We start from the raw sequence: 57671 nt of genomic DNA on the forward strand, positions 1-57671 counted from the left end.
TTTCGTCAGTGGTTTAACATCCCTGAATTTGATACGCCCTTTAACACCACCATGCTATCGTTAGTGTTCACCTATCTACCTATGATAGTTTACTTATACTACTTCGTCGGGCTCGAACAACCTCGTGCATTATGAACAAAAGCAATACCGTGAATCATGATGAAGATCGGAGACCATAAATAGATTTAGCGCCCGTCCAACGGGTTAAATCGACTATTTTCTACCAAAGTCTTTACACATCGGACAATCGCTTGTCTAAGCAACAAATCCGATGCAAAAGATGAACAAGGAAAACCAAATAGTTTTGATTACAGGCGGTGGCTCAGGAATTGGCCTTGCCTTAGCCAGGAAGTTTCTAAGCAACGGCGACACTGTTATTATTACTGGCAGAGACCTTTCAAAGCTTGAAGCGGTCAAGAGCAAACTCAATAAGCTACTCATCTTCCAGAGTGATGTAACCGATGCAGCCGATGTAGAGAAGTTGGCCGATCAGACCCAAAAAAAATTTGGTGGAATTGATGTGTTAGTCAATAATGCCGGCATCATGAACCTGGTGGATGCAGGAGATGAAAGCAATGACCTGGACAAGCAATTAAACGAGATTGAGATCAATTTCAACTCCCCTGTCCGGATGTTGCATTACTTCCTGCCTCAGCTGAAGCAAAGTAAAAATGCTGTACTCATCAATGTTTCTTCAGGTTTGGCCTACGTGCCTTTTGCCCAGTCGCCTGTTTACTCCGGCACCAAATCGGCCTTGCATTTTTGGACGCAATCGATCCGTCCGCAACTGAAACCACACCGTATCAGGGTGGTCGAACTATTGCCTCCGGTCGTGGATACCAAACTAGCGCATGATGCAGATCTAAAGGATGATAACCTCACGCCCATGCCGCCCGAAAAATTGGCGGACATCTTTTGGACGGACTTCCTAAAGGGCAAGGAAGAAATCACGCCAGGGCTTTCAAAACAACTGAAACTGATGAGTCGCTTAGCACCAAAATTCATCTTCAAACAACTCAACAAGCAATCAATTCCAACTTTTAACTAACAATAAACCTCATGGACAATTTTCTCATTATCAATTTACAAGCAGTTATTGGTACGATAGGCATCATACTTGGCTTCAAATGGTGGATCCAACCACGTGTATCGAAGCTACCCCTTCAGGAGGCATTGTTGCCTTTCGTGTTTCTTAATGTATTCCGTTACCTGGGCTTGTCCTTTATGGCCAAGGAGCAGTTTTATGGAGGATTCCCAACAGATTTCTTAACAACTGTTGGCATTTGGGACTTGTCGACAGCTGTTGTTGCCATCATCGCTGCTATCGCATTAAAAAACAAGTGGAGTTTTGCCATTCCGCTGGTATGGATCTTTAATATCATCGGCTTTACCGACTTGATAACTGCCTTCCCTCAGTTCTTTGGCTTAAAACTTTACGACCACGACTTAGGCTTCATCTGGTTGATGTTTGTCACCTACGGGTTAACCACTTTCTTAAGCCACATCTACATTTTCGTCCGCCTCATCAAAGCACTTGGAAACAAATAAAAGCCCTATCCATATGAAAAAGATACTCCCCTATATTGCCATTATTGGCACGGCCGCCTTTCTCGGCAACATGATCAATATCGGTTTGAGCTACGCCGTTCACTGGCAGTCGCTAGAACCTGTCGCATTTATGGAGTCCTTCAAAATCGATTTCCCCCTTTTATTAGGTCCTACAGCAGCTACATTGTTGCCTGCATTTATTGCCACTATCTTGTTAGCGTTTTTCGATAAACAAAACCAACAGGCCAGACGGTATTGGCGCTATGCATTTGTCGCTTTGTTGTTAATCAATATCCAAACCGCCGCTTATCACCTACCTATGAACCTGGACTTTATGGACTTGAAATACACTTCTGCAGAAGCCACCAGTAAGCTCCAGGGTTGGGTGTTTTTCCATTGGGTACGGGTGGGTGTTGCTGTAGTGGCTGCCATATTTGGCATAAAAGCTTTTAAACAGTCTCTGCTAAGCGCAGCCGACTGAGAGAATGTTTAAGAGATTGAAACATATGGTTAATTAATCAGTTAAGAGGAATCTCATAACTTCAATAATATGAACCCATTATCCAACACCTATCCTTCCGATGCGTCCGACAAAACGCTGATCGAGCAAACGCTGACAGGGAGCAAGAAAGCGCTGAACCAACTCATCGAGCGGCACCAGCCCTATATTTACAATATTGCCTGGAAAATGGTGGGCAACCCTGCCGATGCGGCCGACCTGTGCCAGGAATCCCTGATCAAGATCGTTTCGAATTTGGGAAAGTTTGGGCACCAAAGCTCCTTCCGCACCTGGGCCTACCGTATCGTCGTAAATCACTTCCTGAACGACAAGAAGAAGCTGAACTCGAAGCTGCCAGGCTCCTTTGAAGAAATGGCGATCGGTCTGGAAATGGCGCCCGATGTGGAGCTGAGCCTTGAAGAAAAAGAAGAAAAGAAAGAAGCCATCCGGGAAGTGCGGCTCACCTGCTTGTCGGGCATGCTGCTTTGTCTCAACAAAGAACAACGGATGATCTACCTGATTGGGGAAGTGTTTGGTGCCGACCACACCGTCGGCTCAGAGCTGATGGAAATGAGCAAACCCAACTACCGCATGAAACTGAGCAAAGCCCGAAAAGACCTGCATCAGTTCATGCAAAATAAGTGTGGGCTGGTCGATCCGGCTAATCCCTGCCGATGCCATAAAAAAGTGACGGTTTCATTGGAAAGTGGGCTGATCGATGCCAAAAACCTGCTGTATAACCGCAAGGAATACACCACCTTCCGGGAGCAACTAGGGCCCGACTCCAGCTACCTGGTAGACGAAGCAGAAATGAAGTACACTGAGCTCCACCGTGACCATAGCTTCAAGACCACCTTTGAGAAGAAGAACTTCCTGATGGATATACTGGATGATGCAAACTGGAAAAGCCGGTTGAATTTGAATTGACAGTTAAATGAAGCCCGGAGGCGATGAAGTTAGTGTAATGAATTTCACTTGACGAATTTGAGTTGATAAAAGCCAAGAAATCCGTAAGCTGTCGTCTCACCGTTCTTTTCCTTTAACGGTGCTAAAAAAACATTTCAATTAATGACATCACTCTTCGGTAATGGCCTTCACCCTTCCCACCTCTCCTGTTTCCAATCGTACTTTGATGCCATGGGGATGGTGCGATGAGCTGGTCAATATTTGGGCCACATGGCCCCGTTTGAGTTCACCTGAGCGCTGATGATGCTTCTCTACAATATCGACTTCAGCACCAATATTGATCAGACTGCGTTGAGTTCCTTCAATCATGGTTTTAAATCTAAACGAAACTTCTGTCAAATCGTAGCACGATCCCTAACTCACCACCACCTTGTTGTGAGTGATACCTTCATAAAAATGATGAATATCAAACATCTGCTGAGCACCAAGCTTTTGACCGGCCTGGCTGAAGAGGTATAAACCTACTGCAAGCGCTGCTAGCACAGGAATGCCCCACAAAACCGAGGCATCTTTACCCAAACTCCAAAGACTGCCTCCCCACATGCCCAGAAAAAGCATCAAGATGCCAATGGCCACATAGCCGAAAAAGAAAAAAGCCCATATAGTCGGATTGGGCCCGTATAAGCCTCTTACAGTCACATCGTTGCCCTCCTGGTCAAATGACAGATGCAATTGTGGCGACCAAATATGCCGTTCGTCGGGGTTAATCTTGATGTACAGATGATCCGGAAAATGTGTGAAAGTGAACTGCTTGTTCTGTTCCAGGGCAGCACAAATAGTACTTTCCAGCTCGTCTTTTTGGACGGCTTCAATACGGTGTTTGAATCGGGGTCTTATCCTAAAACTTGACATAAAGGAAAGTTAAGAGGTAATCCCGATGTCCGCAATGACTTCTGTCAGTTGGTGAGCTCAATACTCCACAACTACCTCATCTATAAACAAATGCGAGGGGTTACCTGCACTTTCATGTGAAGGAGGCAGCTTACCCCCTGTTTTGGCTTTTACCCGTACATAGCGGGTCCTTGCGTGAACAGCCGCTTCCAGGAACTGTACTTCTGGGGCGCTCATCTCCTTCGGAATGGTGTTGTTAACGGTGGCAAGTGGTGTGAACGACTTCCCATCCATGCTCGTCTCAAAGGTCACTGATTCTGGATACACAATCCAGGGGCTCAAGTCCTGCAAAACATGTATAGCCACCCTCTTGACGGAGCGCTCCGTTTTAAGGTCGATCACAGCCACAAAGTCCTGGTCGTAGTAGCTTTGCCACTGCCCTGCTTTCCAGTTTTCCGTCCCGATAATGCCGTCAATCAGCGCTCCGTTACCCCCGGCGGTGTACATGGGATACACCTCACTGAGCACGTCTATGGTTTTGTCGTTGGGCAGCAAATAGAACTGCTGCGCCACTGTGGGCGAGTTCACAGCTCCTCGCTTGACATAAGCTTCCACGTTTGTCGTCTTTTTCACCCAAAAAGGAGCTGTATACTTTCCGAATCGACTGCCATCGAGGGAATAGAAAATTTCCGCCCCTTCAGTCATCGACTTGATATCAACCCGCAGCGAATCCTTGAATTTGAAGTTATCCATATTGAAATAAGGCACAGCCACAAAATCACCTTCAGCAATGGCGGTAAAGGGCATCTGCCCATCCAACGTACCTAATTGCTTGTTGGGTTTGTCGGTCATTTCGAATGTGAGGCTGCCGCCGTTGGCCAGGTCTTCGTGATGGAAGTACGTTTCATTTCTTACTTTACCATTCAATGTTATCTTGTTGATATAGATGTTTTTATCGGATGCTGAAGGAGCGCTTACGGTAAAGGTTTTACCATTTTCCAGGTGGATTCTCGCTTCACTGAACAATGGAGTGCCGAGCGCATACACCCCACTACCGGGTGTGACCGGGTAAAAGCCCATGGCACTGAAGATAAACCAGGCCGACATTTGTCCACAATCTTCATTCCCGATCAGTCCATCGGGCTGGTTGGGATAAAATTCGGTGCAGATCTGATGCACCAGCTCCTGTGTGCGCCAGGGTTGCCCTACATAGTCAAAAAGGTAGGCGATGTGGTGGCTGGGCTCGTTGCCATGCGCATATTGGCCAATAAGCCCAGTTACGTCACTTTGGTCACGGCCGCTGAGGCCTTCGCTGGTGGTAAACAATTCCTCCAGCTTCTGGGCCGTTTTCTCTTTGCCCCCATAGAGCTTTATGAGTCCATTGAGATCCTGCTGGGCTGTAAACGAATAGTGCCAGGCATTGCCCTCCGTATAGAAGTTATTGACTTCGCTGGCCTGAAATGGCGCATACCAAAAGCCTTGCACTTTGCCCCTGATGAACCGGTTATTGTAATCAAAAAGGTTCTTGTAGTGTTGCGCACGCAACAGGTATGTCTCGCTGATGTCCTCTTTTCCCAGCCATTTGGCCATCTGAGCAATGCACCAATCGTCATAGGCATACTCCACTGTTTTGGAAGCACTTTCATGATCGACATCGTTGCTCACATACCCCTGCCGTATGTACTGCCGGTGGCCAAACCTGTCGCTTTCGGCGTAGTCGGTCATGGCCTCCAAAGCCAGGCCAGCGTCAAAGCCTCTGATACCTTTCTGGTAGGCATCGGCAATCACGGGTACTGAGTGGTAGCCAATCATGCAAAACGTTTCGTTGCCGCTCAGCTCCCAAACGGGCAGCATGCCGCCCTGCTGGTGTTGCGTGAGGAAGGTGTTAATCCAGTCGGTAGTGCGGGCACGATTGATGATGGTATGCAATGGATGCAGCGCCCGGTGGGTGTCCCAGAGGGAAAAAACGCTGTAGTAAATACACCCTTCTACTCTGTGTACCTTCAAATCGGTGCCACGGTAGTCACCATTAACGTCGGTATAGGTGTTGGGACTGAGGCTGGCATGGTACAAAGCGGTGTAAAATGCTACTTGCTGGTCGTGGGTGCCACCTTTTATGTCAATTTTGCCCAGCTCCTTGTTCCAGGCAGTATGTGCAGCTTCTTTCACTCCTTCAAAGTCAAACCCGGGTATTTCCGTATCGAGGTTGAGCAAGGCATTTTCCATGCTCACTCCTGAAATACCAATTTTCATTTTGAGTTTTTTGTCCGACTTCAAATCGAAACTGAAATAAGATTTTACGTTCAACCCATCGGCAGTTTTTAGCCCACTCTTCACGGTATCGTTGAGGGCGATTCCGTAGTTTTTGATTGGCTTGTCGAATTTGATATGGAAATAAACCACCTGATTCTCGGCCCAGCTTTTGCTACGCCGCATGCCTCTGACTTCATAGTCGTTGACTATCTCCAGCGAAGATTCGAGCACCACATCCCGGTGTTTGAGATCCAGCAGAATGCTGCCCTCGCCAGCTTTTTCGAAGGTATACTCATGCATGCCCGACCTTGTGGCCGTGGTTAGTTTTGCAAGAATATTATTTTTTTTTAGCACTACCTCATAGTACCCCGGCTCGGCTTTCTCCTCACTATGAGAAAATGGTGAGCGATATTCGCTGTTGTTCCAATGGACATCGCCTGTGAAAGGCATGACCAGGATATCGCAATAGTCGGGGATACCTGTGCCGCTCAGGTGGGTGTGTGAAAACCCATACATGAGTGAGTCGGAATAGTGATAGCCTCCACACCCATCCCAACCTTCAAGCCGGGTATCAGGGCTGAGCTGCATCATGCCAAAGGGCATGCTCGCTCCCGGGTAAGTGTGTCCGTGACCACCTGTGCCTATGAAGGGGTTGACAAGGGCTGCATGGTTGGTTTGACCCGCTACGGTGGCCACCTGTGCAAAAAGAAGGAAGGCTATGAAAGATAATTTGTGGTGCATTAGGTGATGTTTTTCAAGGGTAAATACCCGGGAAGTAAAGGTAGGAAATTGCGTGAAATAAGCGGTTGGCGAATTGTTGCCATGCCACGATGGTGATGGGGTTATCACAGGCAACGTGAAAACGCTCTTCACGCCAGTTTTTAAGCCACCTTCGACTCCGAATACAAATCGTAGGCAGCTATCAGTGATTCATTGCTGCTGGCTCCCGGGTACCTTTCGTAAGTTTGTATTTTCTCTCTGGCCTCGGCGTATACTGGCAAATACTTTGAGTCCAGCTCGTCCCAAATGATGAGCATATAGGTGTAGCTGAGTTTGCTGTTTCGGCCTGCTTCCAGCCAGTCATTAAAAACCTGTTCGTCAAGTGTTGTGGGGAAATCTGAGCCGTGGAACATAGAGAAAGGAGAATGATTTGTGTGAATTTTCACGCAAGTTAAGGAGCCACCCTGGTTCACCAAAATAGCCCCTTTTTTTAAGCCCGTAAATTACACTGCCTGAAGGTTTTCCCAAGGCCCGGTGACAGCCACCGTGTCCCCGTTTTCCTGCACATTTACAAAGAGTGTTTTGCCAGAAGGCGAGAAAACAGCTCCGGTCAGTTCGGATTTTGAACTCCGGTTCACTGCAAACTGGCGAAGCTCTCCGTCCTTGCTTATGAGGTGCATGCGGTTGAGCTCGCCATTGTCTTCACAAACCAGAACTTCTCCCCAGGGAGCAATGGTCACGTTGTCGCACATATGCAGGACGGTTTTGTCTTCTGATTCAGCGAACAGTTCCAACTGCTCTTTCTCAATGTCGTATCTAAATATTTGCCCGAAATTTTTTGGGCCACCATTGGTGCAGGCGAAGTAGATTTGGCGATCGGTATGCCACATGCCCTCACCCCTTGCAAAGCAGGCAGCCCCAGCTTCAAATCCTCTGATTCTCAAGTCATCAAGTGGAGAATCTACATCGTCCACATCCTGCCATACCACAGGATAGCCTACCCCCTGCTCTACGCCTCGCTCCTTCCAGTTTCTGGTGTCCAGTTTGGGGCGGTTGTCTATGGCCAACGCCTGAAGCTTTCCGCCCTGATGCAGGTCTTCGGGGTTTTCAGGAATAAAACGGTAGATGAGGCTGTCAGATGCATCTTCAGTCTGGTAAATGATGCCTGTTTGCGGGTCTACAGCTACGGCCTCGTGATTGAAGCGCCCCATGGCTTTAATAGGTCGAGGATCTACCAGCCCCTTGGCCTCTGCAGGTACATCAAACACATAGCCGTGGTCTTTTTCAATGTTTTCGCCATCCGCTTTGGTAGTGTCTTCCTCACAGGTAAGCCAGCTGTTCCATGGTGTGACTCCCCCCGCACAGTTGCGGTAGGTTCCTGCCAGACTCATGAACTCTTCTACTACCTCCCCTTTTTCTTCATCGTACACCAATGTCGTTGTACCACCCAGCCCGGGAAGCTCGCCTTTCCCCGCATCATACAGTTTGGATATATCGACCAACCCAAGCAACTCCCCTTCCAACCCAAAAGGGCTGTTTTCCAGTGGTGCTGGGCTATTCTCGTGATTACGGATAATGACAACTTTGCCATCAGCTCGTGCAAATGCACCCATTCCATCTGCTCTGCCGGGAACCCGCAGGCCGTCGCTCATTGTGTTGCCCGCTTTGGAAATGATTTTGTAGGAGAAGCCTTCCGGCAAATCCAGGTATTTTTCCGGGTCGGATTTTAACGGCAGAACGTTTGATTCAGCGGTGTCCCGACCCTTTTGCACGCATCTGGACAATGACAAGAAACCAAGAGATACTACAGAGGTTTGGTAAAGGAAAGTGCGGCGTTTCACTGGCTTAAGAGTTTAGTTAATGGTTATAAAGTTAATAGGATTTGTTCACGAAGGGTATTTAAACATTCGTATTATGGCAGATCGCATGTTGATGATTTTGTCAATACAGGATTGCATCGCTGATACCTGCCATCACCAAAAATAATCTCGAAATCTTTGTCAGGGCTCAGCGACTTCAGATAGTAGTCGGTGGTAATTACCTGGGCTCCCGACCGCATGGCGGCTTCAAACCTGGTTTTGTCTCCCAGCCGTGCCTCTCTGGTGTCGGCATCTGAGCGTGTGCGCACCATGAAACCCTGCTGAACCAACCCAGCGATTTCTTTTTCCTGCTTCACAGGATTGTTCATGATAAAAAAAGCTGCGTGGGGGTTATCAGTGTCGGTATCTGAAAACATGGGCTTGTTGTAGTCATCATCATCTGATATATACAGGTCTGTTAGCTCTTTTCCGGCGTCCAGCACGAAGAGTATTTTTCCTCTTGCGTGGGCAAGGTCAGGCCAGCCGTTGTTGAGTACGGCTTTTCGCAATGTTGTTTGTCCGCCTTTTACCTGTTTCGGAGTAATCAGGTCGTCTGGGGTCAAAATTTCCATTATCTCGGCGTCGAGGGCGTCGAGCACCTTTTTGTCGAAAGGTAATACTTTGGCAAAGCCGGGTCTGTCCAACCCATCGCTTTTTGGGTTGATGGTGATGATGATGGGTAAGTGATCGCTATGAGCTTTTGACCAGTCAAGAATGTCAGACAGGCAGCCCTTGAACGTGGCACAGTGACTTCTGAAGTCGATATCCGGTACATGAAGCACCTTGAAACCCGGTTGTAGCATGGCTTCCTGGCTGTAGGGTAGGGCTTCTTTCCCCATCGAGCTGAGCATTTCCAATCCTTTTGGATTTGAAAACCGGCCACCCTCCGGATCAAATAACACATCTATTTCCAGACTTCTCAGGCCCAAATCCAATTGATCGGTGATGGGGATATGGGTGTAGGCCAATCCAATGGCCTCCGGGCGATCGGTCAGGATCATGTCCATCAGAGGCTGTTCTATCCCGATTTTGTAGCTGTTGTGACTGCCAATCACCTGGGTCTGATTCATTTTGAGTCCCTGACCGTTCACAGCAGTGAAGCAAACGCTGGTCAATATCGCTACAAAAAGATGCTTGTCTCTGGTTTTCATATAGTGGGAATGAGTTAAAAAAGGTCGAAAGCTTTGGCCTTCGACCTTTTTGTAGTATGCTCTTTAATTAGTTAGTAGTCAATTAGTATCCTTCATTTTGCACCAGGAATCCCTTTTCACTGGACGCACCGTCGATGGCTCTCTGTGGAATAGGGAATAATCTTTTGCGCACGTCTGCATCATCTTTGCCTGTCCAGCTGTCCTCGTACTTACCAAAGCGTATCTGATAATTTCTTCTCAGACCTTCCCAGTAGAGCTCAAATCCAGTTTCACGGAATAATATTTCTGTATCAATAGAAGTCAATGCTGCCGGCGTCTGCTCAGGACGGGCAGTCCTGGAAGTTCTAAGGGTATTGACGTCAGCCAAAGCTCCTGCATTGTCGCCTTTTCTCAATTTTGCTTCCGCACGCATCAAGTATATTTCACCCAAACGAATCAAAACGATGTCTACGCTACTGTAAGAGCAGCAGTTGGGAGCAGTATGGCTAAACTGGTATTTTGAAAACCTGTATCCGGTGTTGTGCAAACTACCCTGCTCAGTGAAATCAACATTGAGATTATGATCCACATATCGGATATTGGCACCACTTGTCCTTCTGTTGATGACGGGATAAATCCTTACCGAACCATCATCACAAGTCATGATTTGACCCGTGGCATCTTTTCGGGGACCCCAGATAATGCCACGAAGGATTCCCCTGTCAATTTCAAAATCCTGAGCTGGCACACAGTAGTAATGGTCTGAGTCATTTTCCGGCGTCACACCGGAAAGGTCTGTCAGTTCATCTGGAATCATTGTGTTTTTCATATAAAAACGGGCATCGGCGTCAGCAGGGTCTACGCTACCGTATGCATCCACCCAGTGCTGGTAAAAGTCAGGGGTGGCAGCCACAGCATCCGTTCCTCTCGTGCTTGGAAATTCAGGTCTTGGCACCTGATCGCCAGATATTGGCCAATAGGCCCAGCGGCCATGCTCAGTAGCCAGTACGCCTCTTTGGTCCAGGGCAAAAATAAGCTCAGACTTGGTGTGGTTATCGTCGCTGAACAAATCGAAGTATTCGGCTGACAAGGAATGAGAACCAGCAATGATGCTGTTGGTGTATTGAATCACCTTGTCCATGTCTTCGCTTCGGAAGTCAGGAGTACCGTAAGGATCACGATAAACCGCTGCGTTCAGGTACAAGCGAGCTAACAAGGCACTGACGGCGTCTTTGTTGATCCGGCCTGGACCAACGTCATTGCTCATCACGTCCACTACCGACAAAAGCTTACCTTCGATATAGTCGATGGCTTCCTGTCCTCTCAAAAGCACCGATACGTCAGAGGAACGGTCCTTCTTGAAAACCAACCCCCAGTTGTCTAGTGCCAGCATATTGAGGTATGCATGCATGGCAATCATTTCATAAAGCGGCCCTTGCGCATCTGCATTTCCTTTTTCTACTTCTTCCCTCAGCCTTTCCTCGGCCACAACGGCCCTCGAAAGCGTCAAGGTAATATATGTCCAGGAATCTGCCACCAGTGAGTTGCCGGGAGTCATCAAATGCTGGTGAACGGCGATGAATTTGCCGCCATCAAACCAGTCGGTACCACCACGGTATGGCAAGATGGCTTCGTCGGAAGCCACTTCCTGAAGCCCGAAGTTAACGGTATGCAGCCAAACCTGACGAAGAAGGCCATATACCGGTGCAATGGAACCGCTAATGACTTCTGCCTCGCCTGTTCCAGTCAGCGACTCGTCCAAAATGTCTTCTTCGAGGTCAGTACAACCAACGAATGTGAGCAGCACTACAATGATCGGCAGTACTTTACTAAATTTTATATTTAAAAAGTTCATATGATTTCTATTTTCTAAAGTAATACTTAAGAGAACTGAGTGTTTTCTTTTTAGAACGTGGCATTGACGCTGATCAAAAACGTTCTTGCCTTTGGATAAGTGAAACGATCTATTCCAAAGGTTTGAATACCACCTGTAGTTGATCCTGTGTTGATTTCAGGGTCAAATCCAGAATAATCTGTGATCACGAACAAGTTTTGACCGGTTACCGATACACGGATGTTCTGGAAGGCATCTCCCAAGCCGACCTTGTCTGAAGTCAGGTTGTAGCCAAGTGTCGCATTGTTCAGTCTCATGAAGGAACCATTCTCCAAATAGCGTGTAGATACAGTGTTGGCATTTGAAATTGCCTCGTTAGGGTATTGAGTTACAAAGTCAGTGGCATTGTTCGACTTGGTCAGTTGAGCCTTGGTAAACAGCGTCATGGCAGTGTGGTTGTATATTTTGCTGCCGGCAATTCCGTTAAAGTTGAAGCCCAGATCGAAACTGTTATACCTGAAATTCAGGTGATAGGCATACAGCAGTTTTGGAATAGCACTGCCCACAACGGTGCGGTCATTATCCAATATAGCGCCATCCCCATTAACGTCTCTAAACATGTTGAGTCCATCGGCTCCAATGCCGTCAAATTGGAACATGTAGAAAGATCCTATCGGCTCGTCGTTGATATAACCATTAATGGTTGCACCAGTTTGTCCAGAACCCTGAGCGGCACCAGTGGTCAATACAGCGTAAGGAGAGTCTTTTACCGTGTTCTGGATGGATGTGAGGTTACCTCCGATGTTGTAGGAGAAGCCGCCTTGTCCTTTGCCATTGTATTCCAATGCCAGCTCGATGCCATTGTTCTGGATCTTCATGTCCTGGATATTAGTCCAGTAGGTGGACGTTGGCTGCACGGGGTCAGCAGGTGTAACTTCCAGCAAAATATTGGACGACTCTTTATTGAAATAATCCAGGCTACCGGTGATCTGATTGTCAAAGATGCCAAAGTCAACGCCGACGTTCAGCTGGGTGGATACTTCCCACTGCAGATCTGGGTTTGCCAGGCGAGTGAAAACAATTCCGTAAGGATAGCTGTCAATTGAAGTGCCATCAGGATCCAGCGGGTACGTGCTAAGGCTTTCAGCGCCTGTTATCAACCTGTCTTCCGAATAGCTTGCCTTGGTGATCTTAGAAGGGATTTCCTGGTTACCGGTTTGTCCCCAGCTTGTACGCAACTTCAGGTTATCGAAAAATGAATTGTCCATGAAGTCCTCATTGCTGATGTTCCAGCCCAGGGCAACAGACGGGAAATACCCATACTTGTTGTTCACTCCAAACTTTGAAGACCCGTCAGCACGAAGCGTGGCAGTAAACAAATATTTTTCGTCAAAAGTATAATTAACCCTTCCGAAGAATGACTGCAACTCGTTTCTAATGGCAGACGAGCTTACTGAAGTAGGATATTCAGCCGTGCTGGTTTGGTCCTGGTATTTTGGTTCGATATTGTTGTTGGCAAAGCCCCTGTAATCGAAGTTCCTGTTTTCTAAAAGGAATTCCTGGTAAGAGTGACCACCAAGTACGGTGAGATTGTGCACATCCTTGATCCAGTTGTAGGTGATTGTGTTTTCGACCAGACTATTGGTATTGTTACCTATAAGCGTGGACAGTGATCCATCTGAAATATTCGACTCATTGATCACATCAGGAAAAGGCTCATACTGAGCATCCCTGGTAGTGGCAGAGTAGTCAACCCCAAGATTCAACTTATAAACAAAGCCATCAAACAGTTCAATTGACGGGGAAATACTCGCCAGGATGCGGTTGTTAACAGCCAGGTCACTGTAGATGTCATATCTGGTGAGTGGGTTCAAAGCATTTGTTGTCAGCAATGTCGGCTCACCATCGGTATAGGCCGGAATGGTTGGGTTCAGGCTAATCATGTCTGCAATGGTAGATGTAATGCTCGGGCGCAGGTTTTCTGTGTGCGACGCAGTAAGGTTATAGTCTACCTTCAGCCTTCCATTGAGTGCCTTTTGGTTCATATTCAGTTTCCCGGAATAACGTTCCAGGTTGCTATTCTTCAAAATACCTTCCTGATCCTGAACACCGACTGAAGCGTAGTACGAGAACTTCTCAGAAGCGGCCCCGCCAACGGACAGGTCGAATTGCTTCGACAGGGCGGTTTGGGTCAATTCATCCTGCCAATCAGTATTTCCACCGAAGTCTTCTAGAGTTCCGCCTTCACCGGTCACATTCTGCCGAAACTCGTCGGCACTAAACACATCAATTTTCTTAGACATCTTAGACCAGGCAGTAGAAGCTGAAAAGTTCATTTCTGTTTTTCCAGCCTTTCCTTTTTTGGTAGTGATAACTACCACGCCATTTGAAGCTCTGGAACCATATACCGCGGTGGCACTGGCATCTTTCAAGACGTCGATGCTTTCAATGTCGTTGGGATTAAGGAAGTTGAGGGGATTGGTATCAAAACCTTGAGAGCTGTTGTCAAGCAGGAAACCATCCACCACGTAAAGCGGTTGCGTTCCAGACCGCAAACTGCCAATTCCCCGGATGATCACATTCTGTGCAGCACCAGGTTCACCACTGGCAGTGGTTATGTTTACACCTGCAACTTTCCCTTGGAGCAATTCCCCTGGGTTAGTTACAACTCCACGGTTAAAATTTTCACTCTTTAAGGAACCAATGGCTCCGGTTATGTCGGATCTTTTCTGCGTACCGTAACCTACCACGACCAGCTCGGCCAATGTTTCAGAGCTGCCTGCCAGCGACACAGAAATCTCTGACTGACCTCCTACTGTTACCTCTTTTGTTTCAGCGCCAACAAAGCTAAATACCAGGACGGCGTTGGCCGAAGACACATTCAGTCTGTAGTTGCCATTCACGTCACTCACGGTTCCATTGATGGTTCCCTTCTCAAGAATATTCACTCCGGGCATCGCAGCACCTTCTTCGTCGGTAACAGTACCGCTAACAGTGGTGCCAGCCTGAAAAATAACACTTCCAGCAACAGCATTTTGAGAAAATGAGCCCACCAGGCAAACCACACCCAGCAGCAGAAAGAGCCGAACACCTTTTGTGGCCGTGTCCCTTCCATTACATAATAACAGGTACAAATTTTTCATGAAATAGTTTTTAATGGATAGTTTTTGACATGACACCAGGATGGAAACCCAGAGCGTCACCTTTAAGGCGCAAAAAAAGCGGGGTTTTGCGGCAGTGCTGGAAACTAAATATTAAGTTTCCGTTAGTGGCCCACTAAGCTTTGGTGATGGATTTAATACTTTTTTGACATTGAACAGCAGTTATCGAAACACGTGATGTTACCTACGTGATGCTAAGCGTCAAACACTCTCATGTAATCAACAGATTAATAACAAATTAGCCGCACCACAGGCTTGCGGCTATGAAAGGAAGAATAAAAATTATAGATAACGGTTTCGTAATTTTACAGGCAACAAACGCTCATGGGTCAGCGATAGGTGGCTTCATCAAGTGTGGCGAGAAATCGGCTCTGTGAAGTATAGAGTAAGGAAAAGCGTGGACTTGAAATGTAGGGCAAGGTAAGTCGCCGCTGCCTCTCAGCAAAACGGCCCTCTCCTTTTTTTGCGCCTGTTAAAAACTTTGGGCTCCAGCTACGTGTTCAGCCAGTTAGCCTGGCCTTTTACTTTTTACAAGGCTTCGTCTCTTTGTTGATGACATCAGTTTTGATGAAATCATTTTGCAAAAAAGGGTTCCATTTAAAATTCGACATATTGGTTATAGTGAAATTGTCTTTTGGGTGTTCAGACAATCGCTTTTCAGAAAAATCGTCCTCCAATTGTTTGAGTGCATCCAACTGGCAAGCCGTAAGCTCTCCTTTGACAGCCTTCGCCCCCATCTGACCTATTTCGACGGGTTTTACGCCCCTATTCAAATTGACCTGCACGGCCTCTCCATTGTCTACACGCTGCACTACATACAACCCATCAATAGCAACTGTTGCATAAAACGTATTGAACTGGTATCGCCCGCCTGTGAGGTAAATGGCTGCATCGGTCAGGCAAGGCGATGGCTCGCTTACAATTCTTAAATTGGTTCGGTCAATCGTACCATCCGGATACAATTGCAGGAGCGCTTCTTTCAATCCCAGGAACCCGACCACAAGGCCATCGCACAGATGCCCGTGGAACTTAACCAAATCATCAAGTGTCACCTCTTGTATATTCCCCAATCTGCCTTTCGAAAAGTCGGTATCATTCACTTTCAAAGTAGGCGTACTGCTACCTGCTTTTGCAGGCAAGTAGAGTGTCAATGGTAGCTTATTGGTCACTATTTTGTACAGATGCCCCATAAAGGTCAGGTCATCTTTGATAAAGTGCACATGGATATTGCTTTTTGACCCGGTGAATACTCCATGATGATTTTCAGAGTAAAAGCCGATGATTTCGCCTGACGCATGCTCAAAGGAAAATTCCTGCTGATTCACATTGGGCCGATACCCAATCACCTCAGCTCTTCGTGGTGTAACGATGTGATTGGCGACTTGATCGAAAACACCACCAATTCTAAAAGCAAAAGGAATGCTGGTGTCATACCCCTTGCTTTTAGCTGTCTTTGCGACAAGCTGCTCAATGTCGTCCACACTACTGATGGAATCGGTGAATTCATAGGCTACCCACTTGTCGACGTTAGCTGAGACAAAAAAAGGAGACTTCATGTCCCAGGTTTGACCGATGACAGATTTGCCTTCCTCGTAGGCAGAAGCATAAAACGGCTTTCCATCGACAATGGTGATCTCCCCCTGCATCGGGCCATAGGGGCCTAGACCGTAGAGATGGTCTTTGTTGGTGAGTGTGTCCAACCAAAGCTGAGGAGCAAAATTATTTTTGCCCATCTCACTCATGGCACCTACGGTGGATAACGGCTGGTTTTGCCCCCAACTACGATGCATAGACAGGCCAAGTATTATGATTAATAAGTATATTTTCAGCTGCTTCATTTCTTAGTTGAGTGTTGTTTTCGTTTACAAAATGAGGTTGAACAAATAGCCAGAAATGATGATAAACAGCGTAACCACTCCGAAGTAAAGCCCGACCAACCTGATGGTCATCACCTTTTTTAACAAAGTTGCTTCCGGAATAGATAAACCTACTGTTGCCATCATAAAGGCTATGGCGGTGCCAAGGGGTACCCCTTTAGCTACAAATACCCGAATGACTGGCACTATGCCGGCGGCATTGGCATACATGGGTACGGCCAGGATAACTGCCAGGGGCACTGTCCACCATTGGCCGCCACCGAGGTACCGACCAAAAAAGTTCTCAGGAACAAATCCGTGCATGGCGGCACCTATCGCAATACCGACGATTACGTACAACACCACCCCCTTCACAATCTCCCAGGCTCCCCGGGTAATATCCGGCAAGCGCTCGAGAAAAGTGAGCTTTTCTTCTTCGTATTCAGCTTGTTGCGTTTTCTTTTCAAGAATTTTCTTTACCCAATCAGTCAACAAAGGTTCGAGATTGAACTTGCCCAATATCCAACCACCAATAGTTCCTAAGAGAATACCAGAACCTGCATAAACAAGGGTGGCTTTCCAACCAAACATGCCAATAAACATGGCGATGGCCACTTCATTCACCAAGGGCGAGGTAATAAGAAAAGCAAAAGTCACCCCCAAAGGAATGCCGCCTTGCACGAAGCCAATAAACAGTGGAACAGACGAACAAGAGCAAAAGGGTGTAATGGCCCCAAAAATGGATGAAAGCAGGTATTCTAATCCGTATAGTTTTTTTCGATTCAGGAAGTCTTTGAGTTTTTCGATGGGGAAGTAAGCGTTGACGACGCCCATTAGAAAAACGATCAGGAATAGCAGAATGAGAATTTTCAATGTGTCGTACACAAAGAAATTCAGTGCTGTGGCCAGGTGGGTTTCTGCGTCGATCCCAAAAACTGAGTAAATAAGCCAGTCGGCAAAATGTTGTATCCAATCAAACATGGTTTTCAGCTTAGCTTAACAATTTTACTTCCATCAGCATTGCGACTTTTATGGCAACAAGACGGTGTGTTTTACACCGTCGATCAGGTGCTACAGCAGCCTGTATCTTGCGTGTTGTCCAGTACAGAAGACGTATCTCCGGTGGTGGGAAAACCTTTCTGCGCCCAACGGATCATTCCATGTTGCATGTTCACCACCTGGGTGTAGCCATGGTTCACCAGGAAACCCGCCGCCCGTAAACTTCTCCCACCACTGCGGCAAACCACCACCACGTCTTTGTCCTTTGGGATTTCTGTATAGCGTTGTTCAAACTCGCCCAGGGGAATGTTAATGATTTTCGGCACATCGTAAGCCAATTGCGCCACTTCCTCTTTTTCCCGAACATCCACCAATAGGGCACCATTTGCGACCCATTGCTGAGTGGTCGTAGGGCAAATTTCTTTTACTAGAGTTTGCGTGTCCATCGTTTCAGTTATTCAGTAGTTGCACGATCTCACTCACCTGAGCAATTCGGCCTTTTATTTTGAATTCCCCGTTGATCATGAGGACTGGCGTAGTGAGCACATTGTATTTCATCATTTCTTCAATGTCCTCTACCTTTACTACATCGGCTTCCATGTTGGTTTTTTTCAACGCCTCAAGCACATTGTTGTAGGTGGCTTTGCACTTTGGGCAACCGGGTCCTAATACTTTTATATCTGTCATGTTCTTAAATGTTTAATTGATCGTCCATCAACGATCTTCGTCAATGTCTTTTTACCCAATTAGCTTTGCAAACAGCTTCAGCGCTTTCGCCCAATTCCCTTTGTTTAAACAGTACTTCACTTTTGGTGGCAAAATCTCGCCTTGGATTAAGCCAGCATCTTTCAATGCCTTCAAATGCTGCGAAATGGTTGATTGTGCCAGGGGAATTTGATCTGCTAAGTCACCCGTATAACAACAGGCTTCGCTACTCAATAGCCGCAAAATCTGAATCCTTACCGGATGTCCCATTGCTTTGGCAATGCCGGCCAGTGAAACGTCGTCCACTTCATAATCTATCGGTATGGCTGTTCTGCTCATTGTTGCTTTCGTTCATCGCAAATGAACGATAAACAATCCGGGTTCTATGTAACAGTTGTCACTTAACCCAAACTAAATCCATACCCGTGTTTGGGTTAAGGTTTGATCTGAGCGAATCCGCATCCACGCCTGGCCCGACATTGGCACCCGTGACACCGACCGCCCTTCAATCTATACGGCAAGCCAACACTGAACCCTTTCAATTGCTATTGCCCAGGCATAGATTACCCTATCTATCACTCAAACTGTAATTCCTATGACTGAAAAAATTTTACTATTTATTAAACGCCTGGCGGTGCTGCTCCTGGTGGTGGTTCTTCTTGCTCCCTCCTATGTGCAGGCGCAAGCTATTCCCACGCCAGAACAGTACTTCGGTTTCCAGATGGGCGCCGATCGCAAGCTGGCACACTGGAACGACCTGGTGAAATACTATAATCAGTTGGGCGAGGCCAGCCCCCGTATGAAGGTGGTGAACATGGGTAAAACTACCCTGGGCAACCCTTTTCTTGCCTTATATATCTCTTCACCAGAAAATCTGGCGAAACTGGACGAGTACAAGGCTATGAACGCCAAGCTCAGTGACCCCAGAGGCGTACCACAGAGCGAAATCGACCAGATCATTACGACCGGTAAGGCCGTGGTGGTGCAGTCGTTCGGGCTTCACTCCAGCGAAGTGGCAGCTTCACAAACGGCGGCGGAGTTTACTTACGACATGCTCACCCGTACCGACACAGAAATGATGACGATCCTCGATAACGTCATTTCCATTGTGATTCCCTGCTTCAATCCTGACGGTGAAATCATGATCACCGAATGGTATAGAAAGTATGTGGGCACAGAATACGAGGGTAACAGTATGCCCTATCTCTACCATCACTACATCGGCCACGACAACAACCGGGATGCCTACATGCAAAACACCATTGAATCTGTGTACGGTGCAGACATTATTTTCAGACAATGGATGCCGCAAGCTTATGTAGATCATCATCAGATGGGTGCTTACGGTGCCAGGATTTATGTGCCACCCTATGCTGAACCTATTCGCCCGGATGGTGATCCACTGGTATGGAGGGAAATGTCGTGGTATGGGGCACACATTGCTTACAAAGAAGAAGAGAACAACAAGGCAGGTGTGGTGAATGCCGCCATCTATTCAGGCTGGGGCCATTTTGGGTTTCACTGGATCACACCTTTCCACAATATCGCAGGCATGCTGACCGAATCGGCCAGTGCCAGATTGGCTACTCCTCTGTATGTGCATCCTGACCAGCTGGAAGGTAGCATTCATGGCATGCCTAAGTACGAAGCGCAAACCTCCTTCCCTAACCCATGGCCAGGCGGCTGGTGGCGGGTACGGGATATTGTAGAGCAGCAAAAAATTGCAGCCCTGGCCATCGCCGACATTGCAGGCCGCAATAGAGAAACGGTATTAAAAAATGCATATTTGAAAGCCTCCAGACAAACCCAGCGGGGTGCCGAGGCTGATATCAAGGCTTACATCATTCCCGCAGAACAGCACGATGCGCTCACTGCCAACAAACTGGTGAATGTGCTGCTGGGTCAGGGTGTGGAAGTGAAGCGAATTGACTCGCAGCTGATTCACGAGGGTAAAGTGTATGGCGCCGGTTCTTACCTGGTTACCATGGCGCAGCCCAAGCAAGGTGTGGTGCGTTGGTTGCTGGGTCGTACCTTCTACCCCGACAACGAGTACACCCGTGACCGCAACAACGACCCCATCAGGCCTTACGACATGTCGACCGATAATGTGGCTGAATACATGGGTGTGCGGGTCGATCCGGTAGGTAGTGCTTTGACAGGCAACTACCCAAAGGTCACAGAAAAGGTTGCTCCTAAAGGCACTGTGACCAGGGGGAGCAAAGGATATGTGTTGTCGGGTGCCAATAACGACAGCTTCACAGCACTGAACCTGCTTTGGGACAACAAAGTAAAAGTGAGCAGAGTGACTAAGGCAGGTAATGGACTGGTGCCAGGCGACTTTGTAGTGGCCTCAGTGCCTGCGGATGTGGCCAGCAAGATCGCTACAGAAACTGGTGTGGACTTCAGGCCCCTGGAAACAGACGTGGCTGCTGTTACCCAACCAATGACACGCCAGCGAATTGCGCTCTTCCAGCGCTATATGGGTGGCAATATGGATGAAGGATGGACGAGGCTCATGCTGGAGAATTTTAAATTCCCTTATACCACTTTGATGGACAAGGAAATCCTTGCTGGCGAGCTCAACAAGAAATATGATGTGATTGTGTTGCCTGACGACGCTCTGTCGGCGATGACAGGTGAAGGTGGCGGTGGCCGCAACCGTGCTGAAGACTTTCCGCCCGAATACAGAAGTGGTTTTGGGCAAAAAGGCGTGGATGCCCTCAAGGCCTTTGTTGAAAACGGAGGAACACTGGTAACGTTTGGTAGTGCCGGTGACTTGCCTATCGAAAAATTCAAGCTACCGATTCGCAATGTGGTAAAAGACGTAGCCAGTCAGGAGTTTTGGTCGCCGGGCTCTACCCTTCGAATGAACTTCGACAATTCGAATCCACTGGCCTACGGCATGCCTGACTCAGGTTATGGATTGTTTGTTGGCAACAACGATGTGTATGAGGTAGTGCGCTCCGACGTGGGTCACACCATAGACCGCATCATCACCTACCCAAAAAGGGACATTTTGCAAAGTGGCTGGTTGCTGGGCGAAGATGTTATCGCTGAGAAGGCTGCCATGGTTTCTGTTGGTTTGGGCCAGGGAAGGGTTGTCATGATTGGCTTCCGCCCACAACTTAGGGTACAGACACATGGCACGTTTAAACTAGTGTTTAACTCGCTGGTATTAAGTAAGTAATAGAGTTTTTATTAAAATGATAATTAGAGACGTAAGGCGATCGCCTTACGTTTTTTTTATGGCTGTTTACAGTCTGCTACTCGGTGCAATGAGAAAAGCTTAGATCACACTGTATTTAACCACTTAGCGCTATCTTTGATCCCAGGAGGGCAATGCACCGAACAATGAAAACTATCTTCCACGACTCCCGCTACCTTGACTTCCACACCCACAGTATGCGGCAGGCCAATAGTGAAGATGTGATGGAAATTGTATCGCTGCACCTGGGAAAAGACAAACCACACCAATACTTCACGGTCGGGATGCATCCGTGGTGGACAGAACAACCTGTAACGCCAGCGCAAAGGAAAGAGCTGGAGGTAGCACTTTCCGACCCTAAATGTCTGGCCATGGGCGAAATGGGACTGGACAACCTGAAAGGGCCGGCGATGGGCATGCAAATGGATATCTTGAGAAGTCAGCTGGCGATTGCAGAAGAGCTGGGTAAATCGGTGATTATCCATTGCGTTCGAGCTTTTGGACAGTTAAGCGAAATCAAAAAACAGTTTCCTGGTATTGAGAAATGGTGCGTGCATGGCTATGGCCGCCATGCTACACTGGCTAAGCAACTGATCGATCAGGGGTTTTATCTCTCGCTTATGCCTGGCCTCCCTCCCACTAAATACATTGAGTTATTTAAGTCCATACCGTATGATCACCTATTTTTGGAAACGGATAGCATGCCTGATGTGAGTATCATAGAGGTATATGAAACGGTCGCCGGATTGATTGGCATACAGGTGCCTGAACTTCAGCGACAAATGAACAGTAACGCAAGAAAGTTTTTCGGAAGATGAGTGATTGGTTAGAAAGAACAGAGCTGTTAATAGGCAAAGAAGCCTTAGACAAACTAAGAAACTCCCACGTGCTGGTAGTTGGTCTTGGCGGCGTGGGCAGCTATGCGGCAGAAACGCTTGTAAGGGCCGGCTTGGGCAAAATCACCATCATTGATGGAGACGACGTAGACCCTACCAACAAAAACCGGCAGCTCCAGGCCCTGGACTCTACAGTCGGTATGCAGAAAGCCTATGTGCTCAGAGATCGTTTTCTCGACATTAGTCCTAAGCTACAGGTACAAGTGGTTGATAACTTCATGGAGCCTGACGTGATGCACGCTTTTCTGGTCGATAACACTTTCGATTTCGCCATGGATTGCATCGATAGTATTGTTCCGAAGATGTCGATGATACTGACATTGAAACGGCTAAAATATAAGTTCATCTCGTCTATGGGTGCCGGCGGCAAGCTGGATCCCTCCAAAATACGGCTGGCGGATATCAGCAAGACCCGTGAGTGTAAGTTTGCACAACAGGTTCGCAAGAACCTGAAAGGCAAAGGCGTAACCAAAGGGATTTTATGCGTTTATTCAGAGGAAGTGCAGCCCAGTCATTCACTGAAGATGACCGATGGCACCAGGTACAAAAAGTCTTTTTATGGTACCATTTCGTACATGCCTGCGATGTTCGGCATGACCATGGCGGCGGAGGTGATTAAAAGACTGACAGTGTCGAATTAAAAGTTCCAGGGAGACGGAAAAAGATGCGTGGCTTACAGCCTGAAGCCCGACCTTCTGGTTATTGCGAGCCACCAATTAAGACTCAAATTGTTTGGCACATCATAACGTGGCGTGGCAATCTGCCAGCTTCAGTGCTGAATCTGACGGATTGCCACCGCTATTAGTGATCGTTCATACCGATAAAGTATCGTTTCAGCCTCGCAATAACCGATGTAGCGGAGCTGGCAGGTTCCACCTATCTTCGTACCTTAGCCCACCTAAGCAGAGCGATAAAAAATGAAGGTATTATTCATCGGAGGAACAGGAAACATCAGCACAGCCACAAGCCGGCTGGCTGTAGCAAAAGGCATTGATCTTTACGTCCTCAACCGGGGCAAGAGCCCTCTCACAGTCGAGGGTGCCAAGTCCATTACCGGCGACATCAACGCACCAGCCCAACTGGGGCAAGCATTGGCCGGGCATGAATGGGATGTGGTGGTCAACTGGATTGCTTTTACAAAGGAAGAGGTAGAACGAGACATCAAGCTGTTCACTGGCAAAACCAAACAGTATATTTTCATCAGCTCCGCCTCGGCCTACCAGAAGCCAGCCACGCACTATCTGATCACTGAATCTACCCCGCTTTTCAATCCGTTCTGGCAGTATTCCAGGGATAAGATAGCCTGTGAAGATGCCCTCACCCTGGCTTATCGGGAGCAGGGATTCCCGATCACCATCGTTCGCCCATCGCATACTTACGACACAGTGATACCAGTTGCCCTGGGTGGCTGGACAGAGTACAATATTGTGGACAGGCTGCGCAAAGGCAAAAAGATCATTGTGCACGGCGACGGCACGTCCTTGTGGACGCTTACTCATTCCGACGATTTCGCAATTGGCTTCGTGGGACTGCTGGGGCACCCAAAAGCCGTTGGTCATGCGTTTCATATCACCTCCGACGATGTCTTGAGCTGGAACCAGATCTACGAAGGACTAGCTGATGCTGTTGGCGTTACTCCCAAAATAGTGCACATCTCCTCGGACTTTATTTGTAAGCACTTGCCTGAGCAAACAGGCAACCTACTGGGCGACAAAGCTCACAGTGCCGTATTCGATAACACCAAGATCAAAACATTTGTGCCTGAGTTTACGGCCACCATTCCTTTCCATCAGGGTATTCGCCGCACACTGGCATGGTTGGAAGGAGATGCTTCAAGGAAGGTAATCAACCCCGACACTGAAAAGGAACTGGATGAGCTTATCGAAAAATATGAAAGACAGCGCTGATTAGAGCCAGCTATAACAAAATAAGTAACCTCACTGCCGGTCACTGCATAAGTTTGCCCCCTCAAAATCACGGTATTCCGTTGCAGTTTCTTTTGTACATTAACGCCGCAAAATAACCAAAATGAGAGAACTCATAAGACAGCTGGTACCCGGCATTAAGACGCTGACTGCGGGAACAAAAACGACCGGCCATATTCCAGTGGCAGGAACACCCATCGAAATGCCTTTTACATTGATCTGCGGTGCAACAGATGGAAAAGACATCCTGATAACTGGTGGTGTTCATGGTGGTGAGTATCCTTGCATAGAAACAGCCCTACAACTGGCCAAAGAGCTTGATCCACAGGAGGTCGCTGGCACGGTGCTCATCATTCACCCGGTGAATACCGCTGCTTTCCTGGCCCGAATGCAGTATTACGGGCCATATGACGGCAAAAATCTCAATAGGGTGTTTCCGGGCAAAGCCACAGGCACTGTCAGCGAGAGAATAGCCTACGTTGTACATCAGCTTCAAAAAGAGGCCGCCTTCTTCATCGACCTGCATGGCGGCGATATTCATGAATCGCTGGTGCCGTTCGTTATCTATTCCAACCTGGGAAGCACAGACCTAGCGGAGCAATCCCGTCAGGCCTCTGCCCTACTTGGGTTTCCTTATGTGGTGGGCTCAGTATCTGAAAATGGTTCCATTGGCGGCGCTGCTTCCTGTGGAACGCCAGGCTTTCTGGCAGAGCTTGGGCAGTGTGGGCGATGGAATCAGGACGAAGTAGAACAATACAAAGCTGCTGTCAAAAACGTACTTCGTTCACTGGCAGTGATACCCGGACAGGCGCAAATTCACGAGGTGGAATACCTTGAAAAAATGCTGGTAGCCACAGCGATGCATGAAGGGTGTTGGTACCCAGAGGTAAAGCTCGAAGATAAGGTAACAAGGGGTCAAAAACTGGGGGAAATAAGAGACTTTTTTGGCACCCAACTCAGTGATTATCATGCAGAAAGCGATGGTATTGTCCTGTACCTTGTCACTTCGCTTGCTATCACCAGCAATGATCCCCTGTGTGCTATTGGTGTTCAGAGTACAAAATAGCAGGCTGGACGTTTCGTATCAAAACGTCCAGCCTGCTTACTTATGTACAGGAAGGCCATCAAGTCGTATCGGCCCGCCAGCACCTACCAAATTCTTATTCTATCTTCCACCGGTTTGTAGTTCCGATCCCCTGGCTGCACATTGAATGAGTCATAAAAAGGCGTGAAGTTCATCAACGGCCCATTCACTCGCCAAATGGCTGGTGAATGAGGGTTGGTGTTTACGTAGGTGCGCAAAAACTCATCACGGGTTTTTACTCTCCAGATCCTGGCGATAGACAAGAAGAAGCGCTGGTCAGGAGTAAAACCGTCAATTTTCGTCGTGTCCTGTCCTTGTTCGGTCAGCTTAAAGGCGTCGTAGGCAATGGCTATACCGCCGTTGTCTGCCGTGTTTTCACCTACAGTCATGGCCCCTTTGATATGCACGCTGTCCAACACAGTAAATGAGCTGTAGAGATCAATCACCTGCTGGGTCTTGGTTTTGAACTTCTCAAAATCCTCATCCGTCCACCAATTTTTAACATTGCCGTCTTTGTCATACTGCGCCCCCTGATCGTCAAAAGCATGGGTCAGCTCGTGACCTATCACCATACCAATGCCGCCGTAGTTGATAGCATCGTCGGCATTCACGTCGAAATAGGGATACTGGAGGATGCCTGCCGGGAAAACAATTTCATTGAATGAAGGCCGGTAGTAGGCCGTTACTGTCGATGGAGAAGGCCCCCATTCGTGCTTGTAGGGCGGCTTATTAAGCTTGCCTAGCTGATACTTGTAATTGTCCTCTCTCAGGGCAATCACATTCTCAAAATACTTGCCACGGTCGATGGTAACATCATACTCTCTCCACACATCCGGGTAGCCCACCTTTTTGGTGATGGCCCAAAGCTTTTCTTTGGCCTTCACTTTGGTGCTGTCGCTCATCCAGTCGAGCTTCTCAATCCGGGCTTCGAAAGCTTTTTGGAGGTTGTCCACCAGCTCCGAAATCCTCTTTTTGGCATCTTCACCAAAATAGCGCTTCACATAAAGCTGCCCGAGGGCAAAACCCATCTGTCTATCGACAGCTTCCGCCATTACCTGAGCCCGTGGCTTTTCGGTCGACTGTCCCGAGAGGGCTTTGTTGTATTCGAACGACGCTTTTTCGAAAGGTCTGCTCAAAATCTGGTCGTAGGCCGCAATGGAGCTTGCTTTCAGGTAGGTTTTCCAGTCTTCAAGTGGCAGTGAGCCCAGCAAAGTGTTCAATTTTTCGAAGTAGGCCGGCTGACGGATGTCAACCGTATCAGTATCAAGCCCAAGATTGTCCAGCAAGGCAGTCCACCCTATATTGGGTTGTGCCTTTTGTAGGTCAGCTACAGCCATCTTGTGGTAATTATTCTGAACGTCTCTGCGCTGTATCCTTGTTTTATGTGACTCCGCCAGTTGCTTCTCTATGTCATAAACCAGACCTGCTTTGGAGGCCGCTTCACCTGCCTCTTCGCCGGTCAACTCAAACAGTCTGGCAATGTAGCCCCGGTAGGCCATTTGAATGCCCAGAGTTGAGGAATCAGTTTTGAAATAATAGTCCCGGTCGGGTAGCCCAAGACCAGCCTGCCCAAAATGAGCGATATTAATTGTGCTGTTCTTGTCGTCCGGAGAAATACCAGCGCTAATGATTGAGTTGTCGCCCAGTTTGGATTCATCTGCTATAAAGCTCATCAACGCTTTCAGGTCGTTGATAGCGGCAATTTTATCCAGCATCGGCTTGATGGGCTCAAAGCCCCGCCGATTGATCGCTGTCGTATCCATTCCTGATGCGAAAAAGTCGCCCACCTGCTGTTCGACCGTTGCGGCTGCATGGGTGCCTGTTGACACCTCTTCTAAAATGCTCTGAAGGAGCTTCTTTTGAGGAATATTGAGGAAACTGTACGATCCCACACCTGACTGGTCGTCGGCAATTCTCGCTGTGTCATACCAGATGCCGTTCACGTACATAAAAAAGTTGTCGCCGGGTTTGATCGAAGGATCAAGCCCCGGAACGTCCACATATTTTCTTTTAGGAGCACTTTGCTCCTGCTCTTGGCAGGCCACAACAGCAAGGGCTATAACAACGCAGTAAAGTATTCGCCTCATAGGTTCGGTTAGTTTTTAGAAAGTTAGAAAGAATTCGAAGCAACCCACCCGACTATTCCGTCAGCGGGGGCTTATTGATGTGACTGCTTTCGAGCTATAATCGCTCGGGAAAAATAACCTTTTGATGGTCGTTCAAAAAAAATTTCGTGTCAAATTGACACTTCAAGCCTATTTATACGTTCTTCCATGCTTTTCTGGCAATATATTATCGCTGCTATTTAGTATATTCAGCCTTATAACGTTGATAAATAAGGGGTGGTAATCTAAGTTATCGTCCTGGACCTCATCGACTAATCGGATTCTTAAAGCATGACGTTATCTAAACTATTCAACCAAGTTAGAGTGGAAAAAATGCTATGCAGGGTAATATTTCTATTGCTGAAACAAGTTTGTATTGAATAGCGAACGGATCATATCGACAACGGAAGCGGGCTCGCTTGATGATGAAATGCTTTGGGGGCAATTCAAGTCCGGCAACGAACTGGCATTTTCTGTGTTGTACAAACGCCACGTGAACAGGCTCTTCAACTATGGGATGCACACCTGCCGTGACAAGGAACTGGTCAAAGACTGCCTTCAGGAGTTGTTCACCCGGCTGTGGAGCAAAAGAGAAACCCTTGGCGTGGCCGGTTCAGTGAACTACTATCTGTTCAAATCATTCAGAAGACTGCTCATCAGCCGACTCATAGCCAACCGTAAATTTGCCCTTCCTTTCCACGACAACCCTGACAGCATGTTTGAATTCATTCCATCCATTGAGGATACGATGATTGCCGGGGAGGCAAAAAAACAACAACTGGAGCAGCTGAAAGTGAGTTTCAATGCGCTCACCAAACGGCAACGGGAAGCCATTTTTCTCAAGTTTTTCAACGAGTTGAGCTATCATGAAGTCTCCTCGATTATGGAGGTGCATGTGGATTCCGTCTACAACCTGATATCAAAAGCACTAACGGTGTTGAAGAAAAAACTGAAGGATAATCCCTCCTTCTGACCTCCTTTCGGGCTTTTCTTGCGTGATAAAAAAATATTTCAAAAAAAGTGATGAGAAACAGGCGATGCTCTTCTCTTCTAAGCATTAAATAAGTTTCTAGTGAAAGACTATTACCACTTTTCGGCGAACGACTTTGCAATGGACGAAAGCTTTCGGGCCTGGGTATGGAGGCCTACTAACGAAAGTAATGTATTCTGGCGGGAATGGATCAGCAAGCATCCAGACAAGGCTGTGGAAGTTGAAGAAGCCATTGCTTTGCTGCAAAAACTCAACTTTCCCGTCTATTCTCTCTCAGAATCGGAAGTAGCTGGCCTGTGGAACAATATAAAAGTCAACACACCACAGCCGACAGGCACGGACAGGAAACTTACAGCAGGTTTGTCGCCCAGCCCCTGGCGTTTGTCGGCTGTTGCTGCTGCAGCACTGATAGCGATAGGCCTGGCCGTTTTTTTCATGTTCTTCCAAAAGGAGGTTCTTCACTATGAAACGGCATATGGTGAAACCAAACGTATTCTGCTCCCGGATAGCTCTTCGGTGGTTCTAAATGCAAACTCCAGCATTGTTTTCAGTAATGACTGGCAGCAGCAGCAAGCCAGAGAGGTATTGCTTGAAGGAGAGGCTTTTTTTGAAGTGGTCCATACCGTTGGCAACCAGCCATTCCGGGTGAAAGTAAGTGATGGGGTGGCCGTGGAAGTGCTTGGCACCAGCTTCAATGTTTACCATCGCAAAGCCGACACCAAAGTCGTGCTGAATACCGGGCAAATTGCCCTTAGCTTCCCGGGAAACGACAAGGAGGAAAAAATATTGATGGAACCGGGTGAACTGGTGGAGTACAAAAACAAACAATACAGCAAACGCAGGGTCGATACCGAAGTGTATGCAGCCTGGACAGATAACAAGGTAATTCTTGACGAAACTTCCCTGAAGGAAATGATAGAAATGGCCAACAACAACTTTGGGGTGACCATCCGTGTGCAGGCTGACAAAATGCTTCAACAAACGGTATCGGGGTCAATGCCTGTGGGTGATGCTGAAAGTTTTGTGCTTCAAGTGGCCAAAGTTTTTCAGCTAAAAGCTGAAAAAAGGAATGATTACTACCTATTGAAAGAATAGCAATTCATATATACTCTAAACAATGATAACACCTACATTAAACTACTATGAGAAAGCTTTACCTAATTGTTTTTATCACCTGTGTGGTGGCAAATCAGGCAGTGCCACAACACCAGCAAGTTCTAGCTTCTGCCTTCAGCCCGCAATCGATTGCGGTAACGAAAACTGAGTCCATTTCCCTTGAAAAAGGGTTGGAACAGCTGGAGAGAAAATTCAATGTGTCTATTGCCTACCGTGATGAATGGGTGAAAGACAAGAAGGTGCAGATACCATCCTCTGATTTGCGAACGGTGGAAGAAGCATTGGGCGAACTGCTGAGTGAAACAGAGCTTTCCTATGAAAAAGCGGGCTCTGGATTCTACGTCATTTCACTAAAGAGCCTTCAGAATGCGGGGCTCTCAGAGTCGGCTTCCACGTCGAAGACATCCGGTTTATCAGCCAGTGTTACCTCCCCTGCTGCCAACCTTAGCCTCAAGGCCTTTTCCAAATCGGCCCGCAGGCAGAAAAAGGAAACGCAGCGTGAAATCACTGTCAGTGGAACCGTAAAAGATGAAAATGGCAATGGCTTTCCTGGTGTGAACGTGATATTGAAAGGCTCCTCAACGGGAACCTCCACTGATGCCAACGGAAAATATTCCCTTTCGGTACCCGATGACAACTCAGTCCTGGTATTCTCAGCCATTGGCTACGCCACACAAGAAGTGAACGTTGGTGCAAGAAGTATCATTGACATTTCTCTGGAATTGGATGTGAAGTCGCTGGAAACAGTGGTGGTTACCGCTCTGGGGCTGGAAAGGTCATCCAAAAGCCTTGGATATGCCACTTCCACCATCAATTCCGATGAGCTGTCAATCAACCGTACCCCGAACATGATGAATGCGCTGACGGGCAAAATTGCAGGTGTGAGCATTTCCGGCCTTGGAACTGGCCCTGCGGGCACATCAAAAATCCGTATTCGTGGCCAGTCGTCTATTTCAGGTCAAAATAACCCGCTCATTGTTGTGAACGGGGTACCCATTGACAATACCAACTTTGGCTCCAACCCTGGAAATGCGGGTTCGGATAGTTCAATTGGCGTAAGAGGCGGAGGAAACACTTCGGACGGCGGTGACGGACTTTCCAGCATCAACCCCGACGATATCGAGAGCATGACTGTGCTAAAAGGTGCGGCCGCATCAGCCCTTTACGGATCCCGTGCCAAAGACGGTGTGATCATGATTACCACCAAATCGAGGGGTACAACCAAAGGCCTGGGCGTAACCTACAATATGAACTATACCAATGAAGCGCCGCTTGATTTTACCGACTACCAGTACGAGTACGGTCAGGGTGAAAACGGAGTAAGACCCACTGCACCAAACCCAACATCTGGTCAATGGTCATTTGGCGAAAAGTTTCAGCCAGGCATGACACAGGTTTTGTTCGACGGCGTAACAGTTCCTTATGAGCCACAAAGAGGCCGTCTGCTGGACTTTTACCGCCATGGCCAGAACTTCACTAACACAATAACGCTGGCTGGCAACACCGACAAAGGAGGACTTAATCTTTCTTTTGCTGACATGAGCAGCCAGGGGATTGTACCAAACAATACATTCGACAGAAAGACCATCAATCTTGGATTCGGCTATGACCTTTCATCCAAACTAAGCTTCAAGGGAAATATCAACTACTCCAATGAGTATAACAAGAACCCACCAAACGTAGGACAGCAAGACAATACCATCCCCACGTCGCTCATGGCAATGTCAAATTCCATGCCCCTTGATGTGTTGAACGACAACAGATACAATGCCCAGGGAAATGAATACATCTATTCACGGTTTATGAACAGGACGAATCCCTATTTCATTTTGTCGGATCAGTTTCAGAACATCCGCCGGGATAGAATATTTGGCAACCTTTCTGTGAAATACGACATTACCAACTGGCTTTTTGTGCAGGGTCGTGTAGGTCAGGATTACTGGTCACGTGACCAGGATTACAACAACTTCCCCACCGGCCAGGCCTCAAGGGCAGCTGCACCAGCAGGTTTCGTCAATGGATTGTACACCCAGGAAGCCCGCAGATTCAGAGAAATCAACAAGGATTTCCTCATCTCAGCTACCAAGGAATTTGGTGATATCGGCGTTAACATCACCGCTGGTGGTAACCAGATGTACAGAAGATCCGACCTCAACAGCGTACAAGTGACTGATTTTGTGGTTCGGGGCCTCTACACCGTGCAAAACGGAAGAGCGAAAGATCCACTTTATGACCTGTCTGAGAGAGGTGTAAATTCTCTTTATGGGTCTGCTGAAGTGAACTACAAGCGTTTTATCTACTTGAACACCACCCTGCGCAACGACTGGTTCTCTACGTTGTCAGAAGCCAACAGAAGCATTTTGTACCCCTCAGTTTCTGCCAGTTACGTATTTTCCGAGTCGTTCGACGCCCCTGGCTGGCTGAACTTTGGGAAATTCAGAGCTGCCTTTGCACAGGTGGGTAGCGATACCGATGTGCCCCCCTACTCAAATGTGCTGTTCTATGGTGTCAACCCAAACTTAGCGTTGAATCCCTCCGGCACCGGGCAACCGGTGGGTGGATCCTCGGGCAATACGGTTCCCAACCCCAATCTGAAGCCGATGCAAACATCTGAAACCGAACTGGGACTTGAGATGAGAATGTTTAACAATCGGGTGGGACTTGACGTGGCTGTCTACAAAAAAATCACTACCGATCAGATTGTGCAAGCACAGATTTCCGATGCCTCCGGTTTCATTGACACCCGCATCAACAGCGGACAGAGCCAAAATAAGGGCATTGAGATGCTGCTGAATTTGACTCCGGTAAAAACTGTCGATTTTTCCTGGGACTTCACTTTCACTGGCGCCTACAATATCACCAAGGTGCTTAGCCTGCTTACCGACACTCCAGGTGAAAGGATTACCGTGGGTACTCACGTGTTCAATGGTGAGCTGAGGCAGATTGTTGGTGAAGAAATGGGACAAATTGCAGGTTTTGGTTACCGGAGAGACGACAGTGGCCGCCAGATATTTGGCACCAATGGATTGCCTCTGAGAACGTTGGATCTTGTGAATTTTGGTAGTGCGCTGCCAAAATGGGTAGGAGGCTTCAATAACGCCTTCAACTACAAAGGGGTATCTCTTTCCTTTCTGATAGATTTCAAGTTGGGGAACAAAATGCTCTCTGGTACCAACTTCAACGCTTACCGTCACGGCCTTCACAAAGCAACACTTGAAGGCAGAGAGAATGGTGTTGTGGGCGATGGCGTTGACATCGACGGCAACGTGAATTCAGTAGTGGCACCTGTGCAAGCCTATTGGGAAATTGTGAGATCTCAGGCACTCATTGAGCCTGTGGTATATAACGGAGGCTACTGGAAATTACGTCAAATAACAGCCGGTTATGATTTCACCAGGTTCTTCTCTCCCGATTCTCCAATCAAAGGACTGAGGCTGAACCTTGTGGCGAACAATGTGCTACTCCTGAAGAAATGGGTGGATAACATCGATCCTGAAAGTTTCGGCTATAGTTCCGACAACGTGGTTGGGATGGAGTCGCCAGGGCTGCTCACAACAAGGAGTATGGGCTTCAACCTGAATGTTAAATTTTAATCAAACGCATCATGAAAAATATAACTAAACTATCTCTGTTAATATTTTCGTTCGTTTTCATCATGTCATGCGACAATGAGTTTGATGAAATGAATAAAAGCAAGACGGGGGCCACCTCAATCGACCCCGTATTCATTCTCAACAGGGCAGCAATCAATTCGTCCTTTCCTGCGTCCACACTTATTTTCGAAATGGGCATTGTACAGCAGATCATTTCGCCCAACTCAGGTGTGCTTACCGGTGCTAACTATAACCAGGACAATCGGGCCTCAACGCAGGTAAACTGGCAAACCTACTACCGCAACGTCATCAGAGATACCAAAGACATCATCAGTCAAACAACAGATGACCCAGCCAGAACGAACCTGCTAAATATGGCAAGGATTCTGCAGGCCCATGCGTTTATGGTGCTTACCGATAGCTATGGAGACATACCCTATACAGATGGTGGCGATGGCTACAACACGCAGATTTTCTTTCCTGCCTATGATACCCAGGAGTCTATTTATCCTAAACTCATTCAGGAACTAAGCGAGGCTTCAGCTGCATTAAACGCCAGTGGAAAAGTGGAAACGGCCGATGTTTTATATGGTGGCGATGTGGCAAAGTGGAAAAAGTTTGGCTACTCGCTGATGTTAAGAGCCGGAATGAGGCTCAGTGAGGCCAATGCAAGCCTTGCGCAAAGCACAGTGGCAGCAGCCTTCAGTGGTGGCCCGATCCTCGACAATGCCGACAATGTTTACGTGCGACACGACGCCAATTACTCCAACCCGCTCGGAGCCACACTCAACTCTACTGAGGCGGCAAATATCTACCTGGCAAAGCCATTCGTTGATGTTTTGCAGGCAACCAACGACCCCAGACTGTCTGCCATCGCCATTCGTTATGTAGGCGCTACTTCCGGGCCCACGCAGGTTGTTGAAGTTGGTTCTTATGAGGCTGACGATCAGATCGGTATGCCAATGGGCCACGACAACGGAACGGTGGCCGCCGCCGCAGAAGCAGATGGGTTGGCAAGTTTCTATGATTACAGCCAGGTGGATCGTCGTCGGATGACGAGCCGTGCCGCACCAGCCTTTTTTGTAACCGCAGCTCAAACCAATTTGCTGTTGGCTGAAGCAAGGTTCAGAGGGTGGATCACCACTGGCAGTGCTGCGCAGTACTTTTCTGATGGCATTGCCGCCCATATGGATCAACTGGCAACGTTCGGCGCAGCTTCAGCGGTAGCGGCTACAGACAGAGATGACTATATTGCAGCAAACCCACTTGGGGCAGGCACCGAACTGGAACAAATCAATGTCCAGTACTGGATAGCCTCGTTTTTGAACGGACCAGAGGCATTCGCTAATTTCAGAAGAAGTGGTTTCCCAGTTCTGGAAGTAAATCCTTATCCGGGCAAAGAAGTTGACTTTATCAACAGACTGACCTATCCAAACTCGGAAATATCAGTTAATACCGAGAATGTAAATGCGGCCATTGCAACGCAGGGGCCTGACGACCTCGCCACCAAGGTGTGGTGGCATAAGTAAAAAAGGAGATTCTGTAAGAGGCACTGGTTTATCGCCTCTTACAGGATCACTTACCTTACTCGTACTGTCCTATCTCACAGGCAAGCAAGAGCTTTCAGTCATCAAGCTGATGGCGGGCGATGCCTTATTTCAACACCGTCCCTGCCGCCTTCAGGAGCTATTCTGGCCAACCATACTTCCCGATATATCGGGGCAGCACCATCCATCCTATCCGTCAGTTCAATTGATCACCCTTAAAAAAAGAAATCCAATGAAAAATGTATTACAGGAAATAATCCGAAAGAACAGGCAGCGGGAGAACGAAGCTGCGCTGCTGCGCCAGGCCGAAATTGACAATGCCGAAACGCCCGACAACAGGCGCAGCTTCCTAAAAAAAACTGCCCTGGGAGGTTTGTCGCTGGCCGGCTTGATGGGCCTTTCCTTTGAAGACAGTGTGGCACAAACAACATCGAAAGTCCAGAAGGCGTCTGCTCCTTCTGATCTCAAAATTACCGACATGCGCTATTGCCTTACGGGCGTTATGGGAGGCACTGCCATCATCCGCATCGACACCAATCAGGGCATTTACGGTCTTGGAGAAGTGCGAGATGCGGCAGATCCCCGCTATGCTTTGATGCTCAAAAGCAGGATACTGGGAGAGAACCCGTGTAACGTAGAACGGGTATTTAAGATGATCAGGCAATTTGGAGGACAGGGACGTCAGGCAGGCGGTGTGTGTGCCGTCGAGATGGCTCTTTGGGATTTGTGTGGCAAAGCCTACAATGTTCCGGCCTGGCAGCTGCTTGGCGGCAGATATCGGGATACTGTTCGTATCTATGCAGACACTCCTGAATCTCCTGATCTTGAAGTTTTTAAGGAAAAAGTAAAGTACCGCACCGTTGAACAGGGCTATACCTGGCTAAAAATGGACGTTTCCATTAACGTGCTGAGAGACATTCCGGGAACATTGGTCAATCAGGCGTTTTGGAGATCAAACGGTTCTCAATTCTCCGGTGATTTTATGTCGTATGCGAATGCCAGGCACCCCTTTACCGGTATTCAGGTGACAGAAAAGGGATTTGAAATACTGGCCCAAAGAGTGGCGGACGTCCGTGCCGTGGTGGGAGACGAAATTCCAATGTCTACCGATCATTACGGGCATTTTGACCTCAACAATATGATTCGTTTGGGTAAGTCTCTCGAAAAATACCGTCTTGCCTGGCTTGAAGATATGGTGCCCTGGCAATACACCGAGCAACACAAAACAATTACCGACGCATTGGAAACGCCAACTACCACTGGTGAAGACATTTATCTACTGGAAAACTGCAAGCCACTGATCGACGTCCATGCCGTAGACATCATACATCCCGACCTCGCCTCTTCCGGTGGACTTCTCGAAACTAAGCGCATCGGCGATTATGCCGAGGAAAAAGGCATCTCGATGGCCATGCACCAGGCCGGTACACCTGTGTCTTTTATGGCCAACGTGCATTGCGCTGCTGCCACTCAGAACTTTTTGGCACTGGAGCACCATTCCGTTGATCTGCCGTGGTGGGAAGGCATGGTAAAAACCACAGACGGAAGAAAGCTGATTGACAAAGGCTTTGCCCCCGTTCCCCTCAGTGCACCAGGTCTGGGGATTGAGTTAGTAGATGATGTGGTGAAACAACACCTTGATGCCCGTGATACCTCGTACTTTGCTCCGACCAAGGAGTGGGATGCGAAGCGTTCTCATGACAGGACTTGGAGCTAGAGATGAAGTTACAGTGATACAGTCGTCGCTTCAATCGACCTCAGTCCGTAGGTTGGTTGAAGCGATGCCAATTCCGACCGGGGCATCTGCCTCCTTAATTTGTTTACGAGACCGAAAGGAAACTTGCCCGCTCACGAAGCAATGACACGCTTCCAGCCTTCGTAGCTGTCTCTCACTTTCTCAGCTTCGGCACCGGCATAGGTGCTTGTCGTAGCCTGGTTCAGGGATTTGAGTGCTTCAATGCTGTCGTAAACACCGGCATGCAAACCAGCGAGGTAGCCCGCTCCTAACGCCGAGACATCGGTAATTTCAATGTTCGTAACCTTACGTTCTAACAGGTCTGCCATAAATTGAACTACGAATTTGTTAGATGTGATGCCTCCATCTATTTTGAGTTCGGTAAGTTGAGTCCCTGAGTCGGTTTCCATTGCCACGATAACATCTTTGATTTGATAAGGCACCGACTCAACGGCTGCACGAATTACATGGTTTTTAGTCGACTCAAACGACAAGCCTTCCACACTTGCTTTTCTATTCATATCCCAATGTGGGGCGCCCAAACCACTGAAAGCAGGCACAATGTACACCCCACCATTATCGTCCAACGAAAGGCATATTTTCTCGAGATCACCCGTATTTTCGAATAGCCCCAATTGGTTTTTTACCCATTCAATGGTAGCGCCTGCCGAAACAATAATTCCCTCCAATGCATAGTCCACCCGGTCTGCTGTACTCCAACAGATGGTTGTTACCATGCCATTCTGAGAAGTTTTTGGCGTGCTACCGATGTTCATCAAAATTGAACTGCCTGTGCCCAGGGTTGCCTTGGCATTCCCCACTTCAAAACAACCTTCACCAAAGGCAGCGGCATGCGAATCTCCGATCATTGCAGAGATGCTCATTTGATGATCGATCAAGCCATCGAAACTGGTTTCACCAAAATGAAAAGATGATGGTTTCACTTCAGGTAGGTTTAGCTGCGATAATCCGAAGTCCGCTAACAATTCACGGTCCCACTGCAAATCTTTCAAATTGAAAAACATTGTGCGGGAAGCATTGGTGTAGTCGGTCATGTACGACTTGCCCCCGGTCATTTTGTACAGCAACCACGAGTCTACATTTCCGAAGTATGCCTGCCCTTTATCGATAGCCTCTCTAATTTTGGGTTCGTTCTCATACAGCCAAATTACTTTCGTCCCTGAAAAGTATGGGTCAATGATCAGACCGGTCTTTTGATTGATCTTAGGTCCAAGTCCTTCTCTTTTAAGCCGATCGCAAACCTCAACAGATCGTTTGCATTGCCATACAATTGCGTTGTAAAGCGGTGTTCCCTTTTTATCCCAAAGTAGAAATGTTTCACGTTGATTCGAAATACCGCAAGCTTTGATTTCCTTCACATCTCCCCCACTTGCTTCGAATCCATCGAGACATTTCCTGACAGAGGCCAGCGTATTTTGATAAATCACTTCGGGCTCTTGCTCCACTCTGTTGCCCTCGAGGTAGTGTGTCTTGAGCAGCTCAGTAGCTTTGAATTTTGCTTTTCCCTGCGCATCAAAAACAATCGTTTTTGTGCTGCTCGTTCCCTGGTCTATGGCTAATATGTAGGACATGTGTAGTAGGTGATGAATGATGACTGAGCAGTGATGAATAAGCAGTAGCTATCTGTAGTAACTTTAAGTCAACTGATTACTCATTTCTGGCACTCATCATCCCTGTTAACTGTTTAAAACAACTTATTATAAGTGCTCCCAAGTGCTCTATTGACTTTAGCTCTACATATTGAAGTTGTTCTGCAATATCGATTGCAGTGTCCACTTCAATAACAGAACCACGAGCGATTTCAAAATATCTTCTTCTCTCGGCCACTGACCTGCGTGAGCAGCCCTCGGCAATATTTAAATGAACAGACAAAGCAGCCCTTCTAATTCTTGTCTTTAGTATGAGCTAAATTTAAAAACATAATAAAGAATCCAGGTTTTCATTTTACAGACAACCAACTACCTCTCCCCACCCTCATCACTGCTCACTCACCTTTCTGATTCGATTTATCAATGATTACAGCCATAAGTATCACCAAGCCTTTGATAACTTGCTGCCAGAATGGTGACACATCCAGCAATACAAGGCCGTTGTTAAGCACGCCTATTATCATTGCACCTAAAACAGTGCCCCAAATTGACCCTCTACCACCCGACAGGGAAGTTCCGCCGATTACCACAGCGGCAATGGCATCCAACTCATAGCTAATACCGGCATTGGGTTGTGCTGAGTCTAATCGTGCAGTAACCAATACACCACCAACAGCGGCCAGCATTCCGGCCAAAGCGTAAACCCATATCTTGATTTTTGTAATTGGAATTCCCGATAGGCGTGCGGCATTTTCATTTCCGCCAATGGCGTAAACATACCTGCCAAACCGGGTCTTGCTCGTGAGAATAACGGCACCGAGTACGATGATGCCGGAAATCCAGACTGGCATAGGGATGCCGAGAAACCAACCGGTACCAAGAAAACCAAACGAATCTCCAAGGCCAGTAATGGGATGTCCCCTGGTCCATAGCATAGTAAAGCCTCGTGCCATAGTAAGCATGGCCAAAGTGGCCACAAAAGAAGGAACCTTGAATTTCGTAATGGCATACCCGTTGATGAAACCCATCGCACCACCCGACAATATTCCAGCAACCACTACGCCAAAGACTGTGAAGCCAATGAATAGATTTTCCGATGGGATGCCGATTCCATTTTTTAATAGTCCGGCGGTGATTGCACCACACAATGCCAGAACAGACCCCACTGAAAGATCAATGCCTGCTGTTAGAATCACGAGCGTCATTCCCACTGAAATGCAGACGTTCACGGAAATTTGCCGCATCACATTCCAGAAATTGTCTGCGGTCATGAAATTGTCTGTCATCAGGGCCAGCACCATGCACAAGAAGAACAAGGCAATCAGTGATTGATAGCGGGCAAGGTTTGAATATTTTTTAAGGGATATCATTTGTTCAAATTTTCCGGAATGCAGGCATTCATTATTTTATTTTCAGTGACTTCCTCGCTAGTAAATTCCGCCGTGATCTGACCTTCTGACATGACCAATATCCGATCTGAAACAGCTAGTATCTCAAGTATTTCTGATGACACAACCAACACTGATATACCAGAATGGGAAAGTTTTTTGATCAGGTCGTAAATCTCATTCTTGGCGTTGATGTCGATGCCACGGGTTGGCTCGTCAAGCATGAGAACCTTTGGATTGCGCTCAATCCATTTTGCCAGAACTACTTTTTGCTGATTCCCCCCACTCAAATTTTTGATGAGTTGTTTTTCGGAACTGACCTTTATTTTCAGCGCATCTACATGCTTGCTGTATAGCCTGGATTGTAGAGCCGCATTGAGCAAACCAAGCTTTGAGACCTTGTCTATCACCGTAAGGCTTATATTCTCAGCCACCGACATTCCGGGAACAATGCCATCTTTCTTTCGATCCTCAGGAACCAATGCCATACCAGCATCAATCGCCTGACCTGGTGATTTAAAGCTGACTTCCTTTCCATCCAATACGATCGTTCCTGTTGATGACCGGTGGTGAAGCCCAAACAGACTTTCGCAAAGTTCGGTACGCCCTGCACCCATCAAGCCGTAGATGCCCAGCACCTCTCCTTTATTCAAATAGAAATTGATGTTCTTCAGAATCGGTCGCAGAGGGTTGCCAGGGTTTTTTAGGAGTAAGTCTTGTACTTGTAGTATTTGCTCCTGAGACGTCGTCCTCTCTAACTTCTTGTTTACCTTGATCTCACGACCAGCCATCATGGCAATCAGCTTTTCCCGGGAGATTTGATTCATCTCACCCTGACCAACAACCTGTCCGTCACGCAATACAACATATTTATCGGCTAGGGCAAAAAGCTCGTCCAGCTTGTGCGATATATAAACAATAGACTTGCCCTCGGCCTTTAACTGATTGATAATGGTGAACAGCACTTCAACCTCGCTTTCGCCTATAGCCGACGTGGGCTCATCCATAAACAACACCTCCGATTCTGTCAAAAGGGCTTTGGCAATTTCCACAATCTGCTGTTGACCTACTTTCAACGAACTCACCAGCGCATCAGGATCAACGTCCAGTTTTAACCGGACAAGTAGCTCCCTGGTTTTTTGATTCATTTTCGCCTCGTCCAGAAAACCGAATGCATTGATCAACTCCCGCCCGAGGAAAATATTTTGCGCTACTGTGAGGTAAGGAATCAGGTTTAGCTCCTGGTGGATAATGGAAATACCGAGGTCTTGGGCGTTTCTTGGCTTCGAAAACTGGACAACCTGGTCTTTGAAATTAATTGTTCCCTCATAGTCGGTATAGATACCCGACATGATCTTAAGCAAAGTTGATTTGCCAGCCCCATTCTCTCCTATCAGTGCCGTCACCTTGCCTTTACCCAGCCTTAAATTGACCTGGTTCAGCGCCGTAACTCCTGAGAATTTTTTGGTAATATTTTGGACTTCAAGAAGAGCTTCCATCTTCATTGAATAATTTGGATGGACACTGGAATGACTTCAGGCTGACTCAGATTCAAATGCGCCTTATTTAGCTCAAGAGCACCTTTGAAGCGCACTTTATTCCCTTGCTTCACTCCGGCCCTAAAATCTGGAACCACATCCTTTCTTATTTTATCATTGATCGATTCTGAAATCGAATTAAAATCAGCTGTTTCGTCGTAATCGTTGACTTTAATAAGTCCGGATGCATCACGAACAGCATTTCCAAAAATGAATTCTGTTTCTATTTCAATAATTTCGCCACCTACCTGTAGCAATACATTGTTTTCATTGACACTGAGCACAGTGCCTTCTCCCTGCACTTTGAAATAACCAATATTGCCAATCCCAAGGGCCTGTCCTTTGTCTGTGAATGTAGATGCAGGGTCTTCTCGCAGCTCATTTAAAAGAGTGGTGACATCTGTAGCTGAATCATAAACCGCCAGCAAATCAGTGGACCAAATGCCATCAACGAAGGACCTGGCGTCGAAAGCAACCTCATCGCCTTCTGCCAGCTTTTCATCCAACGGGCGGAAGTATACCGAATTGTAAATCACCAGTCCGGCAATGACAACCCCTGCAAAATATTTCAGTCCTTTGTTCATCATTCATTACTAATTACTGACCACTCATTTCTCCCTACTGATCACTCATCGCTCCCGTAAGCTGAATACTCGTTGACATTTTCCTGGTTGACCATTTCAACAGTCACCGGCACTTTCTGCGCAAAATCCCGCTTGCCATTAAAGTATTCTTGTGCATAGTTAGCGGCTGTTTTAGCCATCAGTTTTGGGAACTGCATGCCCGTTGCCAATATCTTTTTTTGTTGAATAGAGTTGATCACGTCATCGGCTCCGTCAAACCCAAACACCATCACCTGATTGGCTTTCCCAGCGGATACCAGCGCCTGATAAACGCCCATTGCCATGGCATCATTGCCGCAAAATACGCCATCGATATCCGGATGAACTTGTAGTATCGATTCCATTACCTCCATGGCTTTGTTTCTGTCAAAATCGGCACTTTGCTGAGCCACCATTTTCAGGTCCGTATAGTGATCAACAACGGAATGAAATCCCTTCGAACGGCTCCATGTATTATTGTCACCCACCATGCCAAGTATCTCGACATACTTGCCTTGTTTATTCAGTTTCTCTACAAAGTATTTACCTATTGCCACGCAACCAGCATAGCTGTCTGATAGAATCTGACTGGTGGCAGCATCGGTTGCGTTGACCTCACGGTCCATACAGAAGACCGGAATGCCTGCTTTCTTTGCCATCCTCACATTGGCAATAGAACCATCCGCATCGGTAGGGTTAAAAAGGACAGCATCGTAACCGGAAGCAATGGCATTTTCGAAATGATCGGTTTCGAGCGCTGTGTTATTCTGGGAATCAAAAATAGTCGCCTCGTATCCCAACTCCTTCGCCCGATTGGCAGCAGTCTCGGCTAGCACTACAAACCAGGGGTTGTTAAGCGTTGAGATAATCACTGCCACTTTTTTGGGCTGATCAACCGATTTGTCTTTTGAGTTACCGCAACCCAACAATAAAACAACTGTGAACAAAACAAAACATAGGCGAAGTAGTGGAGCAGGTATCTTCATTTTGACTACTGGTTTATTTTTAAAAGCACTTTTGCCTGATTGGCAATGCCCTCCTGTGATATGCCATAGTGATTGAATATTTCGACCTGTGAACCTGTCACTGTATACTCATCAGGAATACCAATAAGCTGGAAGGGGTTTCTGGCTCCTTTTTGAAAGAGGTGGGAAGCACAGGCCTCACCTAAACCACCATTGACCATGTGTTCTTCTACCGTAATGATCGGCTTTCCGCCGGAGATAATTGTATCAAGTAATTCAGTATCCAATGGCTTCACTGTGTGCATGCTTACTACAGTTGCCCTCACGCCATGTGTATCCTCTAATAACTTAGCAGCCTGCCAGGCAGGGTAAACCGTTTCACCCGTAGCGATAATTGTCAGGTCATCCCCTTCTCTTACGATACGCCCTTTTCCGAACTCAAACTCCTGGTTTGATTCATTTAGAAATGGCATCGCCTTCTTACCAAATCGAAGGTAGACAGGCTTGTTCAAGGCAGCAGCAAAGCGCACAGCCTGCTCAGTTTCAAAATTGTCGGCGGGAGCCACTATCATCATATTGTTGATGGCCCGTAACACGGCAAAGTCGTGCAAGCTATGGTGTGTGGTGCCAAGCGCTCCATAACTCACCCCCGCACTGATCCCAACCAGGGTTACCGGGTTGTCAGAATAGGCTATATCATTTTTAATTTGCTCAAGCGAACGGGCAGTGAGAAAACAAGCCGGAGATACCGCAAACGCCTTCTTTCCTGCGGACGCAAGCCCGGCAGCAACACCTACAAGATTTTGCTCTGCTATGCCCACCTCTACAATCTGTGATGGAAATTTTCGTCCGAATGGCACTAGCTTTCCCGAACCACGTGAGTCACTGGTTACTGCAATTATATCTCTATCTGCGGCAGCCAATCCTTCCAGGGTCTCGGCAAAAACCTCCTGGTTGGCTTTACCCATTTTCAAATCTTTCTCTTCTATAATATCTAATTCCATGACCTTTAGATTAATGCTCCTGCTTCATCCAGTTCTTTTTGAGCCAGTTCAAACTGCTCGGCACTCGGTACACCGTGATGCCACTTAATTACTCCCTCCATATAGCTCACGCCCTTCCCTTTCGTCGTATGAGCAATGATGAAGTTGGGCTTGCCCTTTTCAAATTGGCCATTGTTCAAAGCAGTTTCAAGCTCCTCCAAATTGTGTCCGTCTACCTCTTTCACCGCCCAGCCAAATGCTTCCAGCTTTTCCCGAACAGAATCTGTGTTCATCACCTCGCTATTCGAGCCGGTAATCTGCTGCTTGTTGTTGTCAAGAACAGCATAAAGGTTGTCTAGCTTGTAATGGGCGGCAGACAAAATCGCCTCCCAGTTAGACCCCTCCGGCAGCTCACCATCGCCCAGCAGGGTAAATATCCGGTGCTCCTTATTGTCCAGCTTTGCCGCAATAGCCTCGCCTACACAAATGGGCAAACCATGCCCCAAAGCGCCGGTATTTTGCTCTACTCCGTTAACTTTCCTGGTGGGGTGTCCGATATAATGTGATTGGTATTGGCAAAGCGTTTCCAAATCCGACTCGGGGAAAAAACCTCTATCTGCCAGTGTGACGAAAAGTGCTTCAACGGAGTGGCCTTTACTCTGGATGTATCGATCACGGTCAGGAGTACGGAAATTGGCAGGATCAACTTTTAGCACCCGGTTATAAAGCACATTCAGGATATCAATACATGAAAGACTTCCTCCTGTGTGCCCAGCCTTCGCCTTATAAATATATTTGAGAAGATTCTTCCTCAACAATACCGACTTCAACTTTAACTCTCTATCTGTCATTTTCTTCTACTAGTAGTATTCAGTGTGAATACAGAATATCTATTATCCAACATGGTGATAAACTTCCCATCCCATGTAATTCTCAAATGCTTCTTTTAAAGCAGCAGCAGTTTGTGATGCATTCATTACCACATGATGCTCAAAACCGTTTTTACAAACATGTTGCATCAAACCCTGAAGGTTTGGGATTTTGGCCACAGCCCTGTTACCAAAGGTTTTTAATTCATCGTCAGTCAGCTGACCGTCGCCTACGTAGGCCTTCATCACCCCTTTGGTATCGTCGGTAGTGATTCGCCCAAATGTTAAGGGTGATGCGGGAGTTCGACCGTCCAATGCGCCATAGGTGTTTTCTACTCCTACGGTTGTACCAAGAATAGGTGCATTGCTGATTTCAATATCGGGCAGGAATGATTTTGCCCAGTTACCACAATGGAACAAAACGCACTTATCATCGTCGTCGGCATAGTTGTTGTTCCAATCGACAAGTGCGCTTGGCGAGCCAGAGGCTAGTTGCAGGGCATACATACTCAGTGTTCCCGTCACGTCCACTTCGCAGGCACTGGGTATCATACCCTCGCTGAACATACTGGAGCTGGTGCAGACATTGCAGCCGTAATTTTGCTGCAATGATGTCCAGCACTGGATAGCATTGGCATCCAGGTTATTGGCCTGCATGAAATCATTGAGCACCACATCAAGCTTCGCAATCTGGAACATCGCCTCGGCAGGGGTTTTACCGCTTGATGCATAGTTGTGAATCTTCTCCAAATGGTCTTTAACACGCTGATCGGTATTGCTCAGTTTATTGGCGTTTCCCAGAATCTCCGACAAGTCACATGTAACAACTGAGATGCCATTTTTCTGGAGAATCTTCTCGCTGTATCGCACAGTATTGAAAGCCGTAGGTCGTGCGCCAATAGCACCAATGCGCACATTTTTCATTCCCTTAACTACACGGCAAACCGAGGCGAACTTCATTAAGTCCTCTATAAACGAAGGATCAGTAGGATGCACAACATGCTTGGTGGTGATGGTGTATTTGATACCGTATTGGTACAGGTTGTTGCAAACTGAAATCTTCCCGCACCACGAATCCCTCCTGTTTGCTACATTTAATTTATTCAGTTCGTCAGGATACCCCTGAATTAACACAGGTACTTTCAAATCAGCCAGGTGAAGGGTGTCCGCCACTCCCCTTTCATCCCCAAAATTAGGCAGCACTACCAGCACCCCGGCAATGTCAGCCTTGTGCTTTATAAACAAGTCAGCACACTTACGTGCATCCTGATACGTTTCTACGCCGCCAAGTTTTGTGTCATTTTCGCCAAGTAAGATCGCATTGAAGCCCTGCTCCTTAAGCACCTTCAGGATGTCTACTCTTGCTTCTGAAACGAGCTTGTCTGGAAAAAAGTCCCTGTTTCCAATTATGACTCCTATCGTAATCTTATTCATTTCGAGTGTTGTTATTTTTTTTTGTGGGCAATGATTAATTCAATTTCGTGCTCTTCAAACACCTTCTTTTTCTTACTATCGATGTCCTCGTCGGTGATGATATAGTCGATAAGGGACAGCGCTCCCAGGCTGGCCAATGCACTCTTTCCTATTTTAGAGGAGTCGGCGACGAGGTAGGTAATATCGGCCGCTTCAATCATGGCCTTTTTCACGACGATGTCACTGATGCTGGGGTAAGTTAAGCCAGCTTTCAGCGAAATACCGGCAGTAGCTAAAAACAGCTTCTGTACATTGAGTCCTTTAAAAAAGTCTGCTGCTTTCTGGCCAGTAAGAGACAAAGTTGGCGGTTTGAATTCGCCGCCAGTTACGATCACTTCAATGCCTGGTTCAGCGCCTAACATCACAGCTATATTTAATGCATTCGTAATCACGGTAAGGTTTTTCATGCCTTTCAGCCGCTTAGCAATTTCGGTTGTGGTGGATCCAGAGTCCAGGATGACAGTATCCCCGCTTTCAATAAACTCCAGGCAACGTTCGGCAATCAGGCCTTTCTTGTCCATGTTGTCCTGATGCGTGAGTGAAAAATTCCTTACCTGATCTTCCACGTTCTTAAGAAAGGCACCTCCATGTTCCCGAACAATCAATCCATCATTTTCGAGCTTTTCAAGATCCTGCCTGATGGTTACTTCAGTTACCTTGAACAGTTTCGCCAGGTTAGCCACCTTCGCAGAACCGTCCTCCCGAAGAAGATCCATGATCTTCTCTCTTCTTTGATTTGCCATTAAATTCTCCAGCCCCATGTATTTTTCTTGCGTTTATTGCTCCCCTTCCAGCAGCCATTGCTACCCACCTTCAGCATCTACCCAGTTTCACAATATCCCTTAATCCTCGAAATTACCCTTCAATCGATTCGAAAATAAAAGTGAGCAAAAGAAAGCCATAAAGCAAGCATTCGAAAACATTATACTCAATACTTGCTATGTATTGGTATTTTATAGTTTCTTTATGTTTCGTTTGCTTTCGTTTTGTTATTATATCCATTACACCCAACTATTGGTAAGACCATGAACTTCCCTCCTGCTTCGTCCTCAATAGCTCCCTTATTCATCGCCATGGTTCTTTTAATAGGGTGTTCGTCTGACCCTAAAAAGGAAACCAAAGATGTACCAACCAGGGAAAAACCAAGAGTAATTGTCAGTACCGATATTGGCGGAACTGACCCGGATGATTTTCAATCCATGATCCATTATCTGATGTACGCCGACAAATTCCAGACGGAAGGGCTGATTTCATCCCCCTACGGATCAGGCACAAAGGAACACATCCTGCAAATGATTGACCTGTATGAAAAAGACCTGCCAAAGCTCCAGCAACACGCCGACTTCCCAGCCCCCGGCATATTGAGGGCAGTAACGAAGCAAGGCGCAAAAGACGCAGCTCCTGCCCGGGGATGGGATCAGCCCACCGAAGGCTCACAGTGGATCATAGAAAAAGCGAAAATGGATAGCGACCAGCCCCTCTGGGTGTTGGTGTGGGGAGGCATCGAAGATGTAGCACAAGCACTGCACGACGCCCCGGAAATAGCGGCAAAAATAAGGGTGTATTGGATTGGCGGCCCCAATAAGAAATGGAGCGTTCATAGCTATCAGTACATCGCCCGAAATTTTCCCGACTTATGGATGATCGAAGCCAATAGCACTTACCGTGGCTGGTTTCTGGATGCAGATGCCCAGCCAGAAATGGACAATGACAACTTCTACGAGCACATGATCAAGGACAAAGGAGCCTTTGGGGCCGACTTTGGCAACTATTACAAAGGATCAATCAAGATGGGAGATACACCTACGGTGGCTTACTTACTCAACGGTGATCCCAACAACCCCGAAGGCGAAAGCTGGGGTGGTAGCTTTACTCCATTGCCCTACGGCGCTGTCAGAAACTTCAAACAACAAACAACGGCCGCCGACACCGTACCTACCTACAGCTTCATGGAGTGGACGTTCGACACGGGTGAAACAGAAGGTGTAGAGAATCCAGAAATCTGGATGGAGATTGCCAGGCAACGGATCAAAGGTTTTTATGAGGGGAACGGCGTATACAAAGTGCGGTTTGTACCTCAGAAAATTGGGAAATGGGAATATGTCATTGGCAGCACCTCTAAGCAACTCAATGGTCAAAATGGCGCTTTTGTAAGCGCCAACCCCTGGCCTGGAACAGAGAACCCCGACAACATACCACTCAATAACTGGTGGAGCGACCGCACCGGGGAGGATTTATACATAGGAGAATACCAGGGTGCCAAAACTGTGTCTAAATGGCGTGAGGACTTCCTTACGGACTGGGCTGAGCGCTTTTCCTGGTTGGAAGAATAAAGAAGATGATGCAAACAAATAAACCTACTACAATGCCTACTATTAACGCAAAACAAAACTTGCCAGGGTTTTTTAGCCAGCTCTTCACAAAGATGACACTGGCCCTACTGGCTTTCTTCGTCTTTTCAGTAAGCCTGGCTACAGCTCAGGAGAAGCCAAGGGTATTTGTTCTCACCGATATCGAGAATGAGCCTGACGATGCCATGTCCATGGTTCGGTTTTTAGTGTACGCCAACCAATACGATGTTGAGGGGTTGGTGGCCACTACCTCCATTCACCAAAAGAACAGAGTAGCTCCGGAGCGGATCCGCCAAATTGTGAAGGCCTACGGCATGGTGCGTGACAACCTGGAAATCCACGAGCCCGGTTTCCCTACCCATGACGAGTTGGCAAAGATCACTACCGAAGGTTTGCCCGTTTATGGCATGGAAGGCGTGGGCAAAGGAAAAGACTCTCCTGGTTCCGAGTTACTGATTAAAGCGGCCGATCGTGACGACCCACGCCCACTTTGGGTCACTGCATGGGGCGGTTCCAGCGTGTTGGCCCAGGCGCTGTGGAAGGTGCGTGAAACCAGGTCAAAAGATGCATTGGCCCGTTTTGTAAAAAAGCTGCGGGTCTATACTATTTCTGACCAGGACGATGCGGGCCCATGGATGAGGAAGGAATTCCCGGACTTGTTTTACGTGGTAAGCCCTGGTTTCAGCGCCGGAGGCGCTTATCACCACGCTACATGGAGCGGCATCAGCGGGGATATATTTCACGGGCGCTTTACCGGAGCCGACTTTTCTGTGGTAACCAACGAATGGCTGGAAAGCAATATTAGAAAAAAGGGCCCGCTGGGGAAAGAGTACCCTAGATGGGAATACCTGATGGAGGGCGACACCCCTTCGTTTCTCAATTTGATAAGCAACGGCCTCAATAGCCCCGAGCACCCCGATTGGGGCGGATGGGGTGGCAGGTATGAGTTTTATATGCCCCGCTTGCAGAAGTGGCATCTTTACGCAGAAAGCAGACCTTTCTGGAGCGACGCCCAGGACGAAGTAATGGGCACTGACGGCAAATGGCACACCACCAACCATGCCACAATCTGGCGCTGGAGAGGAGCTTTTCAGAACGACTTTTCGGCAAGGATGGATTGGACAATCCAACCCGTTGACAAAGCCAACCATCCACCGGTAGCAAAGCTGGGCCATCCTGCTCAGCTAACGGCCAAAATCGGGGAGCGTGTTAACCTCAGCGCCGTTGGGTCGAGCGATCCTGATGGCGACGCCCTGTCGTATGAATGGTTCTACTACAATGAACCGGGTACTTTCCCCGCCTCCAGTGCGAGAGATGGGCAGCCAATCCCGATTCAGAACTTTGATCAGCCCAACGCCTGGTTTGTGGTACCGAAGTCTCGGGTGATGGCTCCAGGCACAGGCACCATTCATGTTATTCTAGCCATTACCGACCACGGCACGCCCAGGTTGACACGGTATCAGCGTGTGATGATCAAAGTAGAGGAATAGCAGCCGCCAATATCAGGGCACAAAAAAACTGCACAGCGATCCTGTGCAGTTTTCTTTTACGAGACCTTTGGGCTCGTGACCTACGCAGAAGCCACCAACTCTTTTTCAATGACCTCTTTCAACGTATGCTTGGGTAAAGCACCAGCCTGCATCATAGGCTGTTTTGTCATGGGTATAAAGAGCATGCTGGGAATGCTTCGTATTTGAAAAACGGCCGCCAGCTCCTGCTCTACCTCCGTGTCCACTTTGTAGATAGTTACTTCAGGGTGCTCATTGGAAAGCTCCTCAAGTACCGGTGCCACCATCTTACATGGCCCACACCAGTCGGCGTAGAAGTCGATAATAGCCGGTTTCTCCCCCTTGTATTTCCACTCTTTTTCAGTGGTATAGTCAAAAACATCGCTTTTGAATTGCTCAGCAGTCAGTTTCACAGTTGCCATGGTTGCTTGTTTTTTTATCCGATCCAAAGGTAATGCTTCGATCGGCTGTATTTTGTGACACATGTCACGCAGACTAAAAACACTGCATTATCATCTGTCGTAAGTTTATCGAACCTACAAGCCTGATATTAAGTTCCGACTGAAACTCTTATATTAGCCAATGCGCATTTTTTTACCATTTTTTATTCTTGCATTCTTAGCGATAGACGCATCTGGTCAAATCAAATTACCAGATCAGATCAATTCCGGAAGTGATAATATGGCTATTGCCATGCTGCCAGATTCATCATTTGTCGTCGGAACCACGGATCAAAGTAAATTCATAGTCTATCGATATGCTTATAAGAATGGGTTATGGATCAGCGAACCCAATCAGCTAACCGAGCTCCTCAATAGCATCATTTATGCGGACAGCCACCTGCACTTCAGGTTTTCCAACGACTTTACCCGGATGGTGGTGATGCTGCATGGTAAGGGGGATCAAAGAATTTATCTTACTGAGCTGCAAAATGGATCATGGAGCTTCTTCAGGGATATTATTGATCCGATTAGTTACTCTTATTTCAATTTTGCTCCCAGCTTTTCGCTCAACAACGAAAAGCTCTACTTATCAGATAATTCTAAGCCAGCGAACACTATTTATTGCTACAATAATACACAGCTGTTTATCGACCGAACGACAAACGTGTTTTCTGATTTTGATGAAGTTTATGATGTTGTCGGTATAGGCAACGACAGTTTCATCATTCAAGCGTTTTCTAAAAAAAGAAAAGACCGAAGGTGGTACTTCATCAAGAAAATGGAAAACGGTGCCTGGTCAGTTCCATACCATATCAAAGAGCTCGACGGAGATCAAACCAAGTTTTCCTTGTCCCTTACTCCCTTCGATAACCTCATGGTGTATGTCAGCTTTTTCGAAGGAAAAGTCTATCTGATAGAAACACCGGAAATCATCCGAAATGAACTTGCAGTAGCACGAAGAGAAAGTAATGTTTTACCTACTCAATCAACTATGCAAGCCCGGTCGGAAACAGATAAAGATAAAGGTGGCAATACGGTGAAACCAGATGGAAAGTTTTATGCCCTCCTGATTGGTAATTCTAACTATTTAAACAACGAACTGGATCTTTCGCAACCTCACAAAGATGTTATCAAGTTGGAAGAGGTATTGACCTCCCATTATATGTTTGAGAAAAAGGACGTTATTCGGTTAGAAAACGCTGACCGTGAAACCATCTTTCGGCAACTGTATCAGCTTCGCTCGGTGATAACGAAGAGTGACAATCTCTTGATTTTTTATGCAGGCCATGGCTACTGGGACGAAAAAGTAGAGCAAGGTTACTGGTGGCCAACAGACGCCCGACCCGACAACCCCTCCAATTGGTTGTCTAACAGCGATTTGAGAGAGCAGCTACGAGGCTTGAACACGGCCCATACCCTTTTGATTTCGGATGCCTGCTTCAGCGGGGGCATTTTTAAAACTCGTGGCGGTGGCGATGAAATTAGAAAAGCTTCTGCCGAAATACAGCTACTTTACCGCATGCCAAGTCGAAGAGCCATGACTTCCGGCACCATGTCGACAGTGCCGGATAATTCGGTGTTTTTTAAGTACCTGGTAAAATATCTCACAGAAAATGACACCAAATTTCTTCCTTCCAGTGAGCTGTTTACACAAGTCAGAAAAAGTGTATTGAACAACAGCTTGACAGTTCCCCAAGACGGTGTAATTATGGGAACTGGCGATGAAGGAGGCGATTTCATCTTTATCAAGAAGGACTAAGTCCAGCTACATTCAAAGGCGGTGCCACTCAGCACAATGATACCATTGGAGGCCCTGGTTTGTAAAAAAATATTTTGCCACCTCCCCTTTCCCTCGCCCGCCGAAGCCTCTGGCTTAGGTGGGTAACTTTCCCACTTTTTTTAAAAACTTCTTCCCTCCTTTTGCATTTCTATGAAACCTTTCCTACCATTGCACTGTATTAGTGAAGTAATACAGTAAATCACATACAATGATTGACATCAAGAAACTTAACTTTAACTATGGCAACAAGCGCCGACCGTTGTTTCGGGAGCTCGATTGCCAGATCAACGCAGGCAGCATAGTCGGCTTGCTCGGCAAAAACGGCGCAGGTAAAACGACATTACTCAAGCTGATGATCGGATTGCTGTTCCCCGACGGCGGCACGGTAAACGTGAACAATTACGAGCCCGGAAAACGACAGCCCTCTTTTCTTGAGGATATGTTTTTCGTATCGGAAGAGTTTTATCTACCGGGAATCTCCATTAAGAATTTCATTAAAGCCAATGCGGGTTTTTATCCCAGGTTTGGTGGCGCTCTGCTACAAAGGCTGCTGAAAGACTTTGAGCTTCCTGAAACAGAGAGCTTGCAGAAGCTCTCCTACGGCCAAAAGAAGAAGTTTCTCATCTCCTTTGCTTTGTCCACCAAGTGCCGGCTACTGGTGCTGGACGAACCCACCAACGGGCTTGATATCCCGTCTAAATCCATCTTTCGCAGGATACTGGCCGGGGCTTTGGATGAAGATCAGCTCGTTATTATTTCCACGCACCAGGTAAAAGACGTGGAAAACCTGATTGACCGCATCATCATGCTCGATAGCGGCCAGTTCATCATGCAGAAAGACCTTTTCGATATTTCCTCCAGGCTTCATTTTTCCACCAGCTCAACAGCTGAAGGCGACGACATACTATATAGTGAGATGGTGCCTGGTGGCTACAAAGTGATTACGTCTCAATCAAATGGCAGCTCTTCTGTAGACATCGAATTATTGTTTAACGCCATATTGAGTGGCAACGAAAAATTGAAAAGCTATGTCCAATAATATATTCAACAGTCGCCGCTTCATGCTGCTGTGCAGACAGCACTTTGTTCATAACAACAAGCTACTGGGCTTTTCAGCCGGAGCCTATGTGGGTGTGGTGTTTATCCTGCTGTCATTTGTTCAGGCTACTGAGGAGCTACGACCTCATGATCTGGACAATTTCAGGGGATTCCTTATTGGATTTGTGATTGTGTTTGGACTACTCTATGTGGGGTATTCATTTCCAGGTTTTCGTGCGAAAGAAAGCACGATGAACTACCTTCTGGTGCCTGCTTCTCTGATGGAAAAATTCGTATTCGAATTGGCCACCAGAATTGGAGTCATGTTATTGGCACTTCCGTTGTTGTTTTGGATCACTTTTAACCTGCAAGGATACTTCTTCACCCTATTCACTGAATACTCCTTCGATGCTATTGGCATTCAACAGCTGGTGACGGTAGAAATGCCGAATGGGATTGATTCCGTCGGTTGGTTCGGTGTAATGATCACAGGCCTGGGCCTGCTGCTGTTTGTGGTTCCATTCACCGGCGCTGCCATGTTTTCAAAACAACCGTTGATTAAAACACTGTTTTCGGTGGCTGTAATTATCATTTTCTACTCCACAGTCATTTATGTGATGGCGGAACCTCTGGGTCTCAATCGGTACCATTCTGACGGTTCGATGTGGCTGGTGCCAACGGAAGAGCATTCTGCTTTTCGCTTCTTCGCTATTGCAGCAATCATTGCCAATGCGGTCATGCTATTTGTGGCCTACAGGAAACTTAAAGAACGGGAGGCGTAGTATGGAATTTCAAAACGGTAAAAGCATTTTTCTGCAGATCGCAGATACCATCACCGACAAGGTGGTGAGTGGTGAATTTCCGGCAGGAGAGAAAATCCCTTCTGTACGGGAGCTGGCATCAGAAATGGGCGTCAACCCCAATACAATCATGAGAACATATAGCGAATTACAAGCCATGGACATTATCGAAAATCAAAGAGGTATCGGATATTTTGTCAACAAGGACGCTCAAAAGATCATTCTCGAAAGTAAAAAAGAGGAGTTCTTCAGCAAGGTACTCCCCGACTTCCTGCGCCATGCGGCCATGCTTGGTGTTACGGCTGGCGAATTGAAAAAACATATCGAAACTTTAAAATGACCACTATGAAGCTCAGCAACAAAATACTCATTGGGTTCTTCGGATTTATCCTTCTGTATATGATGGCTGCTTTCACTGAGGTGAGACTCCGGGGATACAAAAGAGATTTGAGTGGTGCCGAAACGCAGATCGAAAATGCTCCACTTGGCAATGTCGGGTACATTGTGCTATCAGACTCGGAGCGCAGGGTGACGATCAGCTCATCCGATGAGCCACACATCGAAGTAAAAAGCATTGATGGTGGTTTTATTTCCAATGTTAACTACGAGATGGTTGGAGACACTTTGATGCTCAAAGTAGATGATATAGTCACTGGCAAGCCGGTTCAGGTGACTGTCTTTGTCTCCAAAAACACATTCAGAGGACTGCAAGCCACCAGGGCATCAGTCAGCATAACCGACTTAAGTCAGCAGACGCTGGCTATTAATCAATCGGGTGGTAGCATTGCTATGGACGGCAACGTCGATTTAACGAGTCTTAGCATTAAAGCATCAGAAGGGGCCTACCTGAATGCCGCCGGGTTAAGTGTCGACTTGCTATCCGTGGAGATGGACAAATCGCAAGTAACAATTTGGTCATTTATCAAACAATTGAATGGCAGCATAACCAATGACTCATTCTTGCGGGTAAATGGAGTAGACGACATACAATTCACTAAAGACAAAAGCAGCAAAATCCAGATACAGGATTAAGGACTGACTGTGTGTCACAATTTGAATTCGTATTTCAAACAAGCTTGTAATCCCGGCAGGAAAACAAGCACCTATTGTAAGTGAACTGTAGCTGATGAACATTGAAATAAGAGGGCTCTCAAAAATCTATCCTAACGGACATGCGGCCATACGCAACGTCGACCTTGACATAGGCAGTGGCATGTTTGGCCTGCTGGGGCCCAATGGCGCTGGCAAGTCGAGCTTCATGCGCACGCTGGTGACTTTGCAAAGTGCTACCTCTGGTTCTATTCTCATCGAGGGAATGGACATCAACGAGCACCGCCAAAAGATCAGGGCAATGATCGGCTACCTCCCTCAGGATTTTACCTTTTTTTCCAAACTGAAAACATGGGAGTTTCTTGACTACGCCGCCCGGCTGGCCACCAACTTGAAAAAGAAAGAACGCCAGATCAAGGTCGATCACCTGCTCGACCAGGTAGGCCTGCTGGATGTGCGGGAGCGCATGGCCAACAAGCTTTCTGGAGGTATGAAACGAAGGCTTGGCATTGCCCAGGCATTGATTGGAGATCCCAAACTGCTGGTCATCGATGAGCCCACCACGGGCCTGGATCCTGAAGAGCGAATCCGCTTCAGAAACATCCTGTCCGACCTCAGCCAGAAGGACGTTACCATCATCCTTTCCACACACATCGTGGGTGACATCAGCAGTACCTGTCACAACATGGCGATGCTGAACAAGGGAGAAGTAGCTTTCAAAGGGTCGCCGGAAGGCATGATTGATCAGGTGCGTGGTCACGTATGGCAGGTGACTCTTGGGGATGAAGAGTTTACAGCCATCAAAAACAAGTATTCGGTGGTATCTACCATTCCCGTGGAAGGTCAGTGGGAGGCACAGCTCATAGCGACCGATCAACCGCATCCAAAGGCAACAACTGTGAACCCCAACCTGGAGCACGCCTACGTTTATTTTATGGAGAACCAACTGGGGGTGTCACTGGTATGAGTGCTGTTTCGAACATACTGACCATTGCCCGCTACGAGTCCAAAGTGGTTTGGCGCAACTGGTTTTTCCGGATTGTGTCGCTGGCAGGTATTGGCTTCGTGGTCATTTTTAACCTGGCCATTTTCTCAGAAATTGACCTGCCAAGGCGGTTTGAGCTTTCCAATAGCTGGATGATGCCCTACACCACCATGGTCATGATCAGTATTGCGCAGGCAGCCGCTGTGGTCTTCCTGGCCACTGGTCTGATCAAGAAGGACAAGAAACTCGACACCAACGAGGTATTCTTCGCCCGTCCAATCTCCAATCTCGATTACGTGTTGGGCAAAGCACTGGCGCTCTTCAACCTCTTCTTCTGGCTGAATCTGGTGCTTTTGTGTATTCCGCTGATTGTCAACCTGACCAACCCTAACACTGCATTCAATCCGCTGGCCTTCGTCATTTATCCCTTGCTGATAAGTTTGCCATCCGTCATTTTCACAACGGGCATCGCCTTTTTGTTTGTGACCTTACTGCGCAACCAGCCCATCACCATTGTGCTGCTGCTGGGCCTTTCGGCTGTAGAGCTTATCTATTACTTCGACAAGTTCTCCTACATCCTCGACTTCATGGCCTTCCGGCTGCCTATGTTAGCGTCAGAGATGACCGGCTTTGCCCACCTTGATTTCGCCTTATGGCAGCGGGTATTCTACCTGGTGGCCGGAGTGGCTTTTCTGTTCCTTACGGCCTTCTTCCTTGACCGCCTCGCTAGCCACAAAAGGATAAAGCTGCTGACTGGCCTGTTTGGAATGGTATTGGTGGCAGCAGCTGCTATCATTATGATTAAGCTGGTAGCTCTGCGGGAGACCCCGATTGCGCTGCGGCAAGAGATGATTGCTGTCAATGGAGAATGGACCGAGGTGCCGAACGCCGACATTCTCACCCACCGCATTCACTTTGAGCAGGCTGAAAACAAACTCATATCCACTTCCACCTTAACGGTAAAGAACAACCATAGTAAGCCCCTGGCCGGCTTCTACTTCACACTGAACCCGGGCCTCGACATCAGCAGCTTCACTGTGAATGATCGGAAAGTGGAGTTTGAAAGGCATTTGCAGGTGGTTTCAATCGATAATGCCATAACGCTTCAGCCCGGCGAAAAAGCAACGGTTGAAATTAGCTACGAGGGTGCTGTCTGGGAGTCGGTGGCCCATCTTGAAGTGGATCAGGAGCGATATGAGTTTCCAAGGGACTACCTGATGTTTGCCCTACCAAAAAAGTACGCCTATTTGCAGTCAGACTATGTGCTGCTGACCACTGACGTGCTGTGGTACCCCGACACACAGATTGGCTACAGCCGGGAGTCACCCAGGAAAGAAAGAACGTCATTTATCGATTTTCAACTGGAGGTGAAGGTAAAAGAAGGCCAAACCGCCGTTTCACAAGGCGAAGCGGCGACGGAAGGCAATCTCTTCCGTTTTCGACCAGAATATCCCCTGCCCCAAATTTCTCTGGCCATAGGTGCCTATGAAAAGCAGGAGATCATTGTCGACAGCGTGACTTACGCAGTCTATCAATACCCCGACGACAACTACACGTCGGAGTACCTCGGGCAATTGACCGACACCCTCAGCTTGCTCATCAGGGATGTTGTGAATGAATACGAGGACGGCCAGAAGCTCACTTACCCTTTTCGGAGATTGCAGTTTGTGGAAACGCCCTTATTGTTCGCTGCCTACAACAAAATATACGAAAGCCAGCAAGCCTATCTG

General features: G+C 47.4%; 49 protein-coding genes (2 of these 49 only partly in view). 24 read left to right on the forward strand and 25 right to left on the reverse strand.

Annotated features, from left to right (window positions below):
- The 5 genes from RIG68_RS09105 to RIG68_RS09125 form a co-directional block, all read left to right on the forward strand.
- Positions 1–135: the final stretch of a hypothetical protein gene (locus RIG68_RS09105; protein ID WP_350121396.1), read on the forward strand. It extends 567 nt beyond the left edge of the window; the window shows 135 of its 702 coding nt (coding positions 568–702); the start codon falls outside the window, past its left edge; it ends in the stop codon at positions 133–135.
- Between the two features lie 145 nt (positions 136–280).
- Positions 281–1048 (forward strand): SDR family oxidoreductase, encoded by a 768-nt coding sequence (locus RIG68_RS09110; protein ID WP_350121399.1) that lies wholly within the window; start codon positions 281–283, stop codon positions 1046–1048.
- An 11-nt stretch (positions 1049–1059) separates the two neighbouring features.
- Positions 1060–1548 carry a DUF8737 domain-containing protein gene (locus RIG68_RS09115; RefSeq protein WP_350121402.1) on the forward strand — a complete coding sequence of 163 codons (489 nt, stop codon included), beginning with the start codon at positions 1060–1062 and terminating at the stop codon, positions 1546–1548.
- Between the two features lie 13 nt (positions 1549–1561).
- Complete coding sequence (locus RIG68_RS09120; RefSeq protein ID WP_350121405.1) at positions 1562–2029, forward strand: anthrone oxygenase family protein; 468 nt, start codon at positions 1562–1564, stop codon at positions 2027–2029.
- 69 nt (positions 2030–2098) lie between these two features.
- Complete coding sequence (locus RIG68_RS09125; protein ID WP_350121408.1) at positions 2099–2974, forward strand: RNA polymerase sigma factor; 876 nt, start codon at positions 2099–2101, stop codon at positions 2972–2974.
- Between the two features lie 147 nt (positions 2975–3121).
- On the opposite strand, the gene RIG68_RS09130 is transcribed toward RIG68_RS09125, so the two are convergent.
- The 13 genes from RIG68_RS09130 to RIG68_RS09190 form a co-directional block, all read right to left on the reverse strand.
- The gene (locus RIG68_RS09130) at positions 3122–3322 is read right to left on the reverse strand and encodes a YwbE family protein (protein ID WP_350121411.1); all 201 of its coding nucleotides are present in this window, start codon (positions 3320–3322) and stop codon (positions 3122–3124) included.
- A gap of 45 nt (positions 3323–3367) precedes the next feature.
- Entirely contained in the window at positions 3368–3865 is a 498-nt protein-coding gene (locus RIG68_RS09135; RefSeq protein ID WP_350121413.1) for a YolD-like family protein, read from the reverse strand.
- 57 nt (positions 3866–3922) lie between these two features.
- Positions 3923–6838 (reverse strand): GH92 family glycosyl hydrolase, encoded by a 2916-nt coding sequence (locus RIG68_RS09140; protein WP_350121415.1) that lies wholly within the window; start codon positions 6836–6838, stop codon positions 3923–3925.
- A 140-nt stretch (positions 6839–6978) separates the two neighbouring features.
- Positions 6979–7263, reverse strand: a complete 285-nt coding sequence (locus tag RIG68_RS09145; protein ID WP_350121418.1) for a hypothetical protein — start codon at positions 7261–7263, stop codon at positions 6979–6981.
- A 57-nt stretch (positions 7264–7320) separates the two neighbouring features.
- Positions 7321–8658: an alkaline phosphatase PhoX gene (locus RIG68_RS09150; RefSeq protein WP_350121421.1), complete on the reverse strand. Its 1338-nt coding sequence runs from the start codon at positions 8656–8658 to the stop codon at positions 7321–7323.
- A 71-nt stretch (positions 8659–8729) separates the two neighbouring features.
- Positions 8730–9827 carry a phosphatidylinositol-specific phospholipase C1-like protein gene (locus RIG68_RS09155; protein ID WP_350121424.1) on the reverse strand — a complete coding sequence of 366 codons (1098 nt, stop codon included), beginning with the start codon at positions 9825–9827 and terminating at the stop codon, positions 8730–8732.
- An 82-nt stretch (positions 9828–9909) separates the two neighbouring features.
- Positions 9910–11661 (reverse strand): RagB/SusD family nutrient uptake outer membrane protein, encoded by a 1752-nt coding sequence (locus RIG68_RS09160; RefSeq protein ID WP_350121427.1) that lies wholly within the window; start codon positions 11659–11661, stop codon positions 9910–9912.
- 50 nt (positions 11662–11711) lie between these two features.
- Positions 11712–14783, reverse strand: coding sequence for a SusC/RagA family TonB-linked outer membrane protein (locus tag RIG68_RS09165; RefSeq protein WP_350121430.1), 3072 nt, complete (start codon positions 14781–14783; stop codon positions 11712–11714).
- Between the two features lie 539 nt (positions 14784–15322).
- Complete coding sequence (locus RIG68_RS09170) at positions 15323–16591, reverse strand: acetolactate decarboxylase (RefSeq protein ID WP_350121432.1); 1269 nt, start codon at positions 16589–16591, stop codon at positions 15323–15325.
- Positions 16592–16663: 72 nt separating this feature from the next.
- Positions 16664–17638: a permease gene (locus tag RIG68_RS09175; RefSeq protein WP_350121435.1), complete on the reverse strand. Its 975-nt coding sequence runs from the start codon at positions 17636–17638 to the stop codon at positions 16664–16666.
- An 83-nt stretch (positions 17639–17721) separates the two neighbouring features.
- Positions 17722–18102 (reverse strand): rhodanese-like domain-containing protein, encoded by a 381-nt coding sequence (locus RIG68_RS09180; protein ID WP_350121438.1) that lies wholly within the window; start codon positions 18100–18102, stop codon positions 17722–17724.
- A 4-nt stretch (positions 18103–18106) separates the two neighbouring features.
- A complete protein-coding gene (locus tag RIG68_RS09185; protein WP_350121441.1) occupies positions 18107–18343 on the reverse strand; it encodes a thioredoxin family protein in 237 nt (78 codons plus the stop codon).
- A 51-nt stretch (positions 18344–18394) separates the two neighbouring features.
- Positions 18395–18700: an ArsR/SmtB family transcription factor gene (locus tag RIG68_RS09190; RefSeq protein WP_350121444.1), complete on the reverse strand. Its 306-nt coding sequence runs from the start codon at positions 18698–18700 to the stop codon at positions 18395–18397.
- Between the two features lie 256 nt (positions 18701–18956).
- On the opposite strand from RIG68_RS09190, the gene RIG68_RS09195 reads away from it, so the two are divergent.
- The 5 genes from RIG68_RS09195 to RIG68_RS09215 all read left to right on the forward strand — a co-directional run bounded on the left by RIG68_RS09195 (position 18957) and on the right by RIG68_RS09215 (position 25453).
- Complete coding sequence (locus tag RIG68_RS09195; protein WP_350121447.1) at positions 18957–21548, forward strand: M14 family metallopeptidase; 2592 nt, start codon at positions 18957–18959, stop codon at positions 21546–21548.
- Between the two features lie 164 nt (positions 21549–21712).
- Positions 21713–22384 carry a TatD family hydrolase gene (locus tag RIG68_RS09200; protein ID WP_350121450.1) on the forward strand — a complete coding sequence of 224 codons (672 nt, stop codon included), beginning with the start codon at positions 21713–21715 and terminating at the stop codon, positions 22382–22384.
- The gene (locus RIG68_RS09205) at positions 22381–23103 is read left to right on the forward strand and encodes a tRNA threonylcarbamoyladenosine dehydratase (protein WP_350121453.1); all 723 of its coding nucleotides are present in this window, start codon (positions 22381–22383) and stop codon (positions 23101–23103) included. Before RIG68_RS09200 ends, RIG68_RS09205 begins: the two co-directional genes overlap by 4 nt.
- Positions 23104–23379: 276 nt before the next feature.
- The gene (locus RIG68_RS09210) at positions 23380–24369 is read left to right on the forward strand and encodes an SDR family oxidoreductase (RefSeq protein WP_350121456.1); all 990 of its coding nucleotides are present in this window, start codon (positions 23380–23382) and stop codon (positions 24367–24369) included.
- A 121-nt stretch (positions 24370–24490) separates the two neighbouring features.
- Positions 24491–25453 (forward strand): M14 family metallopeptidase, encoded by a 963-nt coding sequence (locus RIG68_RS09215; RefSeq protein WP_350121458.1) that lies wholly within the window; start codon positions 24491–24493, stop codon positions 25451–25453.
- Between the two features lie 83 nt (positions 25454–25536).
- On the opposite strand, the gene RIG68_RS09220 is transcribed toward RIG68_RS09215, so the two are convergent.
- Positions 25537–27558: a M13 family metallopeptidase gene (locus RIG68_RS09220; protein WP_350121461.1), complete on the reverse strand. Its 2022-nt coding sequence runs from the start codon at positions 27556–27558 to the stop codon at positions 25537–25539.
- 394 nt (positions 27559–27952) lie between these two features.
- Here RIG68_RS09220 and RIG68_RS09225 point away from each other — a divergent pair, with 394 nt between their 5' ends.
- From RIG68_RS09225 to RIG68_RS09245, 5 genes are all read left to right on the forward strand, one after another.
- Complete coding sequence (locus RIG68_RS09225; RefSeq protein WP_350121464.1) at positions 27953–28549, forward strand: RNA polymerase sigma factor; 597 nt, start codon at positions 27953–27955, stop codon at positions 28547–28549.
- A gap of 99 nt (positions 28550–28648) precedes the next feature.
- A complete protein-coding gene (locus RIG68_RS09230) occupies positions 28649–29662 on the forward strand; it encodes a FecR family protein (protein ID WP_350121467.1) in 1014 nt (337 codons plus the stop codon).
- A 47-nt stretch (positions 29663–29709) separates the two neighbouring features.
- Entirely contained in the window at positions 29710–33276 is a 3567-nt protein-coding gene (locus RIG68_RS09235; RefSeq protein ID WP_350121470.1) for a SusC/RagA family TonB-linked outer membrane protein, read from the forward strand.
- Between the two features lie 11 nt (positions 33277–33287).
- Positions 33288–34805 carry a SusD/RagB family nutrient-binding outer membrane lipoprotein gene (locus tag RIG68_RS09240; protein WP_350121473.1) on the forward strand — a complete coding sequence of 506 codons (1518 nt, stop codon included), beginning with the start codon at positions 33288–33290 and terminating at the stop codon, positions 34803–34805.
- A gap of 250 nt (positions 34806–35055) precedes the next feature.
- Positions 35056–36540, forward strand: coding sequence for a mandelate racemase/muconate lactonizing enzyme family protein (locus RIG68_RS09245; RefSeq protein WP_350121826.1), 1485 nt, complete (start codon positions 35056–35058; stop codon positions 36538–36540).
- Between the two features lie 131 nt (positions 36541–36671).
- On the opposite strand, the gene RIG68_RS09250 is transcribed toward RIG68_RS09245, so the two are convergent.
- The 10 genes from RIG68_RS09250 to RIG68_RS09295 form a co-directional block, all read right to left on the reverse strand.
- Entirely contained in the window at positions 36672–38150 is a 1479-nt protein-coding gene (locus tag RIG68_RS09250) for an FGGY family carbohydrate kinase (protein ID WP_350121476.1), read from the reverse strand.
- Positions 38151–38226: 76 nt separating this feature from the next.
- A complete protein-coding gene (locus RIG68_RS09255) occupies positions 38227–38481 on the reverse strand; it encodes a four helix bundle protein (RefSeq protein ID WP_350121828.1) in 255 nt (84 codons plus the stop codon).
- 82 nt (positions 38482–38563) lie between these two features.
- Complete coding sequence (locus RIG68_RS09260) at positions 38564–39538, reverse strand: ABC transporter permease (protein ID WP_350121479.1); 975 nt, start codon at positions 39536–39538, stop codon at positions 38564–38566.
- The gene (locus RIG68_RS09265; protein WP_350121482.1) at positions 39535–41055 is read right to left on the reverse strand and encodes a sugar ABC transporter ATP-binding protein; all 1521 of its coding nucleotides are present in this window, start codon (positions 41053–41055) and stop codon (positions 39535–39537) included. The genes RIG68_RS09260 and RIG68_RS09265 overlap by 4 nt, the downstream gene beginning before the upstream one ends.
- Before the next feature lie 2 nt (positions 41056–41057).
- Complete coding sequence (locus RIG68_RS09270) at positions 41058–41681, reverse strand: DUF2291 domain-containing protein (RefSeq protein WP_350121485.1); 624 nt, start codon at positions 41679–41681, stop codon at positions 41058–41060.
- 38 nt (positions 41682–41719) lie between these two features.
- Positions 41720–42682, reverse strand: a complete 963-nt coding sequence (locus tag RIG68_RS09275) for a D-ribose ABC transporter substrate-binding protein (RefSeq protein ID WP_350121488.1) — start codon at positions 42680–42682, stop codon at positions 41720–41722.
- 5 nt (positions 42683–42687) lie between these two features.
- Positions 42688–43665, reverse strand: a complete 978-nt coding sequence (locus RIG68_RS09280) for a transketolase family protein (RefSeq protein WP_350071155.1) — start codon at positions 43663–43665, stop codon at positions 42688–42690.
- Between the two features lie 5 nt (positions 43666–43670).
- Entirely contained in the window at positions 43671–44495 is an 825-nt protein-coding gene (locus RIG68_RS09285; protein ID WP_350121491.1) for a transketolase, read from the reverse strand.
- A 42-nt stretch (positions 44496–44537) separates the two neighbouring features.
- Entirely contained in the window at positions 44538–45947 is a 1410-nt protein-coding gene (locus RIG68_RS09290; protein ID WP_350121494.1) for an L-fucose/L-arabinose isomerase family protein, read from the reverse strand.
- Positions 45948–45958: 11 nt separating this feature from the next.
- Positions 45959–46729, reverse strand: coding sequence for a DeoR/GlpR family DNA-binding transcription regulator (locus RIG68_RS09295; protein WP_350121497.1), 771 nt, complete (start codon positions 46727–46729; stop codon positions 45959–45961).
- A gap of 282 nt (positions 46730–47011) precedes the next feature.
- Between RIG68_RS09295 and RIG68_RS09300 the strand changes: the two genes are divergently transcribed.
- The gene (locus RIG68_RS09300) at positions 47012–48319 is read left to right on the forward strand and encodes a nucleoside hydrolase-like domain-containing protein (RefSeq protein ID WP_350121500.1); all 1308 of its coding nucleotides are present in this window, start codon (positions 47012–47014) and stop codon (positions 48317–48319) included.
- A 32-nt stretch (positions 48320–48351) separates the two neighbouring features.
- Positions 48352–49827 (forward strand): nucleoside hydrolase-like domain-containing protein, encoded by a 1476-nt coding sequence (locus tag RIG68_RS09305; protein ID WP_350121502.1) that lies wholly within the window; start codon positions 48352–48354, stop codon positions 49825–49827.
- Between the two features lie 80 nt (positions 49828–49907).
- On the opposite strand, the gene trxA is transcribed toward RIG68_RS09305, so the two are convergent.
- Positions 49908–50267 (reverse strand): thioredoxin, encoded by a 360-nt coding sequence (trxA, locus tag RIG68_RS09310; RefSeq protein WP_350121505.1) that lies wholly within the window; start codon positions 50265–50267, stop codon positions 49908–49910.
- Positions 50268–50427: 160 nt separating this feature from the next.
- On the opposite strand from trxA, the gene RIG68_RS09315 reads away from it, so the two are divergent.
- The 7 genes from RIG68_RS09315 to RIG68_RS09345 all read left to right on the forward strand — a co-directional run.
- Entirely contained in the window at positions 50428–52047 is a 1620-nt protein-coding gene (locus RIG68_RS09315) for a caspase family protein (RefSeq protein WP_350121508.1), read from the forward strand.
- Positions 52048–52276: 229 nt separating this feature from the next.
- On the forward strand, positions 52277–53107 hold the full coding sequence (locus tag RIG68_RS09320) for an ABC transporter ATP-binding protein (RefSeq protein WP_350121511.1): 831 nt from the start codon (positions 52277–52279) through the stop codon (positions 53105–53107).
- Positions 53097–53888, forward strand: a complete 792-nt coding sequence (locus RIG68_RS09325) for a hypothetical protein (RefSeq protein ID WP_350121514.1) — start codon at positions 53097–53099, stop codon at positions 53886–53888. Before RIG68_RS09320 ends, RIG68_RS09325 begins: the two co-directional genes overlap by 11 nt.
- A 1-nt stretch (position 53889) precedes the next feature.
- Positions 53890–54246: a GntR family transcriptional regulator gene (locus RIG68_RS09330; protein WP_350121517.1), complete on the forward strand. Its 357-nt coding sequence runs from the start codon at positions 53890–53892 to the stop codon at positions 54244–54246.
- A 5-nt stretch (positions 54247–54251) separates the two neighbouring features.
- Positions 54252–54938, forward strand: a complete 687-nt coding sequence (locus tag RIG68_RS09335) for a GIN domain-containing protein (protein WP_350121520.1) — start codon at positions 54252–54254, stop codon at positions 54936–54938.
- A gap of 94 nt (positions 54939–55032) precedes the next feature.
- A complete protein-coding gene (locus RIG68_RS09340; RefSeq protein ID WP_350121523.1) occupies positions 55033–55923 on the forward strand; it encodes an ABC transporter ATP-binding protein in 891 nt (296 codons plus the stop codon).
- Positions 55920–57671, forward strand: partial view of a golvesin C-terminal-like domain-containing protein gene (locus RIG68_RS09345; RefSeq protein ID WP_350121526.1) — the 5' portion only. It continues 1587 nt past the right edge of the window; the window shows 1752 of its 3339 coding nt (coding positions 1–1752); its start codon is at positions 55920–55922; the stop codon falls past the right edge of the window. Before RIG68_RS09340 ends, RIG68_RS09345 begins: the two co-directional genes overlap by 4 nt.

This window comes from Imperialibacter sp. (assembly GCF_040222385.1).
Lineage (GTDB): Bacteria > Bacteroidota > Bacteroidia > Cytophagales > Cyclobacteriaceae > Imperialibacter.

What these genes read in the sequence shown, in the direction of transcription:
- RIG68_RS09195 (WP_350121447.1), top strand. Translation starts at nt 18,957, where the DNA reads ATGACTGAAAAAATTTTACTATTTATTAAACGCCTGGCGGTGCTGCTC.
- RIG68_RS09290 (WP_350121494.1), bottom strand. Translation starts at nt 45,947, where the DNA reads ATGAATAAGATTACGATAGGAGTCATAATTGGAAACAGGGACTTTTTT.
- RIG68_RS09340 (WP_350121523.1), top strand. Translation starts at nt 55,033, where the DNA reads ATGAACATTGAAATAAGAGGGCTCTCAAAAATCTATCCTAACGGACAT.
- RIG68_RS09275 (WP_350121488.1), bottom strand. Translation starts at nt 42,682, where the DNA reads ATGAAGATACCTGCTCCACTACTTCGCCTATGTTTTGTTTTGTTCACA.
- RIG68_RS09215 (WP_350121458.1), top strand. Translation starts at nt 24,491, where the DNA reads ATGAGAGAACTCATAAGACAGCTGGTACCCGGCATTAAGACGCTGACT.
- RIG68_RS09320 (WP_350121511.1), top strand. Translation starts at nt 52,277, where the DNA reads ATGATTGACATCAAGAAACTTAACTTTAACTATGGCAACAAGCGCCGA.
- RIG68_RS09130 (WP_350121411.1), bottom strand. Translation starts at nt 3,322, where the DNA reads ATGATTGAAGGAACTCAACGCAGTCTGATCAATATTGGTGCTGAAGTC.
- RIG68_RS09325 (WP_350121514.1), top strand. Translation starts at nt 53,097, where the DNA reads ATGTCCAATAATATATTCAACAGTCGCCGCTTCATGCTGCTGTGCAGA.
- RIG68_RS09270 (WP_350121485.1), bottom strand. Translation starts at nt 41,681, where the DNA reads ATGATGAACAAAGGACTGAAATATTTTGCAGGGGTTGTCATTGCCGGA.
- RIG68_RS09245 (WP_350121826.1), top strand. Translation starts at nt 35,056, where the DNA reads ATGAAAAATGTATTACAGGAAATAATCCGAAAGAACAGGCAGCGGGAG.
- RIG68_RS09125 (WP_350121408.1), top strand. Translation starts at nt 2,099, where the DNA reads ATGAACCCATTATCCAACACCTATCCTTCCGATGCGTCCGACAAAACG.
- RIG68_RS09140 (WP_350121415.1), bottom strand. Translation starts at nt 6,838, where the DNA reads ATGCACCACAAATTATCTTTCATAGCCTTCCTTCTTTTTGCACAGGTG.
- RIG68_RS09285 (WP_350121491.1), bottom strand. Translation starts at nt 44,495, where the DNA reads ATGACAGATAGAGAGTTAAAGTTGAAGTCGGTATTGTTGAGGAAGAAT.
- RIG68_RS09185 (WP_350121441.1), bottom strand. Translation starts at nt 18,343, where the DNA reads ATGACAGATATAAAAGTATTAGGACCCGGTTGCCCAAAGTGCAAAGCC.
- RIG68_RS09180 (WP_350121438.1), bottom strand. Translation starts at nt 18,102, where the DNA reads ATGGACACGCAAACTCTAGTAAAAGAAATTTGCCCTACGACCACTCAG.
- RIG68_RS09315 (WP_350121508.1), top strand. Translation starts at nt 50,428, where the DNA reads ATGCGCATTTTTTTACCATTTTTTATTCTTGCATTCTTAGCGATAGAC.
- RIG68_RS09300 (WP_350121500.1), top strand. Translation starts at nt 47,012, where the DNA reads ATGAACTTCCCTCCTGCTTCGTCCTCAATAGCTCCCTTATTCATCGCC.
- trxA (WP_350121505.1), bottom strand. Translation starts at nt 50,267, where the DNA reads ATGGCAACTGTGAAACTGACTGCTGAGCAATTCAAAAGCGATGTTTTT.
- RIG68_RS09155 (WP_350121424.1), bottom strand. Translation starts at nt 9,827, where the DNA reads ATGAAAACCAGAGACAAGCATCTTTTTGTAGCGATATTGACCAGCGTT.
- RIG68_RS09280 (WP_350071155.1), bottom strand. Translation starts at nt 43,665, where the DNA reads ATGGAATTAGATATTATAGAAGAGAAAGATTTGAAAATGGGTAAAGCC.
- RIG68_RS09160 (WP_350121427.1), bottom strand. Translation starts at nt 11,661, where the DNA reads ATGAACTTTTTAAATATAAAATTTAGTAAAGTACTGCCGATCATTGTA.
- RIG68_RS09165 (WP_350121430.1), bottom strand. Translation starts at nt 14,783, where the DNA reads ATGAAAAATTTGTACCTGTTATTATGTAATGGAAGGGACACGGCCACA.
- RIG68_RS09330 (WP_350121517.1), top strand. Translation starts at nt 53,890, where the DNA reads ATGGAATTTCAAAACGGTAAAAGCATTTTTCTGCAGATCGCAGATACC.
- RIG68_RS09220 (WP_350121461.1), bottom strand. Translation starts at nt 27,558, where the DNA reads ATGAGGCGAATACTTTACTGCGTTGTTATAGCCCTTGCTGTTGTGGCC.
- RIG68_RS09175 (WP_350121435.1), bottom strand. Translation starts at nt 17,638, where the DNA reads ATGTTTGATTGGATACAACATTTTGCCGACTGGCTTATTTACTCAGTT.
- RIG68_RS09115 (WP_350121402.1), top strand. Translation starts at nt 1,060, where the DNA reads ATGGACAATTTTCTCATTATCAATTTACAAGCAGTTATTGGTACGATA.
- RIG68_RS09200 (WP_350121450.1), top strand. Translation starts at nt 21,713, where the DNA reads ATGAAAACTATCTTCCACGACTCCCGCTACCTTGACTTCCACACCCAC.
- RIG68_RS09235 (WP_350121470.1), top strand. Translation starts at nt 29,710, where the DNA reads ATGAGAAAGCTTTACCTAATTGTTTTTATCACCTGTGTGGTGGCAAAT.
- RIG68_RS09170 (WP_350121432.1), bottom strand. Translation starts at nt 16,591, where the DNA reads ATGCATCGTAGTTGGGGGCAAAACCAGCCGTTATCCACCGTAGGTGCC.
- RIG68_RS09250 (WP_350121476.1), bottom strand. Translation starts at nt 38,150, where the DNA reads ATGTCCTACATATTAGCCATAGACCAGGGAACGAGCAGCACAAAAACG.
- RIG68_RS09260 (WP_350121479.1), bottom strand. Translation starts at nt 39,538, where the DNA reads ATGATATCCCTTAAAAAATATTCAAACCTTGCCCGCTATCAATCACTG.
- RIG68_RS09210 (WP_350121456.1), top strand. Translation starts at nt 23,380, where the DNA reads ATGAAGGTATTATTCATCGGAGGAACAGGAAACATCAGCACAGCCACA.
- RIG68_RS09335 (WP_350121520.1), top strand. Translation starts at nt 54,252, where the DNA reads ATGAAGCTCAGCAACAAAATACTCATTGGGTTCTTCGGATTTATCCTT.
- RIG68_RS09240 (WP_350121473.1), top strand. Translation starts at nt 33,288, where the DNA reads ATGAAAAATATAACTAAACTATCTCTGTTAATATTTTCGTTCGTTTTC.
- RIG68_RS09110 (WP_350121399.1), top strand. Translation starts at nt 281, where the DNA reads ATGAACAAGGAAAACCAAATAGTTTTGATTACAGGCGGTGGCTCAGGA.
- RIG68_RS09135 (WP_350121413.1), bottom strand. Translation starts at nt 3,865, where the DNA reads ATGTCAAGTTTTAGGATAAGACCCCGATTCAAACACCGTATTGAAGCC.
- RIG68_RS09265 (WP_350121482.1), bottom strand. Translation starts at nt 41,055, where the DNA reads ATGGAAGCTCTTCTTGAAGTCCAAAATATTACCAAAAAATTCTCAGGA.
- RIG68_RS09295 (WP_350121497.1), bottom strand. Translation starts at nt 46,729, where the DNA reads ATGGCAAATCAAAGAAGAGAGAAGATCATGGATCTTCTTCGGGAGGAC.
- RIG68_RS09305 (WP_350121502.1), top strand. Translation starts at nt 48,352, where the DNA reads ATGCCTACTATTAACGCAAAACAAAACTTGCCAGGGTTTTTTAGCCAG.
- RIG68_RS09190 (WP_350121444.1), bottom strand. Translation starts at nt 18,700, where the DNA reads ATGAGCAGAACAGCCATACCGATAGATTATGAAGTGGACGACGTTTCA.
- RIG68_RS09205 (WP_350121453.1), top strand. Translation starts at nt 22,381, where the DNA reads ATGAGTGATTGGTTAGAAAGAACAGAGCTGTTAATAGGCAAAGAAGCC.
- RIG68_RS09120 (WP_350121405.1), top strand. Translation starts at nt 1,562, where the DNA reads ATGAAAAAGATACTCCCCTATATTGCCATTATTGGCACGGCCGCCTTT.